Raw genomic sequence first — 42393 nt, 5'->3', positions numbered from 1 at the left:
AACTTTCTAAAGAAAGTTTCCCTCGCCCCCTCCAAACCTCCCCCACTCCCTTCAAAGACTTTCCCCTTTATTGAATCCCTCTTCACTTTTTCCCTGTGTAATATGGGACTGTCGTTTCTATCTGGCGACATGCTGCAAGAGAATGCCGGGAAACACATATAAAGATGGAAGGAACATAAAAAGGTTCTTGTAGATCCTCTTGCAATGTCTGTTTAAGCCGCTTCAAAAAGGCTGTACGAATTATCCCAAAAAAGGCGACTGTTGAGCAGTCGCCTTTTTCTTTTCCTCAACCCCGCAATCAAAAATATTGGGGGCTCAAAAATCCGGTAGAGAGGAGAGGGAAGGAACCCCGTTCGGGTATCTCCGTTCTTCAAAAAAGACTCCTCCCCCTCTCCACCGAACTCATTCCTACTCTTCAACCTTACGGCGCTTTTCCCAGAGCTTCATGTCCTTCATCTTCTTGCGGCGCTCGCGCTGAAGGCCCTTGCAGACCAGCGGGGTATCCTTCTTGAGGCCCCACTTTTCGCGGTATTCGGCAGCGTCAAGATTATGGCTGGCGAGATGCTTACGCGTCAAAATTTTGAATGTCTTGCCGCATTCCATGCAGGTAATCGACTTTTCTTTGATGGATTTGCGGGGATCGCTCTGCACATCGGAACTGGCAAGCTCCTCAACGCAGCCTTCACCCTCGGCAACGTTCTTGATATCGGACGAAAGACGACGCACCATGGAAATGATTTCGTCTTCCGACATGATTCGGACGCTGGCCTGTGCTTTGACAATATCCAGTGCTTCTTTCAAATGATCATCCATCAGGGATGCCTCCTCGGAACAAAGTTACTGAAAAGGTTGTGCCATGAATCCAGGAACCTCTCCTGCATTCACTCCCCCCAGAATCCCGTACGCCTTTTCCCCCGTTATCCCCTCACCCCTGAAGTGATACGGGGGGCGGAAACAGCAAGGAACGAAACCGTTCCCCCGGCAAAGCACCCCTACCAGCCGGTCCACTGTCCTTGATGCCAATGCATCTCGCTTCCCTCTATTCCGTACTCAGGATCTCTGCACAACAAGCCATATCTAAAAAGATATTGTTCAGTATTGCACGAGGGGCCTATGCAATGCAACCGCTTTTCGTACCTTTTTATTATATACTTTCCATGAATGCCGTCTAAAAGGCAGCTATTCCATGCAGGCGCATCAAGAAGTACGGTGAAGGAAAGATGCTTGCCCGTTCCATCCCGCACAGGATGGAATCACAGCTTGCACGAGGAAAAACAGTTCCTCTCGTTTCCTTGGATAGCCTATCCGATAGGGGACAGTAAATGATGCCTTGCATTTTTCTCAAGAACATAACGTCGGCACAGTAAGGAGATGCGGCTAACAAGCCCATAAACGGAATCCCACACAGCCCTCAAACCGGGGACAACCTACAGGAGGCATCTTAAAGGAAAATCTGCGGCGGGGCTCAGAACCTTTTCACTTTGAGGCAGGTATCCATCCAAAGGCGACCTGTAGGCTGCGAACAAGGATTCCATACACTGAAGCCGTTGGAAAGAGCGGGATATCTCCGTGCCGGCAGGCTTGGGAAAGGGTATTTTTCTGAAGAAACGTTCTTCCCAAGTCTTCTATCCTTTTAAAGCATATCCGCTCTACACTATTCCCCTGCCTCGCTCAGGCAAAGGAGCGCGGATCAATGTTGTACTTCTTAACCTTGTAATTGACGATCCGGTAGCTTACCTGCAAATCGCGGGCGGCCTGCAGCATATTGCCATGCGCATGTTGCAGGGCGTCAATGAGCAGTTCCTGTTCGAAGCGCGCCACCGCATCGTTGAACGGCAACGCCGCCCGGCTGTCCCCAGACGTCTGGAGGGATTGGGGCAAGTGAGCGGCGCGCAGGACGAGATCGTCGCAACCTTGTACGGCGAGCTTCATGCACTGGGCCAGCTCTCCGGCATTGCCCGGCCACGGGTATTGCAAAAGAAGTTCCTGTGCCGGTGTCGAAATGCGCTCCACTGTGCGCCCCAAGGCCTCGGCGGACGCCTTGAGGAACATATCCGCCAACGGAAGGATGTCTTCAGGACGTTCGCGCAACGGAGGCAGGGCAATGGGAAACACGGTGATACGATTGTACAAATCTTCGAGAAAGGCACCTTGGGCGACCAGTTTTTCCAAATCCGCCGACGATGAACAGATGAAACGCACGTCCACGCCTACGGGCTGCCCTCCCCCCATGCGGACCACGGACTGCTCCTGCAAGACATGCAGGATCTGCGCTTGGATGGACAGGGAAAGCTTGTCGATGTCCTCAATGAACAGCGTACTGCAATTGGCAAGCTCGAACAGCCCTTTGCGGGTCTGAACGGCACCCGGGAACGCGCCTTTGCGGTAGCCGAACAATTCGCGTTCGGCTTGTTCCTCGGTCAGCCTGTCCGCACCCGGCGATTGGAGGCGCGACGCATAAAAACGCACCAGCGGCAGTTCGTTGCGCACGCTTGCCGTATGGATGAATGCCGCCACCCGGGCTTTTCCCGTACCCGGTTCGCCCCGGAGCAGGACCGGACCGCGCCCGTGCCCGGCATAGCTGGCCTGCTTCAACGCCTCGCACATGCTCTCGGACACGGCAAGTATGCCGCCGTCCAAATCCCCGGCCACATGCGGCCTGTCCCCCCGGCGCTCGGCAAGGCGCTGCTGCCGGGCCATGTCGTCTTGCAAATACGTGGCCTGCGCCGCAATCATCCCCGCAACGACCTCGAGGAAACAGCGCTGCCGCTCCAGTTCTTCGCGTGAGGCTCTCGGCGTATCGACACTCAACACGCCAATGACCTTGCGCGCCTGTTCGCGGCCCGGCTCCCAACTCATCTGCGGAGCGAGCACCGGGACGCTGAGGAAGGCCAGCGAAGACAGTTCCTCATCGGTGCGCATAAAAAATTTGCTGAGGAAAACGGGATGCCCCTTGAGGCATTCGACGATGACCGGCTTGCCCGTGACGAAAACCTGGCCGGTAACGCCCATGCCGGGCTCATACACGACCTGGGCGCTGCGGGGCGCGCCATCGGCCACGCACAGGCGCAACGTCCGTGTTTCCGGATCGAAAATGACCAGATGCGGGCGCAGAAACCCATGCCGCTCGGTGAGAAGCGAAAGCAAGGAGTTAAGCGAAGACTGGAACCCACGCTGCGGCCCCATTCCTGCGGCGATGCGTTGCAGGGTTTCCATGTACGGGACGGGATTCATCAAACCGGCAGACGACTGTTCAGACATACGAATCAAAAAAGGGACCGGCCGAGAGGCCCGTTTCAAGTCCCTTGTGCGCTATAGGGTGCATCAATGCGAAGAGAAAAACGGAACAGTCGGCCCTCCTCATCCATAAAAAAGGCATCCGGAGGATCCGAGGCGCGTTCGCGCTTATGGCTCATGCCTCGGAAAGGGGCAAGGGGGCGCTGGCCCCCTTGTACCGGAAGCAACGCCTCCGGCCCCTTTCAACAAACGGCTAAAACAGCCGCGACGAGGCGAGGATTTCGCGCCCGTGCTCGGCGGCCTTGAGGTTTACGTCAACCAGCTTGGCGGGCATGAACGTACGAATGCCTTCCTCCAGCGCTTCGAACCCGAAGGGCAGGAGGCCGGAAGCGCACAGCGCGCCGAGCAGGATGTTGTTGCCGCACTGGGCGGAACCGAGTTCGATGCCCATGCTGCGGCAGGGGAGGAACCACGCGGAGGAAGCGCGATCACGCACGGCCTGTTCCACGGCGTCCAGCCCCGGAGCGACTTCGCGCCCGGCGGAGACGGACAACGGCGGGATGACGTCCGTGCTGGAAAACACCACGCCGCCCTGCTTCAGGTAGCGCAGGCCGCGCAACGTTTCCAACGGTTCGAAACCAAGCACGATGTCGGCTTCGCCGAATCCGAGCTTGGGGCTTTTCCAGCCGCCGAGCAAAATGGTGGATTCCACAACGCCGCCGCGCTGCGCCATACCGTGGATTTCGCCGGCGACCACCTCGACGCCCTGCGCCACGGCCACGCGGGCCAGCAGCGTGGTGGCGGTAAGCGTTCCCTGGCCACCCACACCCGTCATATAAATACGAATACGATTGCTCATTTTCAGCTCCGCTTGCGGGCCCGGATAGCGGGCGTTACCTGGAGACACACCATGCAGCCGGAACACTGCGATTCATCCACGCTGACGACCGGAGCTTCGGCGGTGCCGCCGCGACGGAACGCGGGGCAAGCAAGCTCGGCCAGACACTTCAAGGCTTCCTCGCCCTGCGTGGCGACTTCGGCCACCTGCGGGCGGTTCTGCTTCAGCGTGCGGCGGGCGAACAGCATACAGGGCTCTTCCGCAATGATGACGCGGACCCCGGAACGGGCCTTCATTTCCTCAATCGTCTTCAGCGTGCCGCGCATGTTGAAGGGCTTGACCTTGGCGACGTCCGTAACGCCGATGCCGCGGACCACGCTCTCGATGTCCAGATGGTTGCAGCCCTCGCCGAGGACGGAGGTGCACACGCCGGGATTGGGCTGATGGCCGGTCATGGCGGTCGTGCCGTTGTCGAGGATCACCAGCAGCACGTCGTGCTTGTTGAACACGGCGTTGGCAAGGCCGGTCATGCCGGAGTGGAAAAACGTGGAGTCGCCGATGAACCCGACCACAGGACGATCGGAAACCATGGCGAACCCGCTGCCGGCGGATACGGAAGATCCCATGCAGAACAGGAAGTCAGCGGCGCGCAGGGGCGGGACCATGCCGAGCGTATAACAGCCGATGTCGCTGGAATAGACGGCTTCGTCACCGAAAACCTTGCGGACGGCATAGTACATGGCGCGGTGCGAGCAGCCGGCGCAGAGATTCGGAGGACGACCGGGCAGGCGGGAGACGTCGATGGCGGCACCGTCGGCGGACGGGAGTTCCTTGCCGAGCACGGCGGCCAGCGCGCGGGCCACGGCACCCGTGGAGTATTCGCCGAAAATCGTCAGGTCCGGGCCCTTGCCCACGATGGAAACGTCGATCTTGCGTTCCTGAGCGAGCGCGCGGAGATCCTGCTCAACCAGCGGCTGGAGTTCTTCGAGCACCAGCACCGTATCGCAGCCGGACATAAAGTCCGCCAACAGGTTTTCCGGCAGGGGCCACGTGAACCCGAGCTCAAGCACCTTGACGCCCTTTTCCCAACCGTTTTCGGCGAGCGCGTCGGCAAGGTAGGCACGGCTGATCCCGCTGGCTATGACGCCGATGCGCCCTTCCCCGGAAACCTTGTTCCACGGGGAGGCTTCGGCCTTGGCGCGGGCGTTCTCAAGGTGTTCGACGAGAACCTTATGGCGGCCCTGCGCCACGGCGGGTACGGGCACGAAACGCATGGGGTTGCGTTCAAAGGGCACGATGGGGGCCGGTTCGCCGAGCGCTCCGAAAGTGACCGGGCCGCGCAGGTGGTTGACGCGGGTGGTCGTACGCAGCATGACCGGCTGCTGGAGTTCTCGGGCCAGCAACAAGGCTTCGCGGGTCATGTCCTTGGCTTCCTGCGCCGTGGCGGGCTCGAAGCAGGGCATCCCCATAAACCGGGCGTACGTACGGTTGTCCTGTTCATCCTGGCTGGAATGGCACAAAGGATCGTCGGCGCTCACCAGCACGAAGCCGCCGGGAAGCCCCACATACGCTGCGGTGAACAGCGGATCGGCGGCCACGTTGACGCCCACGTGTTTCATCGTGGTCATGCTCATAGCCCCGGCAAGAGCCGCGCCAGCGCCCACTTCCACAGCCACTTTCTCGTTGACGGAATACTCCATGCGGTACCTGCCGCACGAAGCGAGATAGTGGAACGTGTCCGGGATCTCGGATGAAGGGGTGCCCGGATAACAGGTTACCACATTGATCCCTGCTTCCAACGCCCCCCGGACGATGGCCTCGTTGCCAAGAAGCAGGTGTCGCACGCCCGCTTCAGCAGCCAGTAACGGATGACTCATGAAAACCTTCCCTCGTGTTTGAAGCGCGGCGGGAACGGATCCGAACCGCACGGTTTTCCGAAAGAAACGACCCCTGCGCAAACGGGCTGAGGCCTTGCGGCAACAGCCCGTTTTCTTCCCGGCGAACCGGGAACCGACAGGGTTTACGACGGAGGCCGTTCCCCTTGATAGGCGTTAGGAGGCCATGCGCGCCTTCAGTTCGGCGATCTTGGCCTGGAAATAGCCGTTGTTCGCGGCATCCCCCAAAGAGGTGGCGATGCTTTCGTAGGCGGCGAGTGCGCGGTCGAGCTTGCCCGCGAGTTCGGCGGACATGGCCTGCCCTTCCAGAATGGCGGGGCGCAGGCTTTCGGGGGCACTCTTTTCCAGAGAGTCGAAAACGGCGAGCGCTTCGGCGTATTTGCCCTGGCGCTGGAGGAGGTCGGCCTGGTTGATGGCGGCCATCATACCGATGGAGCCCTTGGGATCGGCGGCGGCGACGGCGGCATACGCGTCGGCGGCCTTCCCGTACTGTTCAAGGCCAAGGGCGGTGGTGGCGATTTCAAGCTGGACGCCGGACTTCATGGCGCTGGGAGCAGCGGGCAGGAATGTTTCCAGCGCGGCGATGCGTTCCGGGCCCTGCGTGCTGACAAGGATGCGGCCAAGCTCAAGATGGGCTTCGCGTTCCACACGGGTCTGATGCCACTGCCAGCCGCCGACACCGGCGATGACGAGCACCAGTAAAACGATGCAGGTCACGATGATGCGGCTGTTCCGGAGCACGAAGCTCAACAGCGGCGTGGCTTCGACGGCCACTTCGGACTGGATTTCGCCCATCAGACTGCCGGGGATCTGAGGCCCGGACGGACGGAGAGGATCTGCCATGATGTCTGTACTCCTTGACTCTTCCACACTCTTTTTATGACGGACGAGGTCCGATACACGCAGAAACGGGCTTGCCGGAGCAAGACCAAAGACAGCAAAACATAGGTTGGATCGACAGGAATGTCAAAAGAAATGTCCCGGCCCGGGGTTGCGGGAAGCCGCGTGGAACCTTATACATACGTGCTACAGAGAACGCCTCAACCTCCCGCGCCACGAAAAAGGAAACGCCATGACAGTTTCGATCGAACTTCAGATGGAACAGATGGGGCAGCGCGCCAAGAAGGCCGCCCGCGTGCTCTCGGCCGCCGCTCCCGCGGCCAAAACGCAGGCCCTGCGCGCACTCGCCGCACTGCTCATCGAACGCCAGCCTGACATCCTCAAGGCCAACGCCCTCGACGTGGACGCCGCCAAGGCCGCAAACATGGACGCTCCGCGCCTCGACCGGCTCACCCTCACGCCGCGCATCATGGCGGATATGGCCGATGCCTGTCTGCATTTCGCCGAGATGGCTGATGAAGTCGGCGTCATCGAGCAACAGTGGCAGCGCCCCAACGGGCTCATGATCGGCAAGATGCGCATCCCGCTCGGGGTCATCGCCATGATTTTCGAGTCGCGCCCCAACGTCACCATCGACGCCGCCATCCTTTGCCTGAAGGCCGGAGACGCCGTGATCCTGCGCGGCGGCTCGGAGGCCATCCATTCCAACCTCGCGCTGGCCGGGCTCCTCCACGAAGCGCTGCGCAGCGCCGGGTTGCCCGAGGATGCGGCGCAGGTCGTGGAAACCACGGATCGCGCCGCCGTCGCCGCGCTCTGCAAACTTGACAAATATGTGGACGTCATGATCCCCCGGGGAGGGGAATCGCTGGTGCGCGCCGTGTGCGAAGCCGCCACCATGCCCGTGCTCAAGCACTACATGGGCGTGTGCCACCTTTATATAGATGAAGGGGCGGATCTCGGCATGGCCCTGCGCCTCGCCCACAACGGCAAAGTCCAGCGCCCCGGAGTCTGCAACGCGCTTGAGTGCCTGCTGGTGCATGAGAAAGAAGCCGCCTCGTTCCTGCCGATGCTCGCCGGAAAACTCGGCGCCGACGGCGTGGAATTCCGGGCCGACGCCCGCTCCCTGCCCCTGCTGTCCGGAGCGAAGGCCGTTCCCGCGCGGCCCGGCGACTTCGGGCAGGAGTTCCATGACCTGATCCTTGCGGTCCGCGTCGTGGATTCGCTGGATGACGCGCTGGATCACATCGCCAGTTACGGCTCGAACCACACTGAAGTCATTTGCACCAACAACCACGCCAACGCCACGCGCTTTCTGCGCGAGGCCGACGCCTCCCTCACCGCCGTCAACGCGTCCACCCGTTTCAACGACGGCGGGCAGCTCGGCCTTGGCGCTGAAATCGGGATCTGCACCTCCAAGCTGCATTCCTACGGTGCCATGGGCGTGCGCGAGTTGACGACGACCAAATTTGTGGCCCTCGGGACGGGTCAGATCAGGGAATAAACATGACTCCGGCTCAAACCATCGGCATCCTCGGCGGGACATTCAATCCCGTGCATATCGGGCATCTCCGGCTGGCTACGGCTGTGGCAGAAGCCTTGCGGCTCAAGCATGTGGATCTCATGCCTTGCGCCGTCCCGCCGCACAAGGCCGATTCCGGTCTGCTTTCGTTCGAGATGCGTGTCTCGCTCTTGCAGGGCGCTCTGGAAACGCCCCCAAACGCCGCCCCTTCCGATGCCCGGCTCCAGGTCAGCACCCTTGAGGGCGAACTTCCGCACCCTTCCTATACATGGAACCTGATCACGGAATGGCGAAAGAGGCATACCTCTGAAAGCCCCATGTTCATCCTCGGGGGTGAGGATTTCATGCACTTGGACACATGGCACAGGGGTTTGGAGCTTCCCAACATCACCAACTTTGTCGTAGTGCCCCGTTGCCAGGCGGATGAGGAGACGTTCCGGGCAACGATAGGCCGTCACTGGCCCAAGGCCGTCATCACCGAGCCTGATGAAAACAACCTCCTCTCGGCGGCGATCACGGACGAAACATCCTGCCTCTATCTTCCGCTGCCGCATCTGGACATCAGTGCCTCGCTGCTCCGCGCCAAATGGCTTCTTGGCGAAAGCATCCGCTACCTGACCCCCGACCCGGTCATCGACATTCTGGATACCTACAAAGAAGACGTCCGCCTCTGCTGGCGATGACATAAAAGCCTTCCCTGTGATGGGGAAGGCTTTTATGCACCAGCGGAATGTTGTCTTTTTTAAACCTTTCTCTACTGAATCCCACACGGCGGCAATACGATACAAGCCGACAGGCTTATTAGCGGGCAGGCTGTATACCCTTCCAGTACAAGTATGTGATCAAAATCACACACTGGCCGCATCATACTTTCCTTTCACGTTTTATCTCGAATAAAATATACTCAATTGCGTGACATTTCACGCTTCATCTCGTTTTATCCGGCCTAAGTCTATAAATAATACATAATTTGTTATAATTATTAGAGAACTATCATATAATGTGCAACCATATAAATAGCTATTCCTTAATAGATAGATTATCATTATCATATAAGGAGAGCATGACTTCTTCCGTGCAAAAAAAGCGAACCATGCAATGATGCATAATCAAATTATAATGCATAAACGACTCATTTTATAACCATGTAATATACATAGCATAACATAAATATATAATTTATTTATGCATTAAAATAACCTTTATTTCATCATCTTTATGTGCTATTCTTTTTCAATCTATAGAAATATAACATGATAATTCTCAGGTACACCCTTTGCATATTCTTTTTTGAACAAGCGTACCTTTGTAACGCTTCAACAATTCCTATGGAGACTGAATGCAGCCATCCCGTCAGCACATTTTTTCCCCTAAGGGTGTAAGAATGCCCATCTTTGCTGGCGCGCGGTCTCTCTCTCTCTCTCTCTCTCTCTCTCTCTCTCTCTGGTCTAGCGTAACTTCCCTCTGCAATCCGTCAGCCTCTTTGTACGGCATTCCTTTGTTTAAGGGATGCCGTTTTTTCGCTCTCCCTCCTAGAGTCAAGCACTCTATCCATTCGTGTCAAAAGACCAGTGTGCGTGAGGCGCATCGCTGGTCTTTTTATTACCCGAAATCCGGGAAATACGCTTTTCTGCTATCCGAATCGGGGAAAGGAACCAGCAGGAATGCGCCCGGCAATGTCAATTTTTTACAGGAGGAACATTCATGAAAAACCGTGTAAAGAAGCAAGCGCTGTCTTTCGCGGCCGTCATGGCGATGATTCTTGGCGGCGGTATGCAACTGTACGCTGCCGACAAGATCGCTGACACCGTATACCGCAATGGTAAAATCTACACGATTACGGAAACGGTGCAAGAAGCTAAAGACGTTAAGAATGCAAAAAAGGTTGACGTCGTTGCAACTCTGAACGGCAAAATCATTTTTGTGGGTTCGGAAGCGGATGCCAAGGCTCAGGGGTATCTCGATGAGAATAAGGTCAATAAGATTGTCGATCTGCGCGGCAAGACCATGCTGCCCGGTTTCGTTGACGGGCATGGGCACTTCCCGGGACAAGGTACTAGTGACCTCTATAAGGTCAACTTGAACAGTCCGTTGCTCGACGGCACTGTAGACACGATGGACAAGCTCATTGAGGAGCTGCGCAAAAAGGCCGAAACCCTTCCCGCTGGCAGCCCGATTATCGGCTGGAACTACGACGATACGCAGCTTGCCGAACAGCGCCATCCTACCCGCTATGATCTGGACAAGGCCAGCACCACCCATCCTATCTACGTTTCGCACATCTCCGGCCATATGGGGGCGGCCAACTCGCTCGCTCTGCAAAAATATAATGTAACCTCCGCAACAACGACAGAAGGTGTTGAAAAGGACGCCTCTGGAGAGCCCACCGGCGTACTCTTCGAAACGAAGGCCATGGGTCTCGTTACCCTTTCCAATGAACTCGAAACCAACGACAACTTTGGTATTGCCCGGGCATCGCAGGTTTATGCGGCGGCAGGCGTAACGACCGCCGACTGCGGCGGTGCACAGGCACAGCAAATTCCCGCATTCCAAAACACTCTGGACTCCAACCAGCTCTATCTCCGTGTCCTCGTTCATCCCCTTGGCTACTATGGCTATGCTCTGCCTAATGGTACCGTTATTGACGCCATGGGAGCGACCAACCGTAAGGCCATGGGCTGGAAGGACACCGGTGATGGCAAATTCTCGGACGCCACCGATGCAGCCAAGGTTGGCGATGACATCACAAGCTGGAACATCGGCAATACGGAAGTCCCTGCTAACTTGCCTTCCGATTATCTTATGCTCGGTGCCTACAAGCTCCTCTTTGACGGCTCTCCGCAGGGATACACAGCGTGGATGAAGTCCCCCGGCTATTATGACTGGAAGGATTATACGGCGAAAGACAGCTTCGAAAAGTCGGATTACTTCATAGGCCTTGCTGGCACGCAAAACATTGCTCCCGACGTGCTCACCGATCTCATCAAACTCTTCCACGCCGAGGGACAGAGCGTAGAGGTCCACACCAACGGTTCCGCAGCCGCCGAGGCCTACGTGTCCGCAATTGAGGACGCCGTCGCTACCTATCCTGACGTCAAGGACACCCGCCATACGTCTATCCACGGCCAAACCATGGAACGTCAGCATGTGGAACGCCTCTCTGGACATTATGAAGATCTTGAGGCGACAGCTCACATGTACCACGACCTGACCGGCGCGTACAAGGACGGCAAGGTCGATCTGACCATGGGCGGCAAGTTGCCCGCCGGCAACCTGCCCGAACTCATGAAGGCCCAAAACACCGTCAACTCCTACTTCGACAACCACACTTACTTCTACGGCTATCGCCATACCAACCAGTTCTTCGGTCCCGGCCGCGCTTACAACATGAGTCCCGCCGGTTGGAGCGAAGCCTATGGCCAGCGGTACACCTTCCATAACGACACAACCATCACGCCCATCTCGCCTTTGCGCAGTATCCAGTCCGCTGTAACCCGCGTTTCCGGCGACGCAATCGCTTCGCTTGGCCAAGAAAACCTCACGGTAAACGGCGAGGGCAAGGACCTGAACGCCACGGCTCAATATAAGGAACGCATCACCGATACTGAAACTCGTGCGTTCTGGACCTATGATCAGCGCATAAACCCCCTTCAGGCCATCCGCGCCAATACCATCACTCCCGCTTACCAGAACAAGGTTGAAGATCGTCTTGGCTCCATCGAGGAAGGTAAGCTCGCCGACTTCGTCATTTTGGATGAAGACATCATGGATGTAGCCAACTCCGAGCCTCTTCGCATTGCTAAAATGCGCGTGGCTACTACCATCGTGGGCGATGACGTAGTCTATGGCTTCCTTCCGGATACCAAGAGCTTCGCCAGCACAGTTTACGCTGGCTATGATCAGCCGTCTCTTGAAGCTGTCGTCACTATGAAGGACAGCCAGCTCATCGACGACGTCACAGCCGAAAAGGAATACGCATCTCTCGAAGCCAACGAAAAGCGTTTCGGTACATATTCCTTCACCGCCGAAGTTGAAGCCGGCTCCAGCGCGATCTTCCAGATGGATTTCCTCGGCAACGGGGAAAAGGTCGACGCGCTCAAGTTGTACAAACTAGCCGCCAACTCCAAGACCGAATACACCTACGGTCGTCCCTCGGCCAGCGAAATGGCCTCGGCCTCCGGCCAGTGGTGGATCGGCTCATTCGACAACCCCACTGTTGCCCTGCCCAGCGATACCGTTCTGGAAAAGGACAAGACTTATGTGGCCTTCTTTATCATTCGTGATAACGACGCCACCTTTGACGCGGATACGGCCGATGGTGTGATCGTCGACCCCGTATCCCTGGTTTCCACCACCGGTACCCTGCCCACCAACGGCGGCACCGCTGATCAGGTCTACGGCAACGACGACGGCGGAAGCAGCAGCGGCTGCACCGTCGGCTCCACGCCTTCGTATGATCTTCTGGTCCTGTTCCTCGGCATGTCGGCCGTAGCCGCTATCCGCGTCCTGCGCCGCCGCAACGATTAATCAACAAACTCTCCCCCCCCCGGGCTTCGCCCCGGGGGGGCTCATAAAATGAGCAACTCGGCGAAAGGGAAGTCAAAAAAGTATTCGGCAAGTCAACTTTTTACAGGAGGAACATTCATGAAAAACCGTGTAAAGAAGCAAGCTCTGTCTTTCGCGGCGGCCATGGCGATGATTCTCGGCGGCGGTATGCAATTGTATGCTGCGGACAAAATTGCCGATACCGTATACCACAATGGTAAAATCTATACCATTGCGGAAACGGCACAAGAAGCCAAAGACATCGCAAATGCCAAAAAAGCTGACGTTGTCGCAACGTTGAATGGCAAGATCGTCTTTGTGGGCTCGGAAGCCGACGCCAAAGCGCAAGGCTATCTTGATGCGGCGAAGGTCAACAAAATCGTCGATCTGCGCGGCAAGACCATGTTGCCCGGCTTCGTGGACGGGCACGGCCATTTTCCCGGCGAGAGCCAAATCGACTTGTTCAACGTTAACCTGAACTGCCCGCCGCTCGGCCCTGTCGTCAATATGGACGATCTGGTCAGACTGCTCAAGGTCAAGGCCGACAACACTAAGGCCGGGGACTGGGTACAGGGTTCCAACTATGACGACTCCATGATTGCGGAAAAGCGTCATCCGAATCGTGACGATCTGGATAAGGCCAGCACGCAGCATCCTGTTATGGCCATGCACAGTTCTTCCCATATGTGTGCGGTCAACTCGTACGTCATTGAACGCGAGATCATGCCCAAGGGAAAGATCGTCGGGAACGAGTTTATCCTCAAGGACACCGGCAAGGCAGTAGATGGCGTGGAGATCAAAGACGGTCGTCTCACGGGCATGCTCTATGAAACCAACGCCATGGGCCTGTTCACCCGTCCTTCTCTCAGCACTGCACAGAGCCTCCAGCTTACCGCGCGCGGTTCTCAGGCTTATGCCGCCGCAGGCGTGACTACCTCCGACCAGGGCGCCAGCATGTTAGCGTCCCTTCCTGCATATCAGAACTCCGTCGGGAATAAAGATTTGAACATCCGAATCATTCTCCACCCTCTAACGTTTGCCTATGGTGGCGTTTCCAACCACGCGTTCTTGAAATGGGATACGAACAACACTCCAGATCCGTTTGACGACGCGCCCACTGCGGCATCTCCCAAGGTTGGCGACGACCTTACCCGCCTTGTGGTGGGACAGAATGATCCTTCCGCACTTCCCGAGAACTACCTGTTGTTCGGTGCGTGGAAGCAGATTTATGACGGTTCGAATCAGGGCTATACCGGTTACTTCAAGCATCCGGGCTATTGGGACAAGGGGGCCAATGCCGGTAATGATCCTGTCACTGGCAAGCCCGATCCCAATGCTCCCGACGCGCTGCTCGGCTTGAACGGTACCCTCAACTTCCCGAGGGAAACGCTCATCGCCAGCATGGATTTTTACACGAAAAACAACCAGCCCGTTGAAACCCACACCAACGGCAGTTGGGCGGCGGAAGACTACATGACCGCCATCGAATTGGCTGTGGCCAACCATCCGACGGTCAAAGACCTCCGGCATACGTTCATCCATGGCCAGATGGAAGAGCGCCAAATTGTTGAACGTAGCGTGGGCAAGTACGACGAGCTGGACGCTACCGCCAAAATGTATCGGGATCTCAGCGGTACCGCCCGCCAGGAAGGAACGGACACCGACGCCCATGGCAAGCAATGGACCGCTTCCGATTTGCGCGCCGCCCTCCAGAACGGCAAGCTGATCAAGGATCAGAACCTCGTTTCTTCGTACTTCATCAACCACACCTATTTCTGGGGCGATCGCCATCTGGAGATCTACATGGGCCCCGGACGCGGCAAGCAACAGAACCCGCAGGGTTGGGCCGCCGCCTACGGTCACCACTTCACGTCCCACAACGACACCCCTGTAACCCCGATTTCCGGCCTGCGCAGCATTCAGTCCTCCGTGACCCGTACCAGCACGGGCGGTCAGGTTCTCAGCGGTTCCAGCAAGGATCTGAGCGCCAAGGCCATGTATCCTGAAACGAAGGGCGGTGCTGAATGCGAATTCTGGGATTTCGATCAGCGCCTCAACCCACTCCAGGCCATCCACGCGGTGACCGTCACTCCGGCCTACCAGAATCACATTGAACGCTTGGTCGGCTCCATTGAAGAAGGCAAGCTGGCCGACTTCGCCATCCTTGACCAAGACCCCATCGAAGTGGCCGCGACCACGCCGCTGGAGATCCAGGACATCCGCGTCGCCACGACCGTCGTCGGTGACAACGTGGTCCACGGTTTCCTGCCCGACGCCGACGCTTTTGTCAGCCTGGTGAACGCGGGCTACGGTCAGGCCGACGGCGTTACCGTCAGCAACCTCAACTCCAGCCCGATCGATCACGCTACGGCCGAAAAGAACTACGGAGCCATAGGCAAGGGTGAAAAGCGCCTCGGCACCCTCCAGTTCACGGCGAACATCACCGAAGGCAAGAGCGGCGTATTCCAGTTCTCCTTCCTCGGCAACGGCGCTACCGTGGCTGAGTTCAAGCTGTACAAGCTCCATGATACGACCACGGATCTGTACACGTACGGCAAGCCCGCTCCCGAACAGTTGGATTCCGCTTCCGGTTACTGGTGGATCGCCGATATGGCCGCCCCCACCGTTCCGTTGACCGAAGCGGATAAGCTGGAAATGGACAAGTCGTACATCGCCTTCTTCGTGATCGGCGATAACGACGGCACGTTCGATGCCGACGATACCCTTGGTGCCATCAAGGACCCCGTATCTCTCGTCACGACGGGCTCTCTGCCCAATAACGGCAATTCCGGTTCTTCAAACGACGATGGCGGAAGCAGCAGCGGCTGTACCGTCGGCTCCACGCCTTCGTATGATCTTCTGGTCCTGCTCCTCGGCATGTCGGCCGTAGCCGCTATCCGCGTCCTGCGCCGCCGCAACGATTAACTGGATAACCTCACCCCGGGTTTCGGCCCGGGGTGGACTCATGGATAAACAGTTTAACAGAGCCGGCACAGTGTTTTTTAGACTTTGAGGAGAAGTGTATGAAGAAGCAGATGCAGAAACACGCTCTGTCAATCGCGGCGGCTGTAACGATGCTCCTCGGCGGCGGCATGCAGCTGTATGCTGCGGACAAAATTGCCGATACGGTCTATCACAATGGTAAAATCTATACCGTTACGGAAACCGCAGCCGAAGCGAGAGAGGGCAACGATGCCAGAACTGTTGACGTCGTCGCCACCCTGAACGGCAAAATCATCTTTGCCGGCTCCAAGGCGGACGCAGAGAGCAAGGGCTTTCTCAGTGTTGCCAATGTCAATAAGATCGTTGACCTGCGCGGGAAAACCATGCTCCCCGGTTTTGTGGATGGGCACGGGCACTTTCCCCAGCAGGGAGAAAGCGATCTTTATAAAGTCAATCTGAATAGCCCGTTGCTTGATGGTACTGTCAACAGCATGGACAAGCTGATTGAAGCGCTTGCCAACAAAGCAAAAGTCACGCCTCCCGGTCAGCCCATCGTCGGCGACAACTACGACGATACACAACTGCTTGAGCAGGTTCATCCCACCAGATATGACCTTGACAAGGCCAGCACTGAGCATCCCATTCTGGTCAGACACATTTCCGGCCACATGTCCGTCGCCAACTCTGCCGCGCTGGACCTTTACGGGATTGACGAAAACAACCAGACAGAGGGGCTGGTCAAGGACAAGGACGGGAAGCCTACCGGACTTTTGCTTGAGGGGGATGCCATGGCTCTCGTTCCTCTGAAGGTAAAATCCAATCCGCTCCAGAATGTTTCCCGTGCCGATCAGGTGTATGCGGCAGCTGGTGTTACAACCGGCGATAGCGGCACCACTCCCCTGGTACAGGACGTTCCTGTTTTCCAAAAAGCGTTGCTCAAGAACCGCCTGAACATCCGCCTGGCCTACCATCCCATGGGATACTATGGAGCCAGTGTCGATATGTTTGGCTGGATGAACCGCGCAGCCCTGGGCTGGACCGATGACGGCACCCCGGATCGCTATACGGACGGCTCCAACGCCCTGCCGGGCGGCTCGGATATCACCTCCTTGCCTGTCGTCATGTATTCCAAGCCCGGTCAAGGAATCCCCTACGAACAGATCGATCCTTCCTACGCGCCTGTGCGTACGGCGAAACTTCCCGAAAACCATATTTTCTTAGGCGCATGGAAGTTCGTTGAAGACGGTTCCCCGCAGGGATATACCGCATGGATGAAAAAGCCCGGCTTCTATGACTGGGGAGAATACACCGAAGAAGACAGCTTTAATAAGGCCGGATATTTTAACGGCTTGCCCGGAACCCGTTACATGACGACCGAGGATCTAACCCACGGCCTGAGCATCTACCACAAGTATGGCCACAGTACGGAAACCCACACGAACGGCTCCGCCGCTGCTGAAGCATGGGTAACCGCTCTTGAGAACATCGTGTCCATGTATCCCGAAGTCAAGGATACCCGCCACACCTCCATTCACGGCCAGACCGTGGAACGCCAGCAGATCCAGCGTCTGGTGGGCGACTATGCGGGCCTCAACGGTACGGCCGACATGTATGAAGAGCTTGACGGCGCGTTCAAGGATGGCGTCGTCGACACGACCCTCAACGGAAAGCTGCCCAACGGCAACCTTCCCGAGCTGATGGCTGCCCAGAACCACTTCGTCTCGTTCTTTGACAACCACACCTACTTCTACGGCTATCGCCATACCAACAAGTTCTTTGGCCCCGGCCGCGCCTACAACATGAGTCCGGCTGGCTGGGCAGAAGCCTATGGCATGCCCTACTCGTTCCACAACGATACGTTCGTGACCCCGATCTCGCCCCTGCGCAGCATCCAGTCCGGTGTAACCCGCTTCTCCGGCGATGCCCTTGAGGTCCTGGGCCAGAAGAATATTGAAGTGAACGGCACGGGCAAGGATGTTGATGCCACCGTTGATTACAAGGAGCGGATCAACAGCACCGAAACCCGCAAGTTCTGGACGTATGACCAGCGCGTCAGTACGCTTCAGGCTCTCCGCGCCGTCACCATCGCTCCCGCCTATCAGAACAAGCTGGAAGACCGCGTCGGCTCCATTGCGGAAGGCAAGCTTGCCGACTTCGTCATCATGGACAAGGACATCTTCGACGTAGCACAAACGGAACCCTTGACTATCGCGAGGCTGCGTGTTGCCGCCACCATCGTAGGCGACAAGGTCGTCCACGGTGTCCTGCCCGACACGGACTTCTTTGTGAACAGCTTCCGTGTTGCGTATGACCAGCCCACGCTCGACACCGATGTCACCATCGCTGACAGCCAGTATATTGACCATGCCACGGCTGAAAAGGACTATGCGTCCCTGAACGACGGCGAAAAGCGTTTCGGTACCGTATCGTTTATGGCAAACGTAGCCGCCGGATCCAGTGCCGTCTTCCAGATGAACCTGCTTGGTAACGGCGAAAAGCTCAGCAGCTTCAAGCTGTACAAGATGACGGCCAACCAGAAGACCGAATACGTCTACGGCCGTCCGGATTCCGCATCCATGGCTTCTGCCTCTGGCCAGTGGTGGGTTGCGGACTTCGCGAATCCGACTGTCGCGCTGAGTCAGGATGCCGTGCTTGAAATGGATAAGCAGTACATCACGTTCTTCATCATCAAGGACAACGACGCCACCTTTGACGCCGACCAGACCGCCGGCGTGATCGTTGACCCCGTGTCTCTGGTGACCACCTCCGGCACCATGCCTTCCAACGGCGGCTCCTACCAGCCTGACCAGGCCAAGAAGGACGATGGCGGAAGCAGCAGCGGCTGTACCGTCGGCTCCACGCCTTCGTATGATCTTTTGGTCCTGTTCCTCGGCATGTCAACCGTAGCCGCTATCCGCGTGCTGCGCCGCCGCAACGAACAATAACATCTGCTGAAAAGGGGCCTCCACCCCGTGTGGGGGCTCCTTTCCCGCTCAAGGTTTCATGGCGAATTTTTGCTACAAGGCCATTTCCGCGAAGGGTAAAACCGTGCGCGGCTTGGTGGAGGCTGACACAGAACGGCAGGCCATCGCGTCCGTACGCGAAAAGGGGCTTGTGCCGCTCTCCGTCGAATCCGCGTCTGCATCCGTTGCCAATCCGGGAATGCCTTCTTCCAAGAGCTCCTTCAAAAAAATCCTTGAATCGCTCCACCCCGTCCCCAAGACGGCTGTCGCCGCCATGGCCCGCCAGCTTGCCACATTGCTGCACGCGGGCCTTCCGCTCGACGAGGCCCTTGCGAGCATCTGCGCACACGACGACGCCTCCAGGATGCAGGGCATCGTTTCCCGTCTGCGCGACCGGATCATGGCGGGTGGGGATCTCGCCGACGGGCTGGCGGAATTCCCCAATGTTTTCTCGTCGACATTCGTAACCATGGTGCGGGCGGGCGAGGCCTCCGGCACGCTGGAACTCGTGATTGAACGCTTCGCCGAGCATATCGAACAGCAGGTGGCTCTGGTGCGCAAGGTGCAGGCTACGCTGGCCTACCCCATCCTCATGCTGTTCGTGGGCATCGGCGTCGTCATCTTCCTGCTGACGTTCGTGATCCCCAAGGTCACGCAGATTTTCTCGGACATGGGCCGCGCGCTTCCCGTGCCCACGCAGATCCTGTTGGCCGTCAGCGACGGCATCCGATCCGGCTGGTGGATCATCCTGCTCCTCGTCCTCTGCATCATGATCGGCGTTTGGCGGATGCGCAGGACCGAAGGAGGCAAGCGGTATGCCCACCGCCTGCTGCTGCGCCTGCCCGGCATTGCGGGCATCTACCGCCCGCTGATCGTCGGGCATATGACCCGCACCCTCGGTATGCTCCTCAAAAACGGCGTCACCCTGCTCAAGGCCCTACATATCGTCAAATCCGTAGCGGACAACAAACTCATGGCCCAAGCCGTACAGAACATGATCGACGGCGTGCAGGCGGGCCGGGATCTTTCTGAATTCATGAACGATCCGCTTGTTTTTCCGCCGTTGTCCCGCCAGATGGTCGCCGCCGGAGAACGGAGCGGACAGCTCGGCGAAATGCTGCTCTGGGTCGCCAACGACAGCGAAAACCGGGTCGCCTCGCGTCTTCAGGTCGTCACGTCCCTCATGGAACCGGTTATGATCCTCCTGCTGGGCGGCATCGTCGGCTTTGTGGTCATCGCCATCATCCTGCCCATCTTTGAAATGAGCACCCTCGCAGGCTGACCATGTCCAGACGCTTAACAACACTCTTCTCCCTCTTCTGCATCGCGCTGATCGCGTGGTTCCTTGCCCGGGCGACCTTCGCCCTGCGCGAGACAGCGCTCGAAACATCCGGCTCCGCCTCCCGGCTTGCGGAAAACGCCGCTGCCGCGCCCGAGCCGCTCGCCGCCTTCGACGGCATCACCACGCGCAACCTCCTCGGGGTCTCCGTCTTCCCACCCGAGGCCCACCGCTCCCTAAAAAGCGGTACGGATGCGGATTCCGGCGAAGAAAACGGACTCCTTTCCGCCGACGGTATCGACGCGCTGCCCGTCAGCAAGCAAGGCTGGAAACTGCTCGGGACCATCGTGAACACGGGGCCGGGCAAGGCCAGCCGCGCCGTCATTCAGGTGAACGGAGCGGAACAGCCCTACAGGGAAGGGGACACGATACAAGGGTGGAAAATCGCCCTCGTGCAGCGCCGCACCGTGGTCGTCGCCAAAGGCGGATCAAAAGAGCGGCTACTCATGAGCGAGGACCCCATCCTTCAAAAGGAAGACACCAAACCCGACGAACAAAAGACCGTGAGCCGCGCCCGGCTGCGGGAGGAGCTCGGCGATGTCGGGTCCCTGATGCGCGCCGTCTCCGTCTCTCCGCAGACCGTGGGCGGCTATCAGGGATTACGCATCCTCGACATGCAGTCGGGAAGCTACATAGAGGAGCTCGGACTCAGGAAAGACGACCTTCTGCTGGGGGCCAACGGCAAGCCCCTGAGAGGATTCGGCGATCTGGGCGGGCTCGGAGATTTGGCCGACAAGAGCGCCATCACGCTCGAAGTCTTGCGCAACGGGAAAAAAACCATCATCCGGTATGATGTACAAAGTTGATGCCATGTTCGATTCGTTCAGCAAAGCGGCAACGGCCCTTCGTGTATCCGTCCTGTTCCTCGCCCTGCTCTGCGCGCAGGGTTTCCCGTCCGCCGCTCCGGCGTGGGCCGAGCCAGAAAGCGGCCTGACGCTGGATTTCAAGGATGCGGACATTCATGCCCTCATCAAGTACATCAGCGAAGCCACAGGCCGGAACTTCATCACCGATCCCACGGTCAAGGGGAAGGTGACCGTCTATTCCCCTGTCAAGATTTCCCCGGATGAAGCCTTCGAAACCTTCGTTTCCATCCTGCGCGTGCAGGGGTACGCGGTGCAGAAGAGCGGCACGGCCTACAAGATCGTCCCGCTGAAAGAAGGCCTCGGGCAGGGCGAAGACGCCGCCGTGGGCCGCAAGATGGGTTCCGAGCTGGAAACCGTGGTCACGCAGATCGTACCCCTGAAAGTCGGCGTGGCCGCCGAGCTCGCCAAGATCCTTCCCTCCCTGCTCGGGAAGGATTACGCCATTTCCGCCTATACCCCGTCGAACACCCTCGCGCTGACGGCCCCGGCCCCCAACGTCGCCAAGGCCATGGCCTTCCTCGAACAGGTGGAAGCCAGCGATACGGCGGGCACCTCCGCAACGCTGGGCCTGCAATACGGCGATTCCAAGACGCTGGCCGCCACGCTCGCCAAAATCCTCAAAAGCCGGGATGAGGAGTACGCCAAAAAGGGCCGCCCCACCGTCAGCCTCGTGCTGGCCGACGAACGCACCAACAGCCTACTCATCTACGGCGATCCCGAAGCCATCGGCATGGCGCGTGACGCGGTCGGCTCTTTGGATATCCCCACTCCCAAGGGCAAAGGCGACGTACACCTCATTTCGCTGTCCAACGCCAAGGCCGAGGATCTGGCGCAGGTCATCAACACGCTCGTGGAGCGCCAGCGCGCCGCCGGAACGGAAGATCAGAAGCCGGATACCGTGCTCTCCAAGGACATCAAGGTGGTGGCCGACAAGTCCACCAACAGCCTCGTGGTCACCGCCCGCCCGGACGAATTCGAAGCCCTCAGCAACATCGTCGCCAAGCTCGACGTGGTGCGCAAGCAGGTGTTCATCGAAGCCCTGATCATGGAAGTGAGCAGCGAGGCGTCCTTCTCCTTCGGCATCAACTGGGCCATCGGAGGCAACACCGGGGACGCCGCCATCGTCGGCGGGGTCAGCCTGAACGGGGGAGCCGTTTCCCTGAGCTCCAGCGGAGCCAACAAAACGGTATCACTGCCCGCCGGCGTGAGCATCGGGGCCATCCTGAAAGACGCCATCACCGTGGGCAACACGAGCTACAACATCCAGTCCATCCTCAACGCGGTCAGGGGCAACAGCGACGTCGACGTGCTCGCCACCCCGCAGCTCCTCACGCTCGACAATGAGGAGGCCAGCGTGGAGGTCGTGGACAACATCCCGTTCACCAAGGAGAGCACCACCCGCAACGACAACGACTTCACCACCCAGTCCATGGACTACAAGGACGTGGGCGTGAAGCTCAAAATCACCCCGCGCATCAGCGACGACGGCTCGCTCCGCCTTGAGGTGGAGCAGGAAGTCAGCCGGGTCACGCAGGGCCTCATCACCCTCACCAACGGCGACCAGCTCGTCGCCCCGACCACCCGCAAGCGCCTGGTCAAGACCACCATCCTGCTGCAGGACAGCCAGACGGCGGTCATCGGCGGCCTGCTCGACGATCAGAAGACCTACAACCAGAGCGAAGTCCCCGGGCTCGGCAGCATCCCCGTGCTCGGCTGGCTGTTCAAATCCCGCAACAAGAAGTCGACCCAGACCAACCTGTTCATCTTCATCACGCCCAAGGTCATCAGAAACGCGGCCGACTCCGCCGACCTTACCCGCGAAAAACAGCTCGTACTGCATGAAACGAGTGTGGGCCATGACGGCCTCGGCCTGCCGATCATGAGCAAGCCCAAGCTGTTGAAACCTGTTTTCGTGAACTGACGCCATGAAGACGCTCACATCATTGCTGGAACGCCTTAACCTCGATCCCGAGGTACTGGAGGCCTGCGCACGAAACGCGGAGGCTTTGGGCCTCCCGCTCGAAAGGGCGCTGTACGAGGCGGAGCGCATCAACGAAAACCAGTATCTGGAAACCGCGGCGGCGCGCCATGCCATGCCCTGTGAACTGCGGCTCGCAGCCCTCATGGACAAGGAAGGTTCCGGTTGGGCCACGGACGCCGAACGCGTCTGCAAGGTCCCTCTGCCGTGGCTCAGAAAACAGAAGGTGGTGCCCGTCCGCGACAAGGACGGCAAACTTGCGCTGGCGATCTGCCACCCGTCCGGCTGGCTTCTCGCACAAGAGCTGGGGATGCTGCTCGGCGAACGCCTTGAACGGCCCGTGCTTGCCCGCGAAGACGACATCACGGACATCATCAACCGGATCTTCGGCGAGTCCACCCGCTCGGAAGGGAGCGTTTCGGACGTGCTCGGCGATTCGGTCAATGCGATCGACGAATTCAACGAAGACGCGGTGGAGGACTTGCTGGAGGACAGCAGCGAGGCCCCATTCATCCGGCTGGTCAACATGATCCTCGCGCAGGCCGTGCGCGCCGGGGCCAGCGACATCCACATCGAACCCTACCGCGACGTTTCCCGCGTGCGCTTCCGGCTGGACGGCGTGCTCTATGAGCGCCATACCCTGAACAAGGCCCATCACGCCGCCGTGGTGTCGCGCATTAAAGTCATGGCGAAACTCAACATCGCGGAAAAGCGTCTGCCGCAGGACGGGCGCATCGCCATTTCCCTCGGCGGGCGTCAGGCGGGGCTGCGCGTGTCCACCCTGCCCACGTCCTTCGGTGAGCGCGTGGTGCTCCGTTTGCTCGAAAAAAGCGAGCGAGTGCTCTCCCTCACCGAACTCGGGCTCAGCCGGGAAGACCTGCAGCTCATGCATTCCCTTGTGGGGATCACGCACGGCATCGTGCTGGTCACCGGCCCCACCGGCAGCGGCAAGACCACCACGCTCTATGCCGTGCTTCAGGAACTGACCGCGCCGGACAAGAACATCCTGACCATCGAAGATCCTGTTGAATACGAACTGGAAGGCGTGGGGCAGATACAGGTCAATCCCAAAATCGGGCTGACCTTCGCCGACGGGCTGCGCTCCATCGTGCGCCAGGACCCGGACGTCATCCTGATCGGCGAAATCCGCGACGCCGAAACCGCCGCCATCGCCGTGCAATCCGCACTGACCGGGCACCTCGTCTTTTCCACCCTGCACACCAACGATGCGCCCGGCGCGGTCACCCGCCTCTTCGACATGGGCGTGGAACCGTTCCTGCTCTCCTCGGTCCTGCGCGGCGTGGTGGCGCAGCGCCTCGTGCGTATGCTCTGCCCGCACTGCCGGGAAGCCTATCTCCCGGACGGGCAGGAGCTGGAAAAACTCGGGGCGGCCCGCTCCGCCTACCGGCCCGGCCAGCCGCTTTACCGAGCCAAAGGCTGCCCGGATTGTCTGGACACGGGATACCGGGGCCGCATGGCGATTTATGAAATCATGCCGGTGAGCGACGCTTTGAAACGGCTCATCGTGGATAAGGCCGACGCCAACGTGCTCGGGGCGTGCGCGCTGTCCGAAGCCATGCGCAATCTGCGGCACGACGGCATGTTGAAAGTGATCGCGGGGCTGACCTCGCTTACCGAAGTAGCGAGAGTTACCAATGAGTAGCAAAACGAACGATACGTCCCACCGACGCGCCGCGACGCCTCCGCATGAAGCCCGCAGCGAAACACGTTTGCCATACGGGGCTGTCACATGATGCGGACGTTGCTGGACAGGCTGCTTTTCGCGCTTCCTTCCCCGCCTTCCCGGGCCTCGCTGGTACGGGGGGGGCTCTATCTCCTGTTTGGCCTGCTGCTGTACGGCCTGTTTCTCGGCGTGCTGTACATGCGCGAGCTCGGCGTGGTCGGCCTGCGCCAGTGGTGTGGGCGTCTGCCCGGCGTGCAAGTGAGCATGAGCCGCCCGGAGATGTCTTTCTTCCCGCCCGCGCTGGAAATCGCCGATCTGACGGTGCAGCCGCCGAACGCCTCGGAACCGTTGGCCTTCCGCAATGTCCGGGCGGGGCTGACCGTCTTTCCGCTTGGCATATCCCTCGACGCCGACATTGCCGGGGGTGAGCTGAACGCAACCGTGATTCCGTCCTCGCTCTGGACCCCCGAACGGCTCGCCGTGCGGTCATCCCTCTCCGGGGTCGGCATCGAGCCCTTGCTCAGGCCATTCATGGGCAAAACGTCTCTCGTCCAGATACGGAGCGGCAAGCTGGATGGTTCCGCAACCCTCGACCTGCCCCTTCTGAACGGGCGGCCCGAGCCGCTTGCGGGCGAAGGCTCATTGAACCTCTCCCTGCGCGGGGGCTTGGCGGATCTCAGCCTGCCCATGCTCAAGAGTTCCCGCTTGGACAAGCTGGAAGGCACAGTGGAAACCGTCTGGAAAAAGGATCGGCTGACCCTGCATCAAGTCGCCGTGCGGAGTCCCATGCTTGCGTGCACCGTTCAAGGGCAGGTCACCCTCGTTCCACGCGATCTCCCCGCAAGCCGCATGGACGTGCAGTCCGCCCTGCTCATCCCGCTTGAACAGGTACGGGAGGAACTCATGCCGGAACGGACGCTCCAATCCCTCAAAGACAAAGGCGAAGTCCGGGTACGTATCCGGGATACCTTCCGACGTCCCTCCTTTGACGTGCAGCCCTGACCGGAGAGCATTATGATCGCCAAGGACAGCTTCATCATCCTCCAGTCCGGGACTGAACTCACGGGCGCGTTGTGCCGCGTCGGGCTGAAAAGCCGCGAAGTTTCGTATCTGCACCATGTCACCTGCGCCGATCTGACGCCGCAAGCCGTGGCCTCCGGCCTCCGCTCCCTGCTCGACGGGTTGGCCGCGGCGGGCCTGAAACGCCCGGACGACGTGCGCGTATGCCTGTCCGCCGGGGCCGCGCTGTTCCGGGACTGGGCCTTCCCCTTCCGCTCGCGGGCCAAGGTGGAGCAAGCGCTTTCCCTGATGCTCGAAACCGAATTTCCCTTTGACGCCGATACCCTTTCGCACCGCGTCTGCCTGACCGGGAACGCCGCCGCGTCCGCCGGATACAAAAGCGGCGTACAGGCAATCAGCGTATCCCTCCGAAAGGAAGAACGGGATTCATGGTTGGACGCTTTCGAAGCGGAGGGCCTCTTCCCCCGTCTCGTCACCGTTGATCCGTTCCCGTTGCTCATGAATCTGCCGTCCCGACAAAACGGAATGGCCCTGCTCCTGTACGTCCAGCGCGGATGCTCCACCTTGGCCCTGCTCGACAACGGCGTCATCCGGCGCATTCGGACCATCCCGGTTGGCTGGACCCCCGAAACGGACGCCGCCGACCTCAATGTTTCCTTATCCGAACGGGAAAACGCCGCTCTGCCCGGATTCGCCGACCGGCTGCGGCGCGAAACGTCCCTCGTATTGGACGGGACGCCTTTCGTACCGGATCGCCTTCTCGCCTATGGCGAGGCCTTTCTCGGAAACGGCGCGTCCGCCCGTTTCGCCGAAGCCTTCGAGCTGCCCGTTTCCGTGCTTGGTCAAGAAGTCCCCTTGGCCGGGCAGGTGGCCCGGCTGGGAGAAACCGATCCCTCCCGGCTCCTCGCGCTCTGCGTGGCAGCCATGCCGCTCCCGGCCCCGTGGCGTCCGCCCCTGTTCCCTTCGTTCCACCGTCCTCCGAAGGGAGGCCATCTTTCCAGCGAACACGGCAGGCGGTTGGCATGGGCCGCCTGCGGCGCGCTTGCCGTGGGCGCGGCCTGCCTCGCCTCCGTTTGGGCGGAAGGATACGCCGTCGGACAGCAGGCCGTGCGCCATGAGGACGCCGCCCGCTCCCTGTTCCGCAAGGCGCTCCCCGACGTGCGCGGCTCGTTCAACCCCGTGCAGATGGAGAGCATCCTCAAAAACCGCATTGCCGGATTGCGCGGCGGCGGGGAAAACGACGCCACATTCCCGGCCCTCCACCTGCTGCAGGACATGCACGCCGCCGTGCCGGACTCCCTCGACATCCGCCTCGACCGCCTGAGCCTCGACGCCCGCCGCTGCGGGCTCAGCGGAACAGCCGCGAGCTATGAGCAGGTCAACGCCCTGCGCGTGGCCCTGTCCGGACTCCCCGGCGTCCGCGAGGCCAAAATCCTCAGTGCAGCCAGCCGTACCGGCAAGCCCGAACCGGGCACGCCGTCGGGCGCGGTCATCTTTGAAATCGAACTTGCCCTTGAGGGAGGCCAGTCATGAGCGTGTCCCGTCCTCTCCTCCTCGGCCTCGGCGGACTCGCGCTTCTCGGCGTGGTCCAATGGGTGATCCTGCCCGCCTTCGAATATCGCGCCGACAACGCCTCACGCGCCGAACGCGCCCGGCAGCGCCATCTTTCCATGCAGCTTCTGACCGACGACTACGCCCGGCTGTCCCAATCGAACGCGGCGGCCCCGGCGAAAAACCGCTCCCTGTTCAGCCTCGTCAACAAGGAGGCCGACCGCCTGTCCCTGTCCCGGCGCATTGAGGCCCTCCGCCCGGCGGCCCGCAAGGAAAACGACGGCTCCGAACGCATCGAGATGCGCCTCACCGGCCTCTACCTGAAACAGGGGGTGCAATGGCTGCACGCGCTGGAATCGCACCCCGGCGTCCGCGTCGAAAACCTCACGTTCCGGCGCTCGGCCAAGAATCTCCTGGATATGGACATGACCGTTTCCCTTTCCGGAGGCACGCAATGAACCGGGGCTTCACCCTGCTGGAAGTGCTCATCGCGCTGGCGATCCTGAGCACGGTGGCCCTGCTTGCGGTCCGCGTCAGCGGGGACAGCCTGACGCAACTTGCGGAAACGGGATGGGAGGACGGCGTACTCCGCGCCGGAAGAGGCAAGATGATCCAGATGCTCCGGGAATCCCCGGACAGCCTCGATCAATGGGGAACCCTGTCCCCGGAATACCCTGATGTGGAATGGCATTCAAAGCTTATCGCCCTGCGGTGCATGGAGGGCAAGCGCCTTGAATTCCGGCTTGTGGAAAACCGTGGGACGTCCTCCCGGGAGCTGCTGCTTGAATACATCCTCCCGCGATAACCCGCCCCCGACGGGCATGAACGGCTTCACGCTCGTGGAACTGCTCATCGCCATGACCCTCACCGCCGTCATCGGCATGGTGCTGTTCAGCACCTACAGCATGGTCATGGACAACGGAAAAACCGTGCGCAACCGCGTCCTTGAACGCGAAAGCGAACGTGTTTTCTGGGGCATCCTCGACAACGACATCGCCGGGTTGTGCCTCATCGACGACAAACGTTCCACCCTGCCCCCGCTCTCCCGTGAGCCGATTGTCCCGTCCGACGCGTTCTACCGCCTCACCGAAAAGGACAAGCCGCAGCCCTCCGACGACGAAGTGCTGCTGTCCTTCGCCACCAGTTCGCATCTGGCGGACATGCCCGGCACCCCCTTGCCCGGCCCGGTATGCGTGGAATACGTCCTGCGCAACGGCAACCGTTCCGCCGCCTTCATCCGGCGCGAGCGAGCCTACTGCGGCGTGGAAGGCGACTTTCCGTGGTCCGAGCTGGTGCTTGTCCGCAATGTGAAGTCGCTTGAAGTGGCCCTCTATTCGGCCAAGACGCAATTCGTCGAAGATTGGCCTTCCCCATTGCCCCCCGGCGCCGTGCCCGAAGCCATCCGTTTTACCCTGCACAGGGAAGAGGAAGAACAGCCGGAACTGTTTGTCGTCCCCGTTTTCCCCCGGAGGCCCCATGTGCGGAACTAGGGGAACCTTTTTCAAGGACAAACGGCGGGGCGCGGTGCTCATTCTGGTGCTGTTCGTGCTCACCGGGCTTTCCGTGCTGACCGTGGAGTTCAGCCGCGATATCCTGCTCGATCACGCCATGTCCACATCCACCCGCTCCATCCTTGCCGCCAAACCGCTCATGGAGTCCGGCGAACGCCTCGCCACGGCTGTCCTCACCCGGAACAGCGAAGCGGGAACCCCGGATCACGTGCGGGAGGATTGGGGACTGTTCGGCCTCGGGCTGGAACGGCTTTCCGCCGAACTGCCGGGCGCGGACCTTTCGGGCTCCATCGAGGACGAAAACAGCCGCTTTCCCATCAACGCCATTTTCTACGAACGCGAGGCCGATCGTGCCCGTGCCGAGGCATTCGCCGACATCCTCACCCGGCTGCTGGCCGGGCTCATGCGCGTGCACGGTTACGCGGGCGGGCCGGACAACGCCCTCGCGCTTGCCAAAGAGTACGTGGATTCGCTCCGTCAATGGGGCGGGCAGACGGAAACGGACCAAGACACCCTGAAATGGTATCTTACGCAGACGCCGCGCTACCTGCCGCCGGGACGCCCCTTGCTGGCACCCGAGGAAATCCTCCTCGTGCGCTGGCCTCATGTCGAACAGGAATGGGGACGGGATGTTCTGCGCGGAACGAAGGAACTGCCCGGCCTGCTGGAAACCCTGACCATCTGGACGCAGGGGCCCATGAACATGAACACGCTCCAACCCGCCGTACTCAGCGCGCTCGTCCGCGACGAACGGCAGGCGCGGCCCTTCGTCAACGCGGTCCTGCACTACCGCGACAACCCCGACAACGATCTGGGGGAAAACTGGTATAAGGATCTGCTCTCCGCGTACGACGTCCCGGCCCTTCCCAACGGCTGCCTCGACGTGCGGAGCCGCTGGTACAGGCTCAATCTCACCGTACGGCAGGGTGCGCGGAAAAACACGCTCACTTCGGTGGGATGGGTCACACACGAATATGTCACGTGGGAATACCGGGCCGTACATTAACAAATGCCGCCCGGCTCTGATACGCACACTTGCGCCCGACAGGAGGAGAAACATGGACAACGGACACATCCGGAAACGGAACAACGGCGGGTTCACCCTGCTCGAACTGATGATCGTCATCGTCATTCTGGGGATTCTCGGAGCCATCGTCGCCCCGAAATTCATGGACGAGCCTCACAAGGCCCGCGTGGTGCAGGCCAAGATGCAGATCGAAAACCTGTCCACGGCGGTCAAAAAATTCTATCTCGACAACGGGTTCTACCCGTCCACGGAACAGGGCCTCGAAGCGCTCGTCACCCGTCCGGCCATCGGCAAGACGCCCAAGAACTACCCGGCCAACGGCTACATCACCAAGATCCCGAAAGACCCCTGGGGCAACGATTACGTCTACACGGCGCCCGGGCAGAAAGTGCCGTTTGAAATCATGAGCCTCGGCTCCGACGGCGCGGAAGGCGGCGAAGGCGAAGCCGCCGACATCTGGGGCGAAGATGTGCCCGACCGCTGAGCGGCGGTCCGCCGGGTTCACCCTGCTTGAGCTGCTCATTGTCCTCGTGATCATGGGCGTGCTGGTAGCCGTGGGTGCGGGCGCCCTCTCCGTTGAGCGGAATCCGCTCTACACCGGAGCGCAGGCGCTCGTCACCGCGTCCTCCACGGCCCGCAGCCGGGCACTTCTGCTCAACGCGCCCGTTACGCTCGAACTCGGCCAGACATTTATGGAAATCAGCTCGGAAAACGGCGACCGCCCGCTCAGGGAAGCCTTTCCCAAGGGCATGTCCGCCGCCTCGGTCGACGAACACTACCTGCTCGGCGGCTCTCAGAAGCTGCTGTTCCATCCCCTTGGCGTGGTGCAGGAACACGTCGTCCATCTTCAATCCGGTCAGGATACCCTCTCGGTCTATATCCCGGCCACGGGAACGGCCCGCATCCTCGAAGGGCAGTTTTCTCTGGAACAGATTCGCAAGGAGTTCTTATGATGTCGGCTCACCGTACCGTCCCGCAATTCGGGCCTTCCCGCCGGTCCCCCTTCCGTTTCGCAGCGGCGGCCCTCTGCACCGCTTTCGTCCTCATGGCGGCTTCCGGCTGTACGCCCATGCGGAAACAGGGAGCCGTCCCCACCTTTCCGGCCAGCACGATGAACGACGCCGTCGAAGCCTATCAGAAGGGCGACTGCCGCGAGAGCATCCGCCGTTTCAGCGCCGCGCTGCAGCAACAGGAGCACCCGGCCCTGCTCAACGGGCTGGGCATGGCCTATCTGAGCTGCAACCAGCCTCGGAACGCCGCCCAAGCCTTTGAACGCGCCGTCTCCATCTCGCCCGGCTCCGCCGCGCTGCATGCCAATGCGGGCACGGCGCTGTACGCCGACAACGATTACAAGAGCGCCGAACGGCAATTTGACGCGGCCCTGCGGATCGATCCCACCAACCCGGAAGCCCTCGTGGGCAAGGCGGGCATCCTCATTCAACGGAAGGAGCCGGAGAAGGCCCTCCGGCAGCTTTCGCTGGTCAGCGGCACGGACGCGGCGTCTCCCGAGGTACTCTACAACAAGGCGCTGGCCATGTATCAGATGGGGCTCACGGACGACGCGGGCACGGATCTCGGTACCTATGCCCGGGAACACCCCAACGATGCCGAAGCGCAGAACGCCCTCGGCGTGGTGATGCTGCGCGCCGGGAACTACGCCAGTGCGAAGGCGCATCTTGATCGGGCCATCGCCTTGCGTCCCGAGCAGGGTGAGTATTACTACAACCGGGCGAACGTGCTCAAGGAGCAGAAGGAATTCAAGGCCGCCATCGACGACTACACGCGGGCCGTCGCCTTCATCCCGGATCTGGCGGGCGCGTACATCAATCGCGGCGACGTGCGTTTCCTGCTGCGCGAGACGGAAGGGGCCTGTCAGGATCTGAAAAAAGCCTGCGAACTTGGGGAATGCGACCGTCTGGAAAAATACGAGGACGCCGGACGCTGCCGGGATTTCTTTTAAGATTGGGGAAGGGGAGGAAGGCCCTTTCTGGAGAAAGGGCCTTCCTCCCCTTCCCCAAACCCCATCCCCTCCATCCCCAAAGACTTTTGTGTTTATCGAATCCCTGTCCGCAGCTTTCCTAGCACAAGTGACCGCATGGTCCTTTCAAGGGGTGAGGATCTGAATGAAGGAAGTATGGCGGGAGATACGGGAGTCGCTGGACATCGGCCGTTTTGTCGGCTCGTTCCGGGATCGGTGGGTCTGGCTGGCTTTCCTGCTCGGGGGCATCGGGCTGCTGTTCCCTTCGGGCGGCCTGCCCCCATTGTGGCGTCTGGCATTCGCGGCCATGACTGAGGAATTGGCGTACCGCGCCCTGCTCCAGCGTCAGCTTGAGCAATGCGTGCCGGGCAAATGGGGGCTGTTTACGGGCGGCATGTTGCTGACATCGGCCCTGTTCGCGCTTTCCCACCTGCCGACGCATACGCCCCTCATGGCGGCTTTGACGTTTTTCCCTTCGCTCGCCTTCGGGGCCCTCTGGACGCGCCACCGCTCGCTCTGGCTCTGCGCCGCCGTCCATTTCTGGTACAACCTGCTTTTTTTTCTCTAGAGCCAGTTCATATCCCCTACATGCGGATACCCGCCCGGCTTCGAAGAAGGACACGATAAAAACGGAAGCATTGGAAGGGAGGGGTGCGCACCGCACCGGCAGCTTCGGGAAACGGAGGAGGCCCCTTTCCCAAGAAAGGTTCCCCTGCCTCCCCAATCGCCTCAGACCATGAACAATTCAACGCCGTGCTCGTGAATGAGATCCGCCCACTTCTTGTCGATAGGGCCGTCGGTGAACAGCGCGTTGATGTCGGAAAGGTGCGCGACGCGAACCATTGCTGGCCGCCCGAACTTGGATCGGTCGGTCACGAGGAACACGCGGCGGGAACATTCGATGATGGTACGGGCCACGGCGACTTCGCGGTAGTCGTAATCAAGCAGGTTGCCCTCCTCGTCAATGCCGGAAATGCCGATGATGCCGTAGTCCACCCGGAACTCGCGGATAAAACGCTCGGCGCTGGCCCCGACGATGCCGTTGTCCCTGTGCCGCACCGTGCCGCAGGCGACCACCACGTCAAAGGAGGAATTGCGGGCGCAGATGGAAGCCACATTGATGCTGTTGGTCACCACGCGCAGGTTCTTGTGCTCAAGCAGGGCGCGCGCCGCCTCTTCAGTGGTGGTCCCGATATTGATGCACACGGAAACGCCGTCCGGGATGTGCGTCGCCAACAGGGCGCCGATGCGGCGCTTTTCTTCCTGGCAGATGCCCTTGCGCTCATCGTAGACGATGTTCTCCGAACCGGAAACCATGCCCGCCCCGCCGTGGAAGCGCTGCACTTTTCCCTCTTCGGCGAGCGCGTTGATGTCTTTACGAACCGTCTGCGGCGTCACTTCAAAATGCCGGGCCAGCTCCTCGATGGTCGCGTAGCCGCGGGCCGAAAGGAACTCCTGCAAGGCCTGATGACGAGCGGAAGTTTTGCTCATGTGTCCTCCCTGTGCTCCCCGCTTTTATCCTGTTCTTCCTTTCGGTTCAACAGGCTGTGGGGAAACGTCAAAGGCAATCCGGCTGGACAGGCGCACAAAGTCTCCGTATGGTAACGCGCTTTCCAACACTGATCCCCGGAAGACTGCCATGCTCAACAAGAAATGTTTTGTTCTGGATCTCGACGGAACGGTCTACCTCGGCGATATCCCCATTCAGGAAACCGTCGACTTCATCCTCCGCCACTGGGACACCATCGATTTCCATTTCCTCAGCAACAATACGTCAAAGGCCCCGACAACCTATGTCAACAAGCTGACCCGGATGGGTATCCCGGCGACGCTTGACCGCATCCTTTCGCCGGTGACGCCGCTCATCGCCCACCTGCGGGGGAACGGCATCCGCACGGTGTACCCCGTGGGGAACCGTGACTTCGTGGCGTGCCTGCGCGAGCGTATGCCGGAACTGAACGTCCTCGACTATGGCGTATCCGAAGGCGCGGAAGCCGTCGTGCTGGCGTACGACACCGAGCTCACCTACGAAAAGCTCACCCACGCGGCCCTGCTGCTGCAAAATCCGGAAGTCGCCTACCTCGCCACGCACCCGGATCTCGTCTGCCCTTCCCCGCAAGGGCCGCTCCCGGATGCGGGCAGTTTCATGTCGCTGTTCGAAACAGCTACGGGACGCCGCCCTCAACATATCTTCGGCAAACCCGACCCCGCCGTACTCGGCACGCTTCTTCAATCCTATGACAGTAAAGACATGGTCATGGTCGGCGACCGCCTGAGCACGGACAAGAAGCTCGCCGAAAACGCGGGCATCGACTTCATCCTCGTCCTCAGCGGGGAAGCCAAGCTCAGCGACCTGCCCGGCCTCGAACGCCAGCCCACGTTGGTCGTGGACAACCTCGGCCAGCTGGAAAGCGCATAAGCGGAACACGATCCCGTCTATACGCACGGGGGAAGATTCCTGTACAGCACGCATATTACGCATACAAAAAGGCCGCTTTCCCTGAGGAAGCGGCCTTTTCATACTGCCTTTTTGGAGCGCCAGCGGGCTATTCGGCATCCTTCTGAGCGGCGCGGGCGCTGTTCAGGGCGGCCTGAAGCTTGGCTTCGTCCTCGTGGGACAACGAGGACTGGAGAACGGTCCCGCCTGTGCCGCGCAGGGCGTCGAGCACCTTGTCGGTGAGGTCGGAGTCGACCAAAACGAACAGGGCGGACGTACCGGGCGTCAGCTTTTCAGCAAGCTGCTTCATGAAATCGTCGTTGATGCCCACGTCGCTCAGCGCACCGGCGACGGCACCGGCTCCTGCCCCGACCACGAGGCCGAGCAGCGGGTTCATGAAGATCAGGCCGATGAGCACGCCCCAGAAACCGCCGCCGACAGCGCCGCTGGCGGTCAGGTTGTACATCTGGTGCAACTTCACCTTGCCGTTCTGTTTTTTTTCAACAACCACGGCGTCCTCAAGGGAAACCAGATACGACTTTTGCATTTTCAGGAACTGAAGGCGCACTTCCTCGGCCTTGAATTCCGTATCGTATGTCACAGCAATCAGTTTACGCATGGAAAAACCTCCTGATTCGTTTTGTGCCTTGCGCAAAAGGTGCCGCGAACGCCGGGAAACCGCCATTATATATCCCTTTAGAGTTCTGAGAGCTTTGGGGCCGAACGGTTTCCTCAATGTTTTCAGAGAAGGGCGGACGCAAAAAATACGCCTCCGCCCGGCAGGGCCACCAAGATCTCCAGCGTCCCTTACCCTCCTTTTCCCAAAACAGAGGGAGCGGATTCCGTTTTCCCGACCGCAAAAGGGGCCCACTGTCCGGGCTGTACCGGAGACGCCGCCGCAAACCATGTCCCCACACGGCATTGCCCCGATAAAAAGCGGGAACCCGGACGTTCTTTTCCTTGTCCGGCGCTTGATCATCTTTGAACTTTCTTGCATGGTAAAGGCGTAGCACGGAACGGCAAGCTCCGTGCGGAACCCTTTTCCATCGCAACAGGCTTGTTGCAATACAACAGCAAAGAGAACAAGGAGATGCGTTTCCCGCCGGGAGAACCGCGCTTGCACGCGCCGTTCCCTGCCCCTCCGGGCCGCCGCTTATACGGGAAACGCCATCATATCCCGGAATATTATTCGGCAAAACGCATCCGCAGGAGGAGACATCCATGTCCGCTTACGCTGAAATCTGTTCCATGTTCGAACAACGGAGAAAAGTCGAAGAAGAATACGCCAGTGCGGCATACAGCCAGCTGCTGACCTTCGTGGAGCTTTTCGAATTTTACATCGGCTGCCAGCAACCGGATTTGGTGGTCCCCCTGCGCATCGACGAATGCTGCAACCCCTTGCCGGATCAGACCGCCCCTTTCCGCATCGTCGACAACAAAATGATCGCCGCCGTTTGTATCCGCACGGAGGACAAGAACGACTGCACATGGGTCCCCGTCAGCGTCAAGCCCATCTCGCTGGTGGAATGTTTCATGGAAATCGGCTATGGAACTGACCGCGTCAAGCAGTTCCACGTGAACTTCTCCTACGGCGCCATCGGCATCAAGCAGACGAGCAGCGACAACGCGCTGTCCTACCTTGAAGCCATGTTCAAGGAAGAAGCCTCCTTTAATCCGTTCCACACCAAGGACGACACTAACGAAATCGGGTAGCGGCATGACCGGCGGGGCCTCTCGCGGCCGCCCCTGCCCGTCGGAAACGCCATGTCAGAACAAACCGAAAAGAAAATACTCTCTCCGGAACAGGCGGTGCAGGCCGCCTGCATCCTCTTCGAACTCAACACCCGTGAGCAGGACCTCCTCGAGATGGCCCAGCGAGCGGGTGTTCCCTGTGGCGACGACGCCTCCCGCAGGGCCCTCACCCGCGAATGGTACGGCTTCGTTCACGCCGCCGTGGTGTACGGCCTGATGGCCCAGGCCTCCAATCAGGTCATGGCCGAATATCTGCGGAGCACCCGGACGTTGTTGTCGCAAATGGCCGGGTACACCCCCGAGCAGATCGAAAGCTTCATCGACGACACGTTTTCCAGCTATATCCGGCTGATGGCCCAGAACCAGCAGAAGCAGTGCCCCTCACTGTTTTACCAGCGGCTGGTCGGCGAAGGGGCCCTCGAAACCCTACCTAAAGAGCGGGTCGCGTTCCTTTCCGGCATGATGGCGATCACCATGTGCGCCATCCTCGACAAGCTGGGGCAGTACGAATTTGGCGTTGAATAGGATGATATCAGGGGAGGGGGCCCTTCTGGAGAAGGGTCCTCTCTCCCCTCCCCCGAGCCTCCTCTCTCCCAATCTTTTCAACGAATGGGAGGCCACGCGACGGGAGTTCCGTTGGGCGGCTTTTTTCTTTGGAATAGGGATACGACGGATAACTCATTGCCCCACAATGGGAGTGGGTGGAGCCCGAGTATTTTTTCAAAAAGTACACAGAGTTCACAGCAGGTGAACTCAAAAGTATGCAAAGGCCGACACACCGCATAATGGATTGCATTGTGTCGAATCTGTACCGAACCAGTCCTTCCACCGAAAAGAATCCGCCGGATGCCGTTGCCAAAAGCACGGCTTGCGGCTATGCTCCGATCATGATCCCATCCTTCACAGACCGCCTCTTCTTTTCCCCATCCATAGCGGGCCGTTCCGTCCCGTGTGGTCTGTGCCCTCGCCTTACACCCGCAAACTGTCTTCCCCCCTGAGCACCTTACGTGCTCCGGTGAGGTGACACCGGACTTTTCCCCCATCCATGCGCATTCCATACCGAGTATGGAAGCGCCCCCGAGCAACTAGGGCTGCATGTCTTTAGGCGTGCGCTTCGTCCTGCCGCATCCTCACTCTATGCGTCAGGCTATCCTCTACTTGTATCTTGTGAGGACCCCATGAAAAAGTTCCTGCTCCCCGCTCTCGCCGCAACGCTCCTTCTGGCCGCCACCGCCGTGGCCGCCCCCCTTGATGCCTTTAAAGGCATGAAAGGCACTCTGGATATCGCCGGAGGCACCGCCCATATCCCGGTCATGAAGGAAGCCGCCAAACGCATCATGACCGCCAATCCCGATATCCGCATCACCGTGGCGGGCGGCGGTTCCGGCGTGGGCGTACAGCAGGTGGGCGAAGGGCTCGTCCAGATCGGCAACACGGGCCGCCCGCTGAAGGACAAGGAAATTGAAAAATTCGGCCTGAAAACATTCCCCTTCGCCATTGACGGCGTGGCCCTCGTGGTCAATCCCGCCAACAACGTGTCCGACATCACCGCCCAGCAGGCCGCCGACATCTACAACGGCAAGATCACCAACTGGAAGGAACTCGGCGGAACCGACGCCCCCATCACCCTGTATACCCGCGAAGACGGCAGCGGCACCCGCGAGGTGTTCGTGGAACGTGCGCTGAACAAGGGCTCCATCGTGCAGTCCGCCAACGTGGTGAACTCCAACGGCGCGATGAAGACCGCCGTAGCGCAGGATAAGCAGTCAATCGGCTACGTGGGCATCGGGCATGTGGACAAGAACGTGAAGGCGCTCGTCTTCGACAAGATGGTCCCCTCGCAGGAAAACGCCTCCAACGGCACGTATAAAGTGACCCGCTTGCTGTTCATGAACACCAAGGGTGCCCCCGAAGGCATCACCAAAGCCTTCATCGACTACATCTACAGCCCTGAAGGCACTGAAATCATCAAAAAGAGCGGTTATATCCCCACCGGCAGACAATAACCGCCTTGCCATGAAGCACGGGGAGGAACCAGCCTCCCCTCACCGTTCATGTCCTCAATACATTCATCCCCTGATGAACCGTAGTGCCCGGCCTCGTGCACACTGGCGTTGGCGTCTCCTTCTCCCCCCCAAAAAAAACGGACGCCAACGCCACCTTCCACTTCCTCAGGGAAAACCGGCATCAGGGCTCGATAAAAACAAACGTCTCCGGAGGGGAAGGGATGGGCGCGAGCTGCGCTGGCAATTTAGGGAGGGAAGCCCTTTCCTCCAAAAGTTCCCCCCTTCCCCCAGTAACCTCTCCATGCACCTCAACGCGGACGGCTTGATGAACACTTCACTCACGGAACGCGGCGGACTCCCTCTGCTGGCGGCATGGCTGGCCGGGGCTTCCGTGTGCGCCGTCTTCGCCCTCATCGCCTGCTTCGCACTGCCCGTCGTGTTCAGCGCACAGGGGGGCCAGATATTCAGCTGGGTCTGGCGTCCGGATACCCACGAATTCGGCATCCTGCCCATGATCGTGGGCTCGCTCCTGCTGTCCGTCTCCGCCCTGCTCCTGAGCTGGCCTCTCGCGGTCGGCGTGGCCTGTGCCATACAGGACGGCGGGAAAAAACGCCTCTTCGGTTGCACCATCGCGGGCATCGTCCGATTCATGACCACGATCCCCACCGTGGTTTACGGCTTCGCCGCCGTCTTCCTGCTTGTCCCCGTCGTCCGCGAGGCTGCGGGGAAAGGCTCCGGCCTCTGCTGGCTCTCCGCAGCCCTGATGCTCGCCTTGCTCATCCTGCCCACTATGGTCCTGGTCATGGATTCGGCCATGCGGACGAAGGAAAGAAACGTTCGCATCACCGCCGCAGCCCTTGGTTTTACGCGCTCCCAAACGCTGGCCTGCCTCGTGCTCCCCGCCTCCCGGCGCTGGCTGCTCACGGCGGCTATCCTCGGGTTCGGGCGCGCCGCGGGCGATACGCTGATCCCGCTGATGCTCACGGGCAACGCCCCGCACGTGCCGGAATCCCTGTTCGGCAGCCTGCGGACGCTGACCGCGCACATGGGGCTCGTTACGGCCACCGAAGTGGGCGGCCCGGCATACAATTCCTTGTTTGTGGCGGGCGGGCTGCTCCTCCTCACCAGTGCCTGCGTCAGCCTTGCGTTGCGCAAGCTGGCATCCGAATCCGGCGAACAGCTCCCCGAGCCGCCCGCCCTCTGGAGACGGTACGCGCCTTCCGCCCTCCGCCCGTTGTCCATCGTTTCGGGCGCTACCGTCGCCTCCGCCATCGTGTGCCTGCTCGGATTCCTGCTGTATCGCGGCCTGCCCACGCTCGGGCCGTCCCTCCTCTTCGGAGACACCCCACCGCTCCGCGCCCTGCTCGGAACCCTGCCCGTTTGGGACGGCATCTGGCCCGCCTGCGCCGGGACATTCTGCCTCATTGTGACGACCATGCTCCTCGCCATCGGGCCCGGCATCGGCTGCGGCATCTATCTCGCCGAGTACGCCTCGCCTTCCATGAAACGCCTGTTCGGTGTGATTATGGACATCCTCGCTGGCATACCGTCCATCGTCATGGGCATTTTCGGCTTTACGCTCATCCTCTTCCTGCACCGCCTCGGCGTCGCCGGAGCCAGCCCCGGCATTCTGCTCGCGGGCGGCTGCCTCGCCCTGCTGGTCCTCCCCTCGCTCGTGGTCACGACCCGGACGGCTCTGGAAGGGTTGCCCGCCTCCCTGCGCCTGACGGGATTCGCACTCGGGCTGACCCACAGCCAGATAGTCCGCCATATCCTCGTGCCGCAAGCCAGCCGTGGCATCCTCGGCGGCATCATGCTGGCCATGGGCCGCGCCGCCGAAGACACGGCTGTCATCCTGCTGACCGGCGTGGTCGCCAACGCGGGCCTTCCGTCCGGCCTCGCCGTGCGCTTCGAGGCCCTGCCCTTCTTCATCTATTACACGGCGGCCCAATACCAGACGCCGGAAGAACTCGAACGCGGCTTCGGGGCCTCGCTGACGCTTCTGCTGCTTTCCGGGGGCCTTCTGCTCGCCGCATGGTGGCTGCACGCCCGCTATCAACGCCGCAAGGACGCCTGTTCCCTGCGGGAGGGAGTTTCCGCATGACGCTGGCAGCACGCATCCGGCGGCTTTCCGTCGCCTTTCACGAACGCACGATCCTCCATGACATCACTCTGGACATCCCGGCCGAGGGCATAACCGTCCTGCTCGGGCGCTCCGGATCGGGGAAAACAACCTTCCTCCGCGCCCTGAACCGCCTGAACGAATGCCTGCCCGGCTGCCGGACGTCCGGCGAGGCCGAACTCCGGTTAGGCGGCGGACTCCGCCCGATCTATGCCGGACGCACGGGAGAGGCCGCACTCTCCGACCTGCGCCGCCGCGTGGGCATGGTCTTCCAGACGCCCAACATCCTGCCCGCCAGCATCCGGCAGAACATGCTGCTCCCCCTCCAGCTGGCGACAGCCTTCCCCGCTTCGGAGTGGCGGGAACGGATGGAACGCAGCCTGACAGAGGTGGGGCTCTGGCACGACGTCAGTTCACGCCTGCGCGAACCGGCTTCGATACTTTCGGGGGGGCAACAACAACGCCTCTGCCTTGCCCGTACGCTGGCGCTCGAACCGGAAATCCTGCTCCTCGACGAACCCACGGCATCCCTCGATCCCGCGACAACCCACACCATCGAAAACCTGCTCCTCAAGCTGGCGGAGCGCTATCCCATCCTTCTCGTCTCACATGGGTTGCCGCAAGCCCAAAGAATGGCCTCGCGGATTGTCCTGTTTGGGAAAGGACGTCTGCAAGGTATGCTTTCGCCCGAAGAACTCCCCAACGAAGCAGAAATGAACCGTTTTTTCGACGGCGGGGACGCTGGAAATCGTTAAGAGAAAAACGTACAGCTCCCCCCTTTCCTCATCGAATGGAAATCTGCCTTGCCCTTAGTGCCCCGCTTCTCCAACCTGTGGCCTCCACGATACAAAAAAACGCGCACCCCAACGGCTGCGCGTTTCTTCATTGCTTGTTAGCATCCCTTTACCACTGGTCTATCCACTCGCGCAAAAGCGCCTGTCCGGTTTCTTTGGCGCTTTCACCCGCACGTTTGGTCTCATCGCGCAGGCGGCGAGGATCAATTGCGGCGCGGGCCAACTCACAGGCATGTCCGACGAACCATCTTTCCAGCTTATCCGCATCGACCTCTGGATGGAACTGCAATGCCAGCACATGATTGCCCATGCGGAATGCCTGGTGCGGGGTCACGGGGGTGGAGGCCAGCAGTTCAGCACCTTCGGGCAGATCAAACGTATCTCCGTGCCAATGCAGGACCGGACGGTAACCATCGAGAAAACGCAAAGGCGACTTTCTGCCCGCTTCGGTGAGTTCCACGCCGCCCCAGCCGATTTCCTTGCCCTTGCCGGGGTATACGCGGGACTTGAGCACGGAGGCAATAAGCTGCGCCCCCAGACAGATGCCGAGCAACGGCTTTTGTGATTCCAGACGCTTCCTGATGAGATCTTTTTCATCTTTGAGAAACGGATAGAGCACCTGATCATAAACCCCGATGGCGCCTCCGAGGACCACGGCGAGATCAGCGGCCAGCCATTCCTCTTCGGTAGGCGGTTCGTCTACCGGGCAATATCGAATGGCAAACCCTTTTTCTTCCAGCACAGGCGCGAAAGTACCCAGATCTTCAAAGGCGACATGCTGCATAACCAGACACTGTTTCATATGATACGCCTCCTGCGCCGCGCGCCCTTATCCCCCAGACCGCACAGGCTTTTCATTTAGATTCTATTGATTTTACTCCATTTGGCAAGTCTCATTCAGGTTCTTTTTTCCACCGGGAGGCCATTCGTCTCTGGTTTTCCGGCTTCCTTTTCTCTATGCTGTGCCCCACGGCAGCATCTCAGGCCAGCCCGCAACCCGCACAATCCAAAGGACATCATTCTATGAATCGCATTCTGGTCATGCACGGCGTCAACCTCAATCTGTTCGGCAAGCGAGATCCCAAACATTACGGGACGGAAACCCTTGAAGACATCAACGGCAAACTTTCCGCACTCGCCGGGGAGCTTGGGGTGGAGGTTTCGTTTTTTCAGTCGAATTATGAAGGCGCGTTCGTGGAACGGATTCAGGAGGCGCACGGGGACGGCACGGCGGGCATCGTGCTCAACGCTGGAGCGTGGACCCATTACAGCTACGCCATCATGGATGCGCTGGCGATCTTGAGCATTCCGGCCGTGGAAGTGCACATGTCCAATGTCCACGCCCGCGAAGCCTTCCGCCACTTCTCCGTGCTTTCTGCCGTAACCCGAGGTTCCATCGCCGGGTTCGGCAGCGGCAGCTATCTGCTCGGCTTGCGCGCCGTTGTTGATTTAGTGAAAGGGTGACGGGTGGAAGGGAATTGTGGGGGAAGGGAGGGGAAACCTTTCTGGAGAAAGGTTTCCCCTCCCTTCCCCCACACCCCCATCCCT

General features: G+C 60.1%; 34 protein-coding genes. 26 read left to right on the top strand and 8 right to left on the bottom strand.

Annotated features, from left to right (window positions below; all coding sequences use genetic code 11):
- Positions 1-408: 408 nt before the first annotated feature.
- The 5 genes from T370_RS0111750 to T370_RS0111730 all read right to left on the bottom strand — a co-directional run bounded on the left by T370_RS0111750 (position 409) and on the right by T370_RS0111730 (position 6813).
- Positions 409-813, bottom strand: a complete 405-nt coding sequence (locus T370_RS0111750) for a Ros/MucR family transcriptional regulator (protein ID WP_005025888.1) — start codon at positions 811-813, stop codon at positions 409-411.
- An 858-nt stretch (positions 814-1671) separates the two neighbouring features.
- Positions 1672-3234: a sigma 54-interacting transcriptional regulator gene (locus tag T370_RS0111745; protein ID WP_029435849.1), complete on the bottom strand. Its 1563-nt coding sequence runs from the start codon at positions 3232-3234 to the stop codon at positions 1672-1674.
- Between the two features lie 256 nt (positions 3235-3490).
- A complete protein-coding gene (locus T370_RS0111740) occupies positions 3491-4096 on the bottom strand; it encodes an indolepyruvate oxidoreductase subunit beta (RefSeq protein ID WP_029435848.1) in 606 nt (201 codons plus the stop codon).
- Between the two features lie 2 nt (positions 4097-4098).
- On the bottom strand, positions 4099-5952 hold the full coding sequence (gene iorA / locus T370_RS0111735; protein WP_029435847.1) for an indolepyruvate ferredoxin oxidoreductase subunit alpha: 1854 nt from the start codon (positions 5950-5952) through the stop codon (positions 4099-4101).
- A gap of 174 nt (positions 5953-6126) precedes the next feature.
- On the bottom strand, positions 6127-6813 hold the full coding sequence (locus T370_RS0111730) for a tetratricopeptide repeat protein (RefSeq protein ID WP_005025876.1): 687 nt from the start codon (positions 6811-6813) through the stop codon (positions 6127-6129).
- Positions 6814-7042: 229 nt separating this feature from the next.
- On the opposite strand from T370_RS0111730, the gene T370_RS0111725 reads away from it, so the two are divergent.
- The 19 genes from T370_RS0111725 (at position 7043) to T370_RS0111635 (ending at position 32302) form a co-directional block, all read left to right on the top strand.
- Complete coding sequence (locus T370_RS0111725) at positions 7043-8311, top strand: glutamate-5-semialdehyde dehydrogenase (RefSeq protein WP_029435846.1); 1269 nt, start codon at positions 7043-7045, stop codon at positions 8309-8311.
- Between the two features lie 2 nt (positions 8312-8313).
- Positions 8314-9012, top strand: a complete 699-nt coding sequence (locus T370_RS0111720; protein WP_005025872.1) for a nicotinate-nicotinamide nucleotide adenylyltransferase — start codon at positions 8314-8316, stop codon at positions 9010-9012.
- 1021 nt (positions 9013-10033) lie between these two features.
- Positions 10034-12856, top strand: coding sequence for an amidohydrolase (locus T370_RS0111715; protein ID WP_029435845.1), 2823 nt, complete (start codon positions 10034-10036; stop codon positions 12854-12856).
- 117 nt (positions 12857-12973) lie between these two features.
- Positions 12974-15799 carry an amidohydrolase gene (locus tag T370_RS0111710; RefSeq protein ID WP_029435844.1) on the top strand — a complete coding sequence of 942 codons (2826 nt, stop codon included), beginning with the start codon at positions 12974-12976 and terminating at the stop codon, positions 15797-15799.
- Positions 15800-15897: 98 nt separating this feature from the next.
- Complete coding sequence (locus tag T370_RS0111705; protein WP_029435843.1) at positions 15898-18762, top strand: amidohydrolase; 2865 nt, start codon at positions 15898-15900, stop codon at positions 18760-18762.
- A gap of 58 nt (positions 18763-18820) precedes the next feature.
- Complete coding sequence (locus T370_RS0111700; protein WP_029435842.1) at positions 18821-20062, top strand: type II secretion system F family protein; 1242 nt, start codon at positions 18821-18823, stop codon at positions 20060-20062.
- Between the two features lie 2 nt (positions 20063-20064).
- Positions 20065-20925, top strand: coding sequence for a type II secretion system protein N (locus T370_RS0111695; protein WP_029435841.1), 861 nt, complete (start codon positions 20065-20067; stop codon positions 20923-20925).
- On the top strand, positions 20909-22906 hold the full coding sequence (gene gspD, locus T370_RS0111690; RefSeq protein WP_005025861.1) for a type II secretion system secretin GspD: 1998 nt from the start codon (positions 20909-20911) through the stop codon (positions 22904-22906). Before T370_RS0111695 ends, gspD begins: the two co-directional genes overlap by 17 nt.
- Before the next feature lie 4 nt (positions 22907-22910).
- On the top strand, positions 22911-24626 hold the full coding sequence (gspE, locus tag T370_RS0111685; protein WP_029435840.1) for a type II secretion system ATPase GspE: 1716 nt from the start codon (positions 22911-22913) through the stop codon (positions 24624-24626).
- Positions 24627-24713: 87 nt separating this feature from the next.
- Positions 24714-25649, top strand: a complete 936-nt coding sequence (locus tag T370_RS0111680; protein ID WP_029435839.1) for a hypothetical protein — start codon at positions 24714-24716, stop codon at positions 25647-25649.
- A 12-nt stretch (positions 25650-25661) separates the two neighbouring features.
- Positions 25662-27200, top strand: a complete 1539-nt coding sequence (locus T370_RS0111675) for a type II secretion system protein L (RefSeq protein WP_029435838.1) — start codon at positions 25662-25664, stop codon at positions 27198-27200.
- Complete coding sequence (gspM, locus tag T370_RS0111670; RefSeq protein WP_005025853.1) at positions 27197-27676, top strand: type II secretion system protein GspM; 480 nt, start codon at positions 27197-27199, stop codon at positions 27674-27676. The genes T370_RS0111675 and gspM overlap by 4 nt, the downstream gene beginning before the upstream one ends.
- Positions 27673-28023 carry a type II secretion system protein gene (locus T370_RS0111665; protein WP_009369141.1) on the top strand — a complete coding sequence of 117 codons (351 nt, stop codon included), beginning with the start codon at positions 27673-27675 and terminating at the stop codon, positions 28021-28023. Before gspM ends, T370_RS0111665 begins: the two co-directional genes overlap by 4 nt.
- Complete coding sequence (locus T370_RS0111660) at positions 28001-28708, top strand: prepilin-type N-terminal cleavage/methylation domain-containing protein (RefSeq protein WP_248604255.1); 708 nt, start codon at positions 28001-28003, stop codon at positions 28706-28708. Before T370_RS0111665 ends, T370_RS0111660 begins: the two co-directional genes overlap by 23 nt.
- Positions 28695-29735: a type II secretion system minor pseudopilin gene (locus T370_RS0111655; protein ID WP_029435836.1), complete on the top strand. Its 1041-nt coding sequence runs from the start codon at positions 28695-28697 to the stop codon at positions 29733-29735. Before T370_RS0111660 ends, T370_RS0111655 begins: the two co-directional genes overlap by 14 nt.
- Positions 29736-29787: 52 nt before the next feature.
- Complete coding sequence (gene gspG, locus T370_RS0111650; RefSeq protein WP_029435835.1) at positions 29788-30240, top strand: type II secretion system major pseudopilin GspG; 453 nt, start codon at positions 29788-29790, stop codon at positions 30238-30240.
- On the top strand, positions 30224-30709 hold the full coding sequence (locus T370_RS0111645; protein WP_029435834.1) for a pilus assembly FimT family protein: 486 nt from the start codon (positions 30224-30226) through the stop codon (positions 30707-30709). Before gspG ends, T370_RS0111645 begins: the two co-directional genes overlap by 17 nt.
- Positions 30706-31716, top strand: coding sequence for a tetratricopeptide repeat protein (locus tag T370_RS0111640; RefSeq protein ID WP_016360759.1), 1011 nt, complete (start codon positions 30706-30708; stop codon positions 31714-31716). Before T370_RS0111645 ends, T370_RS0111640 begins: the two co-directional genes overlap by 4 nt.
- 163 nt (positions 31717-31879) lie before the next feature.
- Entirely contained in the window at positions 31880-32302 is a 423-nt protein-coding gene (locus T370_RS0111635; RefSeq protein WP_029435833.1) for a JDVT-CTERM system glutamic-type intramembrane protease, read from the top strand.
- 161 nt (positions 32303-32463) lie between these two features.
- Here the strand turns inward: T370_RS0111635 and T370_RS0111630 are convergent, their stop codons facing one another.
- The gene (locus T370_RS0111630; RefSeq protein ID WP_005025839.1) at positions 32464-33225 is read right to left on the bottom strand and encodes a DeoR/GlpR family DNA-binding transcription regulator; all 762 of its coding nucleotides are present in this window, start codon (positions 33223-33225) and stop codon (positions 32464-32466) included.
- Positions 33226-33373: 148 nt separating this feature from the next.
- Here T370_RS0111630 and T370_RS0111625 point away from each other — a divergent pair, with 148 nt between their 5' ends.
- Positions 33374-34153 (top strand): HAD-IIA family hydrolase, encoded by a 780-nt coding sequence (locus T370_RS0111625; protein ID WP_029435832.1) that lies wholly within the window; start codon positions 33374-33376, stop codon positions 34151-34153.
- Between the two features lie 127 nt (positions 34154-34280).
- Here the strand turns inward: T370_RS0111625 and T370_RS0111620 are convergent, their stop codons facing one another.
- Positions 34281-34790 (bottom strand): DUF1269 domain-containing protein, encoded by a 510-nt coding sequence (locus T370_RS0111620; protein WP_005025835.1) that lies wholly within the window; start codon positions 34788-34790, stop codon positions 34281-34283.
- 602 nt (positions 34791-35392) lie between these two features.
- Between T370_RS0111620 and T370_RS0111615 the strand changes: the two genes are divergently transcribed.
- The 5 genes from T370_RS0111615 to T370_RS0111595 all read left to right on the top strand — a co-directional run bounded on the left by T370_RS0111615 (position 35393) and on the right by T370_RS0111595 (position 40806).
- On the top strand, positions 35393-35884 hold the full coding sequence (locus T370_RS0111615; RefSeq protein ID WP_005025833.1) for a hypothetical protein: 492 nt from the start codon (positions 35393-35395) through the stop codon (positions 35882-35884).
- A 51-nt stretch (positions 35885-35935) separates the two neighbouring features.
- Positions 35936-36448 carry a hypothetical protein gene (locus tag T370_RS0111610; RefSeq protein ID WP_029435831.1) on the top strand — a complete coding sequence of 171 codons (513 nt, stop codon included), beginning with the start codon at positions 35936-35938 and terminating at the stop codon, positions 36446-36448.
- A 653-nt stretch (positions 36449-37101) separates the two neighbouring features.
- On the top strand, positions 37102-37929 hold the full coding sequence (locus tag T370_RS0111605) for a phosphate ABC transporter substrate-binding protein (protein WP_005025829.1): 828 nt from the start codon (positions 37102-37104) through the stop codon (positions 37927-37929).
- 325 nt (positions 37930-38254) lie between these two features.
- Complete coding sequence (locus tag T370_RS0111600; RefSeq protein ID WP_248604254.1) at positions 38255-40033, top strand: phosphate ABC transporter permease; 1779 nt, start codon at positions 38255-38257, stop codon at positions 40031-40033.
- A complete protein-coding gene (locus tag T370_RS0111595; RefSeq protein WP_029435829.1) occupies positions 40030-40806 on the top strand; it encodes a phosphate ABC transporter ATP-binding protein in 777 nt (258 codons plus the stop codon). The genes T370_RS0111600 and T370_RS0111595 overlap by 4 nt, the downstream gene beginning before the upstream one ends.
- 148 nt (positions 40807-40954) lie before the next feature.
- Here T370_RS0111595 and T370_RS0111590 read toward each other — a convergent pair whose 3' ends face one another.
- Positions 40955-41647, bottom strand: a complete 693-nt coding sequence (locus T370_RS0111590) for a glutamine amidotransferase (RefSeq protein WP_029435828.1) — start codon at positions 41645-41647, stop codon at positions 40955-40957.
- 221 nt (positions 41648-41868) lie between these two features.
- On the opposite strand from T370_RS0111590, the gene aroQ reads away from it, so the two are divergent.
- The gene (aroQ, locus tag T370_RS0111585; RefSeq protein ID WP_005025821.1) at positions 41869-42309 is read left to right on the top strand and encodes a type II 3-dehydroquinate dehydratase; all 441 of its coding nucleotides are present in this window, start codon (positions 41869-41871) and stop codon (positions 42307-42309) included.
- The last annotated feature ends 84 nt before the right edge of the window (positions 42310-42393 follow it).

The organism is Bilophila wadsworthia ATCC 49260 (assembly GCF_000701705.1).
GTDB lineage: Bacteria > Desulfobacterota > Desulfovibrionia > Desulfovibrionales > Desulfovibrionaceae > Bilophila > Bilophila wadsworthia.
Note: the sequence above shows the minus strand (reverse complement) of the source record. Positions and strands in the feature narration are given on the sequence as shown.

Excerpts from the sequence above, each read along its gene's own strand:
- T370_RS0111750 (WP_005025888.1), bottom strand. The coding sequence starts at position 813 with ATGGATGATCATTTGAAAGAAGCACTGGATATTGTCAAAGCACAGGCC.
- T370_RS0111745 (WP_029435849.1), bottom strand. The coding sequence starts at position 3,234 with ATGAATCCCGTCCCGTACATGGAAACCCTGCAACGCATCGCCGCAGGA.
- T370_RS0111740 (WP_029435848.1), bottom strand. The coding sequence starts at position 4,096 with ATGAGCAATCGTATTCGTATTTATATGACGGGTGTGGGTGGCCAGGGA.
- iorA (WP_029435847.1), bottom strand. The coding sequence starts at position 5,952 with ATGAGTCATCCGTTACTGGCTGCTGAAGCGGGCGTGCGACACCTGCTT.
- T370_RS0111730 (WP_005025876.1), bottom strand. The coding sequence starts at position 6,813 with ATGGCAGATCCTCTCCGTCCGTCCGGGCCTCAGATCCCCGGCAGTCTG.
- T370_RS0111725 (WP_029435846.1), top strand. The coding sequence starts at position 7,043 with ATGACAGTTTCGATCGAACTTCAGATGGAACAGATGGGGCAGCGCGCC.
- T370_RS0111720 (WP_005025872.1), top strand. The coding sequence starts at position 8,314 with ATGACTCCGGCTCAAACCATCGGCATCCTCGGCGGGACATTCAATCCC.
- T370_RS0111715 (WP_029435845.1), top strand. The coding sequence starts at position 10,034 with ATGAAAAACCGTGTAAAGAAGCAAGCGCTGTCTTTCGCGGCCGTCATG.
- T370_RS0111710 (WP_029435844.1), top strand. The coding sequence starts at position 12,974 with ATGAAAAACCGTGTAAAGAAGCAAGCTCTGTCTTTCGCGGCGGCCATG.
- T370_RS0111705 (WP_029435843.1), top strand. The coding sequence starts at position 15,898 with ATGAAGAAGCAGATGCAGAAACACGCTCTGTCAATCGCGGCGGCTGTA.
- T370_RS0111700 (WP_029435842.1), top strand. The coding sequence starts at position 18,821 with ATGGCGAATTTTTGCTACAAGGCCATTTCCGCGAAGGGTAAAACCGTG.
- T370_RS0111695 (WP_029435841.1), top strand. The coding sequence starts at position 20,065 with ATGTCCAGACGCTTAACAACACTCTTCTCCCTCTTCTGCATCGCGCTG.
- gspD (WP_005025861.1), top strand. The coding sequence starts at position 20,909 with ATGATGTACAAAGTTGATGCCATGTTCGATTCGTTCAGCAAAGCGGCA.
- gspE (WP_029435840.1), top strand. The coding sequence starts at position 22,911 with ATGAAGACGCTCACATCATTGCTGGAACGCCTTAACCTCGATCCCGAG.
- T370_RS0111680 (WP_029435839.1), top strand. The coding sequence starts at position 24,714 with ATGATGCGGACGTTGCTGGACAGGCTGCTTTTCGCGCTTCCTTCCCCG.
- T370_RS0111675 (WP_029435838.1), top strand. The coding sequence starts at position 25,662 with ATGATCGCCAAGGACAGCTTCATCATCCTCCAGTCCGGGACTGAACTC.
- gspM (WP_005025853.1), top strand. The coding sequence starts at position 27,197 with ATGAGCGTGTCCCGTCCTCTCCTCCTCGGCCTCGGCGGACTCGCGCTT.
- T370_RS0111665 (WP_009369141.1), top strand. The coding sequence starts at position 27,673 with ATGAACCGGGGCTTCACCCTGCTGGAAGTGCTCATCGCGCTGGCGATC.
- T370_RS0111655 (WP_029435836.1), top strand. The coding sequence starts at position 28,695 with ATGTGCGGAACTAGGGGAACCTTTTTCAAGGACAAACGGCGGGGCGCG.
- gspG (WP_029435835.1), top strand. The coding sequence starts at position 29,788 with ATGGACAACGGACACATCCGGAAACGGAACAACGGCGGGTTCACCCTG.
- T370_RS0111645 (WP_029435834.1), top strand. The coding sequence starts at position 30,224 with ATGTGCCCGACCGCTGAGCGGCGGTCCGCCGGGTTCACCCTGCTTGAG.
- T370_RS0111640 (WP_016360759.1), top strand. The coding sequence starts at position 30,706 with ATGATGTCGGCTCACCGTACCGTCCCGCAATTCGGGCCTTCCCGCCGG.
- T370_RS0111635 (WP_029435833.1), top strand. The coding sequence starts at position 31,880 with ATGAAGGAAGTATGGCGGGAGATACGGGAGTCGCTGGACATCGGCCGT.
- T370_RS0111630 (WP_005025839.1), bottom strand. The coding sequence starts at position 33,225 with ATGAGCAAAACTTCCGCTCGTCATCAGGCCTTGCAGGAGTTCCTTTCG.
- T370_RS0111625 (WP_029435832.1), top strand. The coding sequence starts at position 33,374 with ATGCTCAACAAGAAATGTTTTGTTCTGGATCTCGACGGAACGGTCTAC.
- T370_RS0111620 (WP_005025835.1), bottom strand. The coding sequence starts at position 34,790 with ATGCGTAAACTGATTGCTGTGACATACGATACGGAATTCAAGGCCGAG.
- T370_RS0111615 (WP_005025833.1), top strand. The coding sequence starts at position 35,393 with ATGTCCGCTTACGCTGAAATCTGTTCCATGTTCGAACAACGGAGAAAA.
- T370_RS0111610 (WP_029435831.1), top strand. The coding sequence starts at position 35,936 with ATGTCAGAACAAACCGAAAAGAAAATACTCTCTCCGGAACAGGCGGTG.
- T370_RS0111605 (WP_005025829.1), top strand. The coding sequence starts at position 37,102 with ATGAAAAAGTTCCTGCTCCCCGCTCTCGCCGCAACGCTCCTTCTGGCC.
- T370_RS0111600 (WP_248604254.1), top strand. The coding sequence starts at position 38,255 with ATGAACACTTCACTCACGGAACGCGGCGGACTCCCTCTGCTGGCGGCA.
- T370_RS0111595 (WP_029435829.1), top strand. The coding sequence starts at position 40,030 with ATGACGCTGGCAGCACGCATCCGGCGGCTTTCCGTCGCCTTTCACGAA.
- T370_RS0111590 (WP_029435828.1), bottom strand. The coding sequence starts at position 41,647 with ATGAAACAGTGTCTGGTTATGCAGCATGTCGCCTTTGAAGATCTGGGT.
- aroQ (WP_005025821.1), top strand. The coding sequence starts at position 41,869 with ATGAATCGCATTCTGGTCATGCACGGCGTCAACCTCAATCTGTTCGGC.